Annotated in this window: 53 protein-coding genes (1 of these 53 only partly in view); 25 read left to right on the forward strand and 28 right to left on the reverse strand. The window is 70.2% G+C overall.

Features of this window, described 5'->3' with window-relative positions:
- Window positions 1-422: ATP-binding protein (locus AXK60_RS00005; RefSeq protein WP_175399899.1), on the forward strand; the 422-nt coding region annotated here is incomplete at its 5' end.
- On the opposite strand, the gene AXK60_RS26065 is transcribed toward AXK60_RS00005, so the two are convergent.
- The 3 genes from AXK60_RS26065 to uvrA all read right to left on the reverse strand — a co-directional run bounded on the left by AXK60_RS26065 (window position 417) and on the right by uvrA (window position 5,205).
- Window positions 417-1,406: a hypothetical protein gene (locus AXK60_RS26065; RefSeq protein ID WP_139057670.1), complete on the reverse strand. Its 990-nt coding sequence runs from the start codon at window positions 1,404-1,406 to the stop codon at window positions 417-419. The two genes, AXK60_RS00005 and AXK60_RS26065, sit on opposite strands and share 6 nt — an antisense overlap.
- 287 nt (window positions 1,407-1,693) lie before the next feature.
- Entirely contained in the window at window positions 1,694-1,948 is a 255-nt protein-coding gene (gene nrdH, locus AXK60_RS25510; protein WP_082777704.1) for a glutaredoxin-like protein NrdH, read from the reverse strand.
- Between the two features lie 395 nt (window positions 1,949-2,343).
- On the reverse strand, window positions 2,344-5,205 hold the full coding sequence (uvrA, locus tag AXK60_RS00010; protein WP_068568962.1) for an excinuclease ABC subunit UvrA: 2,862 nt from the start codon (window positions 5,203-5,205) through the stop codon (window positions 2,344-2,346).
- A 137-nt stretch (window positions 5,206-5,342) separates the two neighbouring features.
- Between uvrA and AXK60_RS00015 the strand changes: the two genes are divergently transcribed.
- Entirely contained in the window at window positions 5,343-5,912 is a 570-nt protein-coding gene (locus AXK60_RS00015) for an MBL fold metallo-hydrolase (protein WP_068569853.1), read from the forward strand.
- 4 nt (window positions 5,913-5,916) lie between these two features.
- On the opposite strand, the gene AXK60_RS00020 is transcribed toward AXK60_RS00015, so the two are convergent.
- Window positions 5,917-6,960 (reverse strand): DNA polymerase IV, encoded by a 1,044-nt coding sequence (locus tag AXK60_RS00020; RefSeq protein WP_068568963.1) that lies wholly within the window; start codon window positions 6,958-6,960, stop codon window positions 5,917-5,919.
- Between the two features lie 76 nt (window positions 6,961-7,036).
- Here AXK60_RS00020 and AXK60_RS00025 point away from each other — a divergent pair, with 76 nt between their 5' ends.
- Both AXK60_RS00025 and AXK60_RS00030 read left to right on the forward strand, forming a co-directional pair.
- The gene (locus AXK60_RS00025) at window positions 7,037-8,218 is read left to right on the forward strand and encodes an FAD-dependent monooxygenase (RefSeq protein ID WP_068568964.1); all 1,182 of its coding nucleotides are present in this window, start codon (window positions 7,037-7,039) and stop codon (window positions 8,216-8,218) included.
- A complete protein-coding gene (locus AXK60_RS00030; RefSeq protein ID WP_068568965.1) occupies window positions 8,218-8,475 on the forward strand; it encodes a hypothetical protein in 258 nt (85 codons plus the stop codon). The genes AXK60_RS00025 and AXK60_RS00030 overlap by 1 nt, the downstream gene beginning before the upstream one ends.
- 26 nt (window positions 8,476-8,501) lie before the next feature.
- Here AXK60_RS00030 and AXK60_RS26720 read toward each other — a convergent pair whose 3' ends face one another.
- Window positions 8,502-8,678 (reverse strand): hypothetical protein, encoded by a 177-nt coding sequence (locus tag AXK60_RS26720; RefSeq protein ID WP_175399900.1) that lies wholly within the window; start codon window positions 8,676-8,678, stop codon window positions 8,502-8,504.
- Window positions 8,679-8,726: 48 nt separating this feature from the next.
- Between AXK60_RS26720 and AXK60_RS00040 the strand changes: the two genes are divergently transcribed.
- Both AXK60_RS00040 and AXK60_RS00045 read left to right on the forward strand, forming a co-directional pair.
- On the forward strand, window positions 8,727-9,221 hold the full coding sequence (locus tag AXK60_RS00040; RefSeq protein ID WP_068568967.1) for a MarR family winged helix-turn-helix transcriptional regulator: 495 nt from the start codon (window positions 8,727-8,729) through the stop codon (window positions 9,219-9,221).
- 155 nt (window positions 9,222-9,376) lie between these two features.
- Window positions 9,377-11,629 (forward strand): HelD family protein, encoded by a 2,253-nt coding sequence (locus AXK60_RS00045; protein WP_425315207.1) that lies wholly within the window; start codon window positions 9,377-9,379, stop codon window positions 11,627-11,629.
- 25 nt (window positions 11,630-11,654) lie between these two features.
- On the opposite strand, the gene AXK60_RS00050 is transcribed toward AXK60_RS00045, so the two are convergent.
- The 3 genes from AXK60_RS00050 to AXK60_RS00060 form a co-directional block, all read right to left on the reverse strand.
- Window positions 11,655-12,098, reverse strand: coding sequence for a universal stress protein (locus AXK60_RS00050; RefSeq protein WP_068568969.1), 444 nt, complete (start codon window positions 12,096-12,098; stop codon window positions 11,655-11,657).
- A 154-nt stretch (window positions 12,099-12,252) separates the two neighbouring features.
- Window positions 12,253-14,415 carry an excinuclease ABC subunit UvrB gene (gene uvrB, locus AXK60_RS00055; RefSeq protein ID WP_068568970.1) on the reverse strand — a complete coding sequence of 721 codons (2,163 nt, stop codon included), beginning with the start codon at window positions 14,413-14,415 and terminating at the stop codon, window positions 12,253-12,255.
- Between the two features lie 66 nt (window positions 14,416-14,481).
- Window positions 14,482-15,513, reverse strand: coding sequence for a TRM11 family SAM-dependent methyltransferase (locus tag AXK60_RS00060; RefSeq protein ID WP_139057671.1), 1,032 nt, complete (start codon window positions 15,511-15,513; stop codon window positions 14,482-14,484).
- 374 nt (window positions 15,514-15,887) lie between these two features.
- On the opposite strand from AXK60_RS00060, the gene AXK60_RS26075 reads away from it, so the two are divergent.
- On the forward strand, window positions 15,888-16,346 hold the full coding sequence (locus AXK60_RS26075) for a ribonuclease FAU-1 family protein (RefSeq protein ID WP_139057735.1): 459 nt from the start codon (window positions 15,888-15,890) through the stop codon (window positions 16,344-16,346).
- A 3-nt stretch (window positions 16,347-16,349) separates the two neighbouring features.
- Here the strand turns inward: AXK60_RS26075 and AXK60_RS00070 are convergent, their stop codons facing one another.
- Window positions 16,350-17,108 carry a TetR/AcrR family transcriptional regulator gene (locus AXK60_RS00070; protein ID WP_068568972.1) on the reverse strand — a complete coding sequence of 253 codons (759 nt, stop codon included), beginning with the start codon at window positions 17,106-17,108 and terminating at the stop codon, window positions 16,350-16,352.
- 58 nt (window positions 17,109-17,166) lie between these two features.
- Here AXK60_RS00070 and AXK60_RS00075 point away from each other — a divergent pair, with 58 nt between their 5' ends.
- Entirely contained in the window at window positions 17,167-18,891 is a 1,725-nt protein-coding gene (locus tag AXK60_RS00075; RefSeq protein WP_244880987.1) for a DEAD/DEAH box helicase, read from the forward strand.
- 1 nt (window position 18,892) lies between these two features.
- A complete protein-coding gene (locus AXK60_RS00080; RefSeq protein WP_068568973.1) occupies window positions 18,893-19,450 on the forward strand; it encodes a hypothetical protein in 558 nt (185 codons plus the stop codon).
- An 18-nt stretch (window positions 19,451-19,468) separates the two neighbouring features.
- Here the strand turns inward: AXK60_RS00080 and AXK60_RS00085 are convergent, their stop codons facing one another.
- From AXK60_RS00085 to AXK60_RS00095, 3 genes are all read right to left on the reverse strand, one after another.
- Complete coding sequence (locus AXK60_RS00085; protein ID WP_244880988.1) at window positions 19,469-21,163, reverse strand: amino acid permease; 1,695 nt, start codon at window positions 21,161-21,163, stop codon at window positions 19,469-19,471.
- A 170-nt stretch (window positions 21,164-21,333) separates the two neighbouring features.
- Window positions 21,334-22,203, reverse strand: coding sequence for a dephospho-CoA kinase (gene coaE, locus AXK60_RS00090; protein ID WP_068568974.1), 870 nt, complete (start codon window positions 22,201-22,203; stop codon window positions 21,334-21,336).
- A 10-nt stretch (window positions 22,204-22,213) separates the two neighbouring features.
- A complete protein-coding gene (locus AXK60_RS00095; protein ID WP_068568975.1) occupies window positions 22,214-23,476 on the reverse strand; it encodes a hypothetical protein in 1,263 nt (420 codons plus the stop codon).
- Between the two features lie 93 nt (window positions 23,477-23,569).
- Here AXK60_RS00095 and AXK60_RS00100 point away from each other — a divergent pair, with 93 nt between their 5' ends.
- The gene (locus tag AXK60_RS00100; protein WP_068569856.1) at window positions 23,570-24,985 is read left to right on the forward strand and encodes a xylulokinase; all 1,416 of its coding nucleotides are present in this window, start codon (window positions 23,570-23,572) and stop codon (window positions 24,983-24,985) included.
- Between the two features lies 1 nt (window position 24,986).
- Here the strand turns inward: AXK60_RS00100 and AXK60_RS00105 are convergent, their stop codons facing one another.
- Both AXK60_RS00105 and AXK60_RS00110 read right to left on the reverse strand, forming a co-directional pair.
- Complete coding sequence (locus AXK60_RS00105) at window positions 24,987-26,471, reverse strand: mannitol dehydrogenase family protein (RefSeq protein WP_068568976.1); 1,485 nt, start codon at window positions 26,469-26,471, stop codon at window positions 24,987-24,989.
- Window positions 26,468-27,505 (reverse strand): NAD(P)-dependent alcohol dehydrogenase, encoded by a 1,038-nt coding sequence (locus tag AXK60_RS00110; RefSeq protein ID WP_068568977.1) that lies wholly within the window; start codon window positions 27,503-27,505, stop codon window positions 26,468-26,470. Before AXK60_RS00110 ends, AXK60_RS00105 begins: the two co-directional genes overlap by 4 nt.
- A gap of 99 nt (window positions 27,506-27,604) precedes the next feature.
- Between AXK60_RS00110 and AXK60_RS00115 the strand changes: the two genes are divergently transcribed.
- The 5 genes from AXK60_RS00115 to AXK60_RS00135 are packed head-to-tail and all read left to right on the forward strand — an operon-like array spanning window position 27,605 to window position 32,889.
- Complete coding sequence (locus tag AXK60_RS00115) at window positions 27,605-28,588, forward strand: sugar-binding transcriptional regulator (RefSeq protein ID WP_082777706.1); 984 nt, start codon at window positions 27,605-27,607, stop codon at window positions 28,586-28,588.
- A gap of 5 nt (window positions 28,589-28,593) precedes the next feature.
- On the forward strand, window positions 28,594-29,970 hold the full coding sequence (locus AXK60_RS00120; protein WP_425315208.1) for an ABC transporter substrate-binding protein: 1,377 nt from the start codon (window positions 28,594-28,596) through the stop codon (window positions 29,968-29,970).
- A complete protein-coding gene (locus AXK60_RS00125; protein ID WP_068568979.1) occupies window positions 29,967-30,908 on the forward strand; it encodes a carbohydrate ABC transporter permease in 942 nt (313 codons plus the stop codon). Before AXK60_RS00120 ends, AXK60_RS00125 begins: the two co-directional genes overlap by 4 nt.
- Window positions 30,908-31,747 (forward strand): carbohydrate ABC transporter permease, encoded by an 840-nt coding sequence (locus tag AXK60_RS00130; RefSeq protein ID WP_068568980.1) that lies wholly within the window; start codon window positions 30,908-30,910, stop codon window positions 31,745-31,747. The genes AXK60_RS00125 and AXK60_RS00130 overlap by 1 nt, the downstream gene beginning before the upstream one ends.
- A 35-nt stretch (window positions 31,748-31,782) precedes the next feature.
- Window positions 31,783-32,889, forward strand: a complete 1,107-nt coding sequence (locus AXK60_RS00135) for an ABC transporter ATP-binding protein (RefSeq protein ID WP_068568981.1) — start codon at window positions 31,783-31,785, stop codon at window positions 32,887-32,889.
- A gap of 301 nt (window positions 32,890-33,190) precedes the next feature.
- Here the strand turns inward: AXK60_RS00135 and rpsA are convergent, their stop codons facing one another.
- Window positions 33,191-34,675, reverse strand: coding sequence for a 30S ribosomal protein S1 (rpsA, locus tag AXK60_RS00140; RefSeq protein ID WP_068568982.1), 1,485 nt, complete (start codon window positions 34,673-34,675; stop codon window positions 33,191-33,193).
- A gap of 174 nt (window positions 34,676-34,849) precedes the next feature.
- Between rpsA and AXK60_RS00145 the strand changes: the two genes are divergently transcribed.
- The 4 genes from AXK60_RS00145 (at window position 34,850) to AXK60_RS00160 (ending at window position 37,118) form a co-directional block, all read left to right on the forward strand.
- Window positions 34,850-35,635: a class I SAM-dependent methyltransferase gene (locus AXK60_RS00145; RefSeq protein ID WP_068568983.1), complete on the forward strand. Its 786-nt coding sequence runs from the start codon at window positions 34,850-34,852 to the stop codon at window positions 35,633-35,635.
- A gap of 135 nt (window positions 35,636-35,770) precedes the next feature.
- Window positions 35,771-36,220, forward strand: a complete 450-nt coding sequence (locus tag AXK60_RS00150; RefSeq protein WP_068568984.1) for a hypothetical protein — start codon at window positions 35,771-35,773, stop codon at window positions 36,218-36,220.
- A 117-nt stretch (window positions 36,221-36,337) separates the two neighbouring features.
- Window positions 36,338-36,691, forward strand: a complete 354-nt coding sequence (locus AXK60_RS00155; RefSeq protein ID WP_068568985.1) for a hemophore-related protein — start codon at window positions 36,338-36,340, stop codon at window positions 36,689-36,691.
- A gap of 31 nt (window positions 36,692-36,722) precedes the next feature.
- On the forward strand, window positions 36,723-37,118 hold the full coding sequence (locus AXK60_RS00160) for a hemophore-related protein (RefSeq protein ID WP_068568986.1): 396 nt from the start codon (window positions 36,723-36,725) through the stop codon (window positions 37,116-37,118).
- Between the two features lie 84 nt (window positions 37,119-37,202).
- Here AXK60_RS00160 and AXK60_RS00165 read toward each other — a convergent pair whose 3' ends face one another.
- From AXK60_RS00165 to AXK60_RS00185, 5 genes are all read right to left on the reverse strand, one after another.
- On the reverse strand, window positions 37,203-37,550 hold the full coding sequence (locus AXK60_RS00165) for a helix-turn-helix domain-containing protein (RefSeq protein ID WP_068568987.1): 348 nt from the start codon (window positions 37,548-37,550) through the stop codon (window positions 37,203-37,205).
- Between the two features lie 79 nt (window positions 37,551-37,629).
- On the reverse strand, window positions 37,630-38,241 hold the full coding sequence (locus AXK60_RS26725) for an HAD family hydrolase (protein WP_175399901.1): 612 nt from the start codon (window positions 38,239-38,241) through the stop codon (window positions 37,630-37,632).
- A gap of 11 nt (window positions 38,242-38,252) precedes the next feature.
- The gene (locus AXK60_RS26730) at window positions 38,253-38,594 is read right to left on the reverse strand and encodes a hypothetical protein (protein WP_175399902.1); all 342 of its coding nucleotides are present in this window, start codon (window positions 38,592-38,594) and stop codon (window positions 38,253-38,255) included.
- Between the two features lie 105 nt (window positions 38,595-38,699).
- Complete coding sequence (locus AXK60_RS00180) at window positions 38,700-39,977, reverse strand: reverse transcriptase family protein (RefSeq protein WP_068568990.1); 1,278 nt, start codon at window positions 39,975-39,977, stop codon at window positions 38,700-38,702.
- A gap of 227 nt (window positions 39,978-40,204) precedes the next feature.
- A complete protein-coding gene (locus tag AXK60_RS00185; protein ID WP_068568991.1) occupies window positions 40,205-41,149 on the reverse strand; it encodes a GlxA family transcriptional regulator in 945 nt (314 codons plus the stop codon).
- A gap of 136 nt (window positions 41,150-41,285) precedes the next feature.
- Between AXK60_RS00185 and AXK60_RS00190 the strand changes: the two genes are divergently transcribed.
- A complete protein-coding gene (locus AXK60_RS00190) occupies window positions 41,286-41,921 on the forward strand; it encodes an isochorismatase family protein (RefSeq protein WP_068568992.1) in 636 nt (211 codons plus the stop codon).
- 49 nt (window positions 41,922-41,970) lie between these two features.
- On the opposite strand, the gene polA is transcribed toward AXK60_RS00190, so the two are convergent.
- The 5 genes from polA to AXK60_RS00215 are packed head-to-tail and all read right to left on the reverse strand — an operon-like array spanning window position 41,971 to window position 49,617.
- On the reverse strand, window positions 41,971-44,745 hold the full coding sequence (gene polA / locus AXK60_RS00195) for a DNA polymerase I (RefSeq protein WP_197466867.1): 2,775 nt from the start codon (window positions 44,743-44,745) through the stop codon (window positions 41,971-41,973).
- 9 nt (window positions 44,746-44,754) lie between these two features.
- Window positions 44,755-46,737 carry an ArnT family glycosyltransferase gene (locus AXK60_RS00200; protein WP_068746659.1) on the reverse strand — a complete coding sequence of 661 codons (1,983 nt, stop codon included), beginning with the start codon at window positions 46,735-46,737 and terminating at the stop codon, window positions 44,755-44,757.
- 40 nt (window positions 46,738-46,777) lie between these two features.
- Window positions 46,778-47,206, reverse strand: coding sequence for a hypothetical protein (locus AXK60_RS00205; protein WP_068568994.1), 429 nt, complete (start codon window positions 47,204-47,206; stop codon window positions 46,778-46,780).
- A gap of 27 nt (window positions 47,207-47,233) precedes the next feature.
- Window positions 47,234-48,460: a TFIIB-type zinc ribbon-containing protein gene (locus AXK60_RS00210; protein ID WP_068568995.1), complete on the reverse strand. Its 1,227-nt coding sequence runs from the start codon at window positions 48,458-48,460 to the stop codon at window positions 47,234-47,236.
- A 2-nt stretch (window positions 48,461-48,462) separates the two neighbouring features.
- Window positions 48,463-49,617, reverse strand: a complete 1,155-nt coding sequence (locus tag AXK60_RS00215) for an SPFH domain-containing protein (protein ID WP_068568996.1) — start codon at window positions 49,615-49,617, stop codon at window positions 48,463-48,465.
- A 207-nt stretch (window positions 49,618-49,824) separates the two neighbouring features.
- Here AXK60_RS00215 and AXK60_RS00220 point away from each other — a divergent pair, with 207 nt between their 5' ends.
- The 3 genes from AXK60_RS00220 to AXK60_RS00230 all read left to right on the forward strand — a co-directional run bounded on the left by AXK60_RS00220 (window position 49,825) and on the right by AXK60_RS00230 (window position 51,780).
- Window positions 49,825-50,010: a YegP family protein gene (locus tag AXK60_RS00220; protein WP_068568997.1), complete on the forward strand. Its 186-nt coding sequence runs from the start codon at window positions 49,825-49,827 to the stop codon at window positions 50,008-50,010.
- Between the two features lie 115 nt (window positions 50,011-50,125).
- The gene (locus AXK60_RS00225) at window positions 50,126-50,758 is read left to right on the forward strand and encodes a HEAT repeat domain-containing protein (protein WP_068568998.1); all 633 of its coding nucleotides are present in this window, start codon (window positions 50,126-50,128) and stop codon (window positions 50,756-50,758) included.
- Between the two features lie 20 nt (window positions 50,759-50,778).
- Window positions 50,779-51,780 (forward strand): HEAT repeat domain-containing protein, encoded by a 1,002-nt coding sequence (locus AXK60_RS00230; RefSeq protein WP_068568999.1) that lies wholly within the window; start codon window positions 50,779-50,781, stop codon window positions 51,778-51,780.
- On the opposite strand, the gene AXK60_RS00235 is transcribed toward AXK60_RS00230, so the two are convergent.
- A complete protein-coding gene (locus tag AXK60_RS00235; RefSeq protein ID WP_231855599.1) occupies window positions 51,740-53,545 on the reverse strand; it encodes a phosphocholine-specific phospholipase C in 1,806 nt (601 codons plus the stop codon). The two genes, AXK60_RS00230 and AXK60_RS00235, sit on opposite strands and share 41 nt — an antisense overlap.
- Window positions 53,546-53,635: 90 nt before the next feature.
- Window positions 53,636-54,298, reverse strand: coding sequence for a TetR/AcrR family transcriptional regulator (locus AXK60_RS00240; RefSeq protein WP_068569860.1), 663 nt, complete (start codon window positions 54,296-54,298; stop codon window positions 53,636-53,638).
- 104 nt (window positions 54,299-54,402) lie between these two features.
- On the opposite strand from AXK60_RS00240, the gene AXK60_RS00245 reads away from it, so the two are divergent.
- Entirely contained in the window at window positions 54,403-55,881 is a 1,479-nt protein-coding gene (locus AXK60_RS00245) for an MFS transporter (RefSeq protein ID WP_068569000.1), read from the forward strand.
- 21 nt (window positions 55,882-55,902) lie between these two features.
- Here the strand turns inward: AXK60_RS00245 and AXK60_RS00250 are convergent, their stop codons facing one another.
- Window positions 55,903-56,325 carry a nitroreductase/quinone reductase family protein gene (locus AXK60_RS00250; RefSeq protein WP_068569861.1) on the reverse strand — a complete coding sequence of 141 codons (423 nt, stop codon included), beginning with the start codon at window positions 56,323-56,325 and terminating at the stop codon, window positions 55,903-55,905.
- Between the two features lie 97 nt (window positions 56,326-56,422).
- Between AXK60_RS00250 and AXK60_RS00255 the strand changes: the two genes are divergently transcribed.
- Window positions 56,423-56,772, forward strand: partial view of an aminoglycoside phosphotransferase family protein gene (locus AXK60_RS00255; protein ID WP_082777708.1) — the 5' end (the start) only. It continues 475 nt past the right edge of the window; 350 of the gene's 825 nt are visible here — the first part of the coding sequence; it begins with the start codon at window positions 56,423-56,425; its stop codon lies beyond the right edge, outside the window.

The raw sequence follows: 56,772 nt of genomic DNA on the forward strand, positions 1-56,772 counted from the left end.
ATGCCGCAGTGCACGCCGGATACCGCACCTACGTCACCACCGCCGCCGACCTGGCCGCCCGCTGCCACAAAGCGGCGATCGAAGGCCGCTGGTCGACGACCATGCGGTTCTTCGCTGGCCCGACGCTGCTCGTCATCGACGAACTCGGCTACCTCCCCTTGCCCGCCGAAGCCGCATCAGCGTTGTTTCAGGTTGTCGCGCAACGGTATCTGAAAACATCGATCGTCATCACCACCAACCGATCGGTCTCCGAATGGGGCGAAGTCCTCGGCGACACCACCGTCGCCGCGGCCATGCTCGACAGGCTCCTACACCGCTCCGTCGTCCTCAAACTCGACGGCGACAGCTACCGACTACGAGACCACCACGCCCGCAACGAAACCCACCGCACAGCAATCGCACCCAGCCGCCGACCGCTATAATCCGACCGCACCCAGGTGAGGAATTTCAATGAGCATCACTGGGGACTTTCGATGAGCCTGATCATCATCGACCGCGTCAGGAGTTTGCTTTGCCCCGAGCGCGGCCATCAGGGAATCACGCGCCCGTAACGCCCTCGACAGGCGCCCGATGATCGCGTGACATTCGGACAGGAACGATGCGGAATCAGGGTGCGATCGAGCTGTGATCTCGCATTTCCCCAGCCAATGCCACAAGCCTGGACTGCACGCGTAGACCGTTTCGATGTAGAAGCCCTGTCGATTCATGGTCAACCGCCTGGTCGGCGAGACCGGGTGCATGGGATACACCTGCTGACACCGAAGGTAGTGCGCAACTATCGGGATCGCTTGAGCGCGTGAGACAACGTTCGCCCGTGTCGCGATGGCCAGCTCTCCGCCACATTCCTCCGCCTCAGACACAATGAGGTCGTAGTCGATCGCACGGCCGGTCTCGGCCAGAAGGACCGCACGATCAACACGCGGCTTGAGCTCGTCGGGCGCGGCATGTCGGCAACGCGCCGCCGCGAGCTGGTACGTCTCGTTGAGTTGAGGCATCGGGCTCACCCAACCGTGCGCCGAAGTAGTCACAGATCGATCGAAATGCGGACGGTCGCCAGTGACCTCCCAAAGGTATCTAGGCCCCGGGAGGGAAAATGGGCCGTTGTGTGCAGTTACGTCAGTCAAAACGACTGTTCCGTCCTGAGGCCCCGGGTCGACGTCGGAGGCGCCTTCCTTGTCGCTCGTGCGGACTTTCGACATCTCGATCACGAGAGTTTCGACGTTGTCGTAGCCGCACAGCCCCTGAAGTAGGCGGTCAGCTTCGGCGTCGGGGCGATCGATCACCGACTCGAGGTCGATGAGCAAGCGGATCTTGCGTGGGCTCGGCCGCATGGAATACAGATCACCTGCATCCTTGGTCGCACTCGGGTCGTCGCTCCTCGAGACCAATTCTCGGAACATTCGCATGGGGCTAGCTTGAACCCTGGCGAGCAAACCTTCGGCCCAACCACCAAATCCAGGTGCGCTCCTGGAACGAGAAGCGGACCGGTTGCGCTCCCACTTGACTCCAACCAGCGGTGACCCTAGGCACACGAGTACTGGGCGCCCGGTCGCACACAGGGGCACCTACGCACACACCCGAGCACTCGTCGATTCAGTGAACCAACCCCGAGGCCGGAGTCCCCATGCTCTATGGGCGCCGGTTCTCTCCGCGATTGCGCGACAATCCATCCCCGCGCGCCAAAGCGAGTCTCTCAGGCCCCCTGACCGGCAGCTCGTGCCCCACCGAGCGCTCGAAGCCGGTCCGGCCGGAAACCACTCCAGTGCTCACCCCGATCAGTCACCACCACGGGCGCCTGCAAGTATCCGAGAGCGAGAACGTAATCCCGCGCATCGTCGTCAGCCGCAAGATCGACGACTCGATGGTCAACATTCGCCCGCTCAAGCGAGCGAATCGTAGCGGTGCACTGAACACACGCCGGCTTGCTGTAAACGACAACCTCAGACATAGCCTTCTCCTACTCCGTATCCGGACGAGCCAGCAGCGGCACCTGGTTCACGCCACAAAACAGTTCAACCCCGGCCCACCCGCTCAGCGGGTGGGCCGAACCGAACAGAACAAACAGCGTCCGTACAGGCGATCCCAGACACAACATCTCCTAACCACTGCGCCTTACACAACGATCAGACTCAGAACGACCTGATTACCAGGTCGAGCGCGCGGTAGGTCGCCGTGCACTGCACGCACGCGGGCTTGGTGTAGACGATCACGTTGCTCATGCCATCAACACTACATCTAGTGTCACACGCGTGCAATTTACACAAGATGCTGTGGATCGCGCTCCACAGGCATCCCCAACTCCTCCACCGCGCGTCCACAACCCCATCCCCAGGGCGACACGCCCTACGACGTGGCCAGCACCTCCGCGAGGAACTTCCCTGTGTACGAATCGGGCGCGGCCGCCACGTCCTCGGGCGTCCCCTGCGCGACGACGGTGCCGCCTCCACTGCCGCCTTCCGGCCCCATGTCGATGATCCAATCGGCGGTCTTGATGACGTCCAGGTTGTGCTCGATGACGATGATCGAGTTCCCCTTGTCGACCAGCCCGTCGATCACCTGCAGCAGCTTCGCGATGTCCTCGAAGTGCAGACCCGTCGTGGGCTCGTCGAGGATGTAGACGGTGCGGCCGTTGGACCGCTTCTGCAGCTCCGCGGCCAGCTTGACGCGCTGCGCCTCGCCGCCGGACAGCGTGGTGGCGGGCTGCCCCAGCCGGACGTAGCCGAGGCCGACCTCGACCAGCGTCTTGAGGTAGCGGTGGATCGAGGTGACCGCCTCGAAGAACTCGGCGGCCTCCTCGATCGGCATGTCCAGCACCTCGGCGATGCTCTTGCCCTTGTAGTGCACCTCGAGCGTCTCGCGGTTGTACCGCGCGCCGTGGCACACCTCGCACGGCACGTACACGTCCGGCAGGAAGTTCATCTCGATCTTGATGGTGCCGTCGCCCGAACACGACTCGCACCGGCCGCCCTTGACGTTGAACGAGAAGCGACCGGGCTGGTAGCCGCGGACCTTCGCCTCGGTGGTGGCCGCGAACAGCGTGCGGATCTTGTCGAAGACGCCCGTGTAGGTGGCCGGGTTGGACCGCGGAGTGCGGCCGATCGGCGACTGGTCGACCTGCACCAGCTTGTCGAGATCGTCGAGCCCCGTGACGCGGCTGTGCCGCCCCGGAACCTGCCGTGCCCCGTTGAGCTTGTTGGCCAGCACCGTCGAGAGGATGTCGTTGACCAGCGTGGACTTTCCGGACCCGGACACGCCCGTGACCGCCGTGAGCACGCCCAGCGGGAACGACACGTCGATGTTCTGCAGGTTGTGCTCGCGTGCGCCGACGACCTTGAGCTGGCGCTTCTTGTCGATCGGGCGCCGGACCGCGGGCACGGGCAAGGCGCGCCGCCCGGACAGGTAGGCGCCGGTCAGCGACTCCTTGTTCTTGAGCAGCGCCTTGTAGGTGCCGCTGTGCACCACGTTGCCGCCGTGCTCACCCGCGTACGGGCCGATGTCGACCACCCAGTCCGCCATGCGGATCGTGTCCTCGTCGTGCTCGACGACGATGAGCGTGTTGCCCAGGTCCCGCAGGCGCACGAGCGTGTCGATGAGCCGGCGGTTGTCGCGCTGGTGCAGGCCGATGGACGGCTCGTCGAGCACGTAGAGCACGCCCGCCAGGCCGGAGCCGATCTGCGTGGCCAGGCGGATGCGCTGCGCCTCACCGCCGGACAGCGAGCCGGCCGCACGGGAGAGCGAGAGATACTCCAGGCCCACGTCCAGCAGGAACGCGATGCGCGCCTGCACCTCCTTGAGCACGCGGCCGGCGATCGCGGCTTCGCGCGCGCCGAGCTTGAGGTCGGACAGGTAGTCCGAGCACTCCCCCACGGACATCGCGGAGACGTCGGCGATCGACTTCTCCCCGAACCGCGGGTGATCGAGCGTGACCGCGAGGATCTCGGGCCGTAGCCGCGCGCCGGAGCAGGCCGGACACGGCACGTCGCGCATGTAGCCCTCGTACCGCTCCTTCATCTGCTCCGACTCCGTGGACTCGAGCCGGCGGTGCAGGAAGGGCATGACGCCCTCGAACTCGGCGTAGTACGAGCGGGTGCGGCCGTACCGGTTGCGGTACTTCACGTGGACCTGGTGCTCGGAGCCCTCGATGACGGCCTTGCGCGCCTTCGCCGGCAGGTCCTTCCACGGGGTGTCCAGGTCGAAGCCCATCGCGTCGGCCAGGCCGGAGAGCAGACGCAGGAAGTACTCGGCGCTCTGCCCCGACGACCAGGGCGCGATGGCACCGTCGGCCAGCGACAACAACGGGTCGGGGACGACGAGCTCCGGGTCGACCTCCTTGCGGACGCCGAGGCCGTCGCACTCCGGGCACGCGCCGTACGGCGAGTTGAACGAGAACGAGCGGGGCTCGAGATCGTCGACGGCGATCGGGTGGCCGTTGGGGCAGGCCATCTTCTCGGAGAAGCGCCGCTCCCGCTCGGGATCGTTCTCCTCGCGGTCCACGAAATCGAGGACGACGATGCCGTCGGCCAGCCGCAGGGCCGTCTCGATCGAGTCGGTGAGGCGCTGCTTCGCGGTGTTCTTCACCGCGAGCCGATCCACCACGACCTCGATGTCGTGCTTCTCCTGCTTCTTCAACTTGGGCGGCTCGGCGAGCTGGTACACCACTCCGTCGATCCGGGCGCGCGAGTAGCCCTGCGTCTGCAGCTGGTTGAACAGGTCCACGAACTCGCCCTTGCGGGTGCGCACGACCGGGGCCAGCACCTGGAACCGGGTGCCCTGTTCCATCTCCAGCACCTGGTCGACGATCTGCTGCGGCGTCTGCCGCGCGATGACCGAGCCGCACTCCGGGCAGTGGGGTGTTCCCGCCCGCGCGTAGAGCAGGCGCAGGTAGTCGTACACCTCGGTGATGGTGCCGACGGTGGACCGCGGGTTGCGGTTCGTCGACTTCTGGTCGATCGACACCGCGGGCGAGAGCCCCTCGATGAAGTCGACATCGGGCTTGTCCATCTGGCCGAGGAACTGCCGCGCATACGCCGACAGCGACTCCACGTAGCGGCGCTGCCCCTCGGCGAAGATCGTGTCGAACGCGAGGCTGGACTTGCCTGAGCCGGACAGCCCGGTGAACACGATCAGGCTGTCGCGCGGGAGGTCCACATCGACACCCCGCAGGTTGTGTTCGCGCGCTCCGCGCACGATCAGGCGATCAGCCACCGTTTTCCTTCCGTCCGAGCTTGCAGGCCCACAGACGGGACCCGGATCAATGCTAGAGAAGCCCACCGACAAGTTTTCCGCCGCGCGGTACCGTGAGGCCCGTGACCACCACGATCAATCAGATCTCCGTCGGCGGTATGGACAACAACGTGTACCTGGTGAGTGATTCCGCCGGCCGCACGCTGCTCATCGACGCGGCCAACGACGCAGAGCGGATCCTCGAGTTCGCGCGGGCGACGGGCGGCGTCGAGCTCATCGTCACCACGCACCGTCACCTCGACCACTGGTACGCGCTCAAGGAGGTCCGGGAGGGTCTCGGCGTGCCGGCCGCCGCCGGCGTCAACGACGCGGAGGGCATCGACGCCCCCACCGACCGCACCCTCTCCGACGGCGAGGTGCTCGCGATCGGCGACCTCGTCTTCGACGTCATCGAGCTGGTCGGGCACACGCCCGGGTCGATCGCGCTCGCCCTGCGCCCCGAGGTCGACGGTGCCCCCGTCCACCTGTTCACCGGCGACTGCCTGTTCCCGGGTGGCGTGGGCAAGACCTGGCAGCCCGGTGACTTCGACCGCCTCTACGCCGACGTGACCACCAAGCTCTTCGACCGGTTCGACGACCACACCGTCGTCCACCCCGGCCACGGCAAAGGCACCACCCTCGGCGCCGAGCGCCCGCACCTCGCGGAGTGGCGCGAGCGAGGGTGGTAGTCGATCAGGGGTAGCCGCCCTCCGGCGGCACCATCTCGCCGCGCACGCCCAGCAGCCGTACGGGGCGTTCGTCGTCGAGGGCTCGGTACAGGGCCTCGGCGGTGTCGGCGATGCTCGCCGGGTCGAAGGTCGGCTCGGGCAGCTTGCGTACGCGGTTGACGGTGAAGAAGGGCGCGAACCTCACCTTCAGGTGCACCCGCATGCATGGGCGGGCCTCCGCCCGTAGGTCCGCCGCGACTGCGCCCGCCAGCTCGTCCAACGCGGCACGGATCTGCTCAGGCGTCGCGAGATCCTCCTGGAAAGTCCGCTCGTGCCCGTGGGCGCGAGCGACCCACGGCGTCTCGTCCACCCGATCGGGCCCCGCGCCGCGCCCCAACCCCAGCAGGTACGGGCCGGTGCGCGGCCCGAACTCCGCGGCCAGGGAGGTCGCGTCGGCGGCGGCCAGGTCTGCGACCGTGCTGACGCCGAGGCCCGCCAGCCGCTGGGACAACCGCGATCCGATCCCCCACAGGTCCCGCGTCGGCCGCTCGCCCATCACCGCGAGCCAGTTTCCACTGGTGAGCTGGAAGACGCCGCGCGGCTTGCCGAGGTCCGTGGCGTTCTTCGCGCGCACGGTGGTGTCACCGATCCCGATCGAGCAATGCAGACCGGTCGCGTCGACCACCGCCCGTTGAATGGCGGCGGCCGCCGCGGCCGGGTCCTCGGTGTCCAGCCCGACGAAGGCCTCGTCCCAGCCCAGCACCTGCACGGCCGCGTCCGGAAGGGCGCGTAGGGCGCACATCACGTTGGCGGACACCTGTTCGTAGACAGGGAAGTCCACGGGGAGGAAGACGGCGTCGGGACATCGCTTGGCCGCGGTGCGCAGCGGCATGCCGGACCGGATGCCGAACGCACGGGCCTCGTACGACGCCGTCGACACCACGGCCCGTTCGGCCGGGTCGCCGCGTCCGCCGACGACCACGGGGAGCCCCACCAACTCCGGGCGACGCTGCATCTCGATCGCGGCCAGGAACTGGTCCATGTCGACGTGCAGCACCCACCGTGTCATGCGTCCAGTGTGACGCTCCGCTGATCCTGCGCCACAATGATCGGGACCGTTATTCCCGCGAACGATCGAGGAGACCATGACCGGTCCGAGGATCCTGATCGCCGGCGCGAGCATCGCCGGGCCCGCCCTCGCCCACTGGCTCGCGCGCTACGGCGCCACCGTCACCGTCGTGGAACGCGCTCCTGGCCTCCGCCCCGGCGGCCAGGCCGTCGACGCGCGCGGGGTGGCCCGCGAGGTGATCCGCCGAATGGGGCTCGACGAGGCCGTCCGCGCGGCGCGCACGGAGACCGCGGGCGCGCGCATCGTGGACGAGGACGGCACCGTCGTCCAGTCCTTCAGCGCCGAGGACGACGGTGGTGACGGCTTCATCGCCGACATCGAGATCCTCCGCGGCGACCTGAGCCAGGTCCTCTACGACGCCACCCACGCCCGGGTCGAATACCTCTTCGGCGACCGGATCACCACCTTCACCCAGGATGCCGACGGCGTCGACGTCACCTTCGAGCACCGGGCCGCCGATCGGTTCGACCTGGTGATCGGCGCGGACGGCCTGCACTCGTCCCTCCGCGCGCTGGCCTTCGGGCCGCACGAGGACCACATCCGTCACCTCGGGCACACCATGGCCTTCTACACCGTGCCCAACGAATTCGGCCTCGACAGCTGGCTCATCGACTGCATCACGCCCGGCCGGACCGCGGGTCTGCGCCCGATCCGCGACGCGACTCTCGGCATGGCACTGTTCTCCTTCGCCTCACCCGAGTCCGAGCCCGACGCGGACCGCCGCGACGTCACCGCACAGAAGCTCCTGCTCCGCGCGCGGATGCAGGGCATGGGCTGGCTCACGCCTCGCATCCTTGAGCACCTCGACGCCGCCGAGGACTTCTACCTCGACGAGGTCGCGCAGGTCGTGATGGACCGCTGGTCGACGGGGCGCGTGGCGCTGCTCGGCGACGCCGCGTTCTGCTCGTCGCCGATGTCGGGGCAGGGCACCAGCCTCGCGCTGGTCGGCGCGTACGTCCTGGCCGGCGAACTCGCCGCCGCGGACTGGCGACCGGAGTCCGCGTTCGCCGCCTACGAACGACTCCTCCAGCCGATGGTCGACGCGAACCAGCAGGTCGCTCGGTGGAACGCCGACAGCCGCATCATCCCCGCAACCGGCGAGGAACCCGCGACCTCTCCGGCGGACTGGGACACGGCCGTCATCGAGCGCGCGATCAACGGCATCGACCTGCCCGACTACCCGAAGGGGAGCGTCTGATGGATGACGACCCCGTACCTGAGGTCAGTGCCCGCGAGCGCCTCCGGAGTGGCCACGCCGAGACTCCCCCACCGGACAACCGCCGAACCCGGCGTGCGGCGACGATGATGTTCATCCCACTCTTCGTCGGGGTGCCCCTGCTCGGCTACCTCCTGATCGACGGTGACAGCACGACCGCCCGGATCGTGGGCGTCCTACTGATCGTCTACCTCGCAGTCATGGGCTACCTGATGGTGAAGTCGATCGTCCGTCGCTGACGGCAGGCACACGATCCGGCCGGTGACTACCGGACCCGCTTGTCCTTCTTTCCGCCCTTGCCCGTGACCCAGGACAACAACTCTCCGACGGCACCGTCGAGCGGAGAGGTGCCGCGCTTCGTCGAATCCTTGCCGCTGATCCACGCGACGAGTCCGCCGAGTGCGGTGTTCGTCGCCGAGGGGCGTTCGTCGCGTTCGGTCATGATCATCCTCCTGTTGAGTGTTTGATAATCAAACACTACGCTGGAGCCATGCCTCCTGTCGAGAACAACCGCGCGGACCGCGAACGATCGATCGGGCGCACGATGGCGGACCTGCAGGCGTCGATCGACGCCGACGACCAGGCCCTCGCCGATCACCTGGGCATCGGCCGCACGGACCTGCGCTGCCTCGACATCGTCTTCCGGCACGGCCCCCAGCCGGTGCGACAGCTCGCGCGGGCGATGAACCTGACACCCGGATCCGTGACGACGATGACGGACCGCCTCGTCGCGGCCGGCTACGTGCACCGCGTGCCGGACCCCACCCACGGCCGGCGGGTCCTGGTCACGCCGACGCCGCAGTGCGTCGAGATCGTCACCGAGCTCTTCGGCGATCGCGTGACCGAGGCGCACGCCGCCCTCGCCCGGTTCGACGACGCGCAACTCGCGGCGATCGCGGAGTTCCTGGGCCTGAGCGTCGCCCGGCACACGGCGTCCGCCGCGCACCTGCAGGCCCTGGGCAGGCGGCCCCGACCCGGTCGGTGAGGGCGCTCACCCCACGACGGCCGCGGATCGTGGACAATGGACGGTCTGATTCATCGCAGCCGCCCACGAGGAGTGCCGTGACCACCGACGCCGTCGACCCCCTGCTCACCGAGGAGCAGGACCACCTCGATCGCGTGTACGCCCGAATCGACGCCATGCGGGACACCGCGAACCGTCGGCGGACCGACAATCTGCAGGAGGTGGGCGAGAACCCGCAGGAGATCTCCGAGCGGGACTCGTACCACCAGCTCTACACCGACGACATCGCCAAGTACGACGCCGCCGAGCAGAACCTGTACTTCGGCCGCCTCGACATGGCCGACCAGGACGGATCCGCGGACGCCGTCCGACGCATCGGGCGCATCGGCGTCCTCGACGACGACGAGGACCTGAGCACCCTCCTCCTCGACTGGCGTGCGCCGCTCGCCCGCCCGTTCTACCTCGCGACCCCCGCGCAGCCCGAGGGCGTCGCCGTCCGCAGGCACGTGCGCACCCGGGGCCGGGACCTCACGGGCGTGGTCGCGGAGCGGCTCACCCTCACCGGCGAGCCTCTCGACATCGGGCCCGACGGTGCCGAGAACGGCCTGGGCTCGAACGTCGCCGGCGAGTCCGCGCTCGTCGAGGCACTGAACCGGGCCCGCACGGGACACATGGCCGACATCGTCGAGACCATCCAGCGTGAACAGGACGCGATCATCCGCTCCGAGCACCGCGGCGTCCTCGTCGTCCAGGGCGGGCCGGGCACCGGCAAGACGGCGGTCGCGCTGCACCGCGCCGCCTACCTGCTGTACACCTACCGCCAGAACCTCTCGCGCACCGGCGTTCTCATCGTCGGCCCCAACGAGACCTTCCTCACCTACATCAGCCAGGTGCTGCCGAGCCTGGGCGAGACGGGCGTGCTGCTCAGCACCGTCGGAGATCTGTACCCGGGCGTGATCGCCGTCCTGGACGACACCGCGGCCGCGGCCCGACTCAAGGGTTCGACGGGCATGGTCGAGGTCTGCAAGCAGGCCGTGCGGGGCTGGCAGACGGTGCCCGACGAGCCGATCGTCCTGAAGTTCGACGGCTACCCGCTCACGCTCGACAAGAAGCTCGCGACCCGGGCCCGCGGCCGGGCACGCAGCTCCCGGCGCCCGCACAACACCGCCCGCGCGATCTTCCGGCAGTCCGCGCTCGACGCGCTGGCCGCCCAGCATGCGGCAACCATCGGCTCGTCGGTCGTGGACAACACGATGCTGCTCTCCCGCACCGACATCAGCGACATCCGCGACGAGTTGGCGCAGGACCGCGAGGTGCTGGGCGCGCTCGATCAGCTGTGGCCGGCGCTGACGCCGCAGCGCGTGCTGACGGAGCTCCTCCGCGATGAGGACCGCCTGGCCGAGGCCGCGCCGGACCTGACGGACGCCGAGCGCGCCGAGCTCCGTCGGGACCTGACGACGGGGCCCGACGGCAAGCCCGCGTTCTCGCCCGGCGATGCGCCGCTGCTCGACGAGATCGCCGAGTTCCTCGGCGACGACGACGCCGACGCGGACGAGGCCGAGCGGCAGTGGAGGCAGCGCCTCGAGGAGGCGCAGGAGGCGCTCGACATCCTCACCGGCTCCGCGCCGCAGGACCTCGACGACGAGTTCGACGCCGAGATCCTCATGGCCTACGACCTCATCGACGCCGAGCAGCTCGCACAGCGACAAACGGTGCGCGAGTTCAACACCACCGCCGATCGGGCGCGCGATGACCGCACGTGGACCTTCGGGCACATCATCGTCGATGAGGCGCAGGAACTCTCGGCGATGGCCTGGCGAATGCTGATGCGGCGCAGCCCGAACCGGTGGATGACGCTCGTGGGCGACACCGCGCAGACCGGCGACGCCGCCGGAACGACCAGCTGGAATCAGGCGCTGGACCCGTACGTTCCCGGCCGGTTCAAGGTCGCCGAGCTCACGGTGAACTACCGGACGCCGAAGGAGATCATGGATCTCGCTGCGGACGTGCTGACCGAGATCGACCCGACGCTCGCCCCGCCGACCTCCGTGCGGTCCGGCGCGCAGCCGCCGCGGCTCGTCCACGTCGACGGTGCCGCCGGCCGTCAGGCGCTCGTCGAGGCCGTTCGGACGGAACTGCCGGACGATCCCGACCGGCTGACGGCGGTCCTGGCACCGTCGAACCTGGTAGCGCCGCTGCGCCGTCTGACGGGACCGAACGTCCGCGTGATGGGCGTCCGAGACGCGAAGGGCCTCGAATTCGACCACGTGATCGTGGTGGAGCCGGGCCTGATCGTGGGCGAGCCCGCCGATGTCGAATTCGACCGCGGGCTGCGGGATCTGTACGTGGCACTGACGCGAGCGACCCAGACGCTGACCGTGGTCGCGTCCGGGTCGCTGCCGCGCGCGCTGCGCGCTCTGGAGGCCTGAGCCCCCGGCTGTTAGATGGTGCTGCCTACGTGGTGTGGACGATCAGGATGTCCACGGAGGTCTTGCGGGCGGCGTCGGACGGCACCGAGCCCAGCAGACGACCGGTGAGGGAGTTCATGCCCTTGTTGCCCACGACCAGCAGGGCCGGCTCGGGCAGCGACTTCACCAGGTCCAGCAGAGCGTCGACCGGCTGGCCCTTGATGGCCCGCTTCTCGACGTTCTGCGCGCCGGCCTTGAGCGCGCGCCCCTCGGCGGTACGCAGCATGTCGTTGACGGGGTTCGCTCCCTGCAGCTGGTACGCGTCCGCGCCCAGGACGTCGGCGGCGGCCGGATCGGCCCCCTCGCTGGGCAGGAATGCGCAGGCGATCACCAGCTGCGCGCCGGCGGACAGCGCAGCGGCGCGCTCCACTGCGCGCAGCGACGACTCCGAACCATCGGTGCCGACGACGATCGTGCTGTAGCCACTCATCGAGTCTCCTCTTTCTCTAGATTGCTCTAGCGGACGTCCACCAGGTTGGAATGCCCTGGCATACTTCTCCGACACAATAGCCCCATCCGGCCCGGGAACAGGCAGTTTGCGGCGCGGAACACACCGAAACGGCCGATGTAACCGGATTCGCAGGTCATTGCAAACCTGCCGCGTCCATTCCGCGCAGTTCCTTCTTCAGATCCGCGATCTCGTCCCGAATGCGTCCCGCCAGCTCGAATTGCAGTTCCCGCGCGGCATTCATCATCTGATCGGTGAGTTCGGAGATCAGATCGGCGAGCTCGGCGCGCGGCATGGACTTCACGTCCTCGCCCTCGTACATCCCGGCGCTCACTGCCGACACCGACCGCAGCTCACCCTGGGCGCGCCGCCCGCGGGTTGCGTTGCGGCCGGACCCGCCGATGGCCTGCTCGGTGTCCTCCGCCTCGGTGTACACCTGGTCGAGGATGTCGGCGATCTTCTTCCGCAGCGGCTTCGGATCGACGCCCATCTTCGTGTTGTACGCGATCTGCTTCTCGCGGCGGCGATCCGTCTCCTCGATCGCCACCCGCATCGAGTCGGTCACCTTGTCGGCGTACATGTGCACCTCGCCCGACACGTTGCGGGCCGCGCGACCGATCGTCTGGATCAGCGACGTGGTGGAGCGCAGGAAGCCCTCCTTGTCGGCATCGAGAATCGCCACCAGCGACACCTCGGGCAGATCGAGGCCCTCGCGGAGCAGGTTGATGCCCACGAGTACGTCGTACTCGCCGAGCCGCAGCTGCCGCAGCAGCTCCACGCGCCGTAGCGTATCGATATCGCTGTGCAGGTAGCGCACCCGGATGCCCGCGTCCAGCAGGTAATCGGTGAGGTCCTCGGCCATCTTCTTGGTCAGCGTGGTCACCAGGACCCGCTCGTCCTTCTCGGTGCGCTCGCGGATCTCGTGGATGAGATCGTCGATCTGACCCTTGGTCGGCTTGATCACGACCTCCGGATCGACCAGCCCGGTGGGGCGGATCACCTGCTCGACGAACTCTCCGCCCGTCTGCCCGAGCTCGTACTGGCCCGGCGTGGCCGAGAGGTAGACCGTCTGCCCGATGCGACCCTCGAACTCGTCCCAGGTGAGCGGACGGTTGTCGACGGCGGACGGCAACCGGAAGCCGAAGTCCACGAGATTGCGCTTGCGCGAGGCGTCGCCCTCGAACATCGCGCCGATCTGCGGGACCGTGACATGCGATTCGTCGATCACCAGGAGGAAGTCCTCCGGGAAGTAATCGATCAACGTGGCCGGCGCCGAGCCGGCCTCGCGCCCGTCGATGTGGCGGCTGTAGTTCTCGATCCCGGAGCAGAACCCGACCTGCCGCATCATCTCCACGTCGTACTGGGTGCGCATGCGCAGCCGCTGCGCCTCGAGCAGCTTGCCCTGCCGCTCGAACTCCGCGAGCCGCTCCTCGAGCTCGGCCTCGATGCCGTCGATCGCGCGGGCCATCCGCTCGGGGCCCGCGACGTAGTGCGTCGCGGGGAAGATCCGCAGGTTCTCCACCTCGCGCACGATGTCGCCCGTGAGGGGGTGCAGGTAGTAGAGCGCCTCGATCTCGTCCCCGAAGAACTCGATCCGGATCGCGAGCTCCTCGTACGAGGGGATGATCTCGACGGTGTCGCCCCGGACGCGGAACGACCCGCGGGTGAACGCCGTGTCGTTGCGGCTGTACTGCACGTCCACCAGCAGCCGCAGCAGCGCGTCCCGATCCACCTCCATGCCGACCTCGAGCTGCACCGAGCGATCCAGGTAGCTCTGCGGGGTGCCGAGGCCGTAGATGCACGAGACGGACGCGACCACCACCACGTCGCGCCGGGACAGCAGTGAGGACGTCGCCGAGTGCCGCAGCCGCTCCACGTCGTCGTTGATCGACGAGTCCTTCTCGATGTAGGTATCGGACTGCGCGATGTACGCCTCGGGTTGGTAGTAGTCGTAGTACGAGACGAAGTACTCGACCGCGTTGTTCGGCAGCATCGCCCGCAGCTCGTTCGCGAGCTGCGCGGCCAGGGTCTTGTTCGGCGCCATGATCAGCGTGGGCCGCTGCACCTTCTCGATCAGCCACGCGGTGGTGGCCGACTTGCCGGTGCCCGTGGCGCCCAGCAGCACCACGTCCCGCTCCCCCGCGTTCAGCCGCCGTTCGAGGTCCGCGATGGCCGCGGGCTGATCCCCCGCCGGCTCGTACTCGCTGACCACCGTGAACTCCGCCGACGCCCGCTCGATCTCCCCGATCGGCCGATGCTCGGAGTGCGCCACCACCGGTTGTTCCGCCGCGAATGCCATGAGTCCAGCGTAGGCCGAGCCACCGACAAGTTTTCCGCGAGCGGCCCGGCCGTCCGTCGTGGCAGCTCAGTCGCGCCGGGCGACGATCACGTCCCTGGTGATCACCCGGTCCACCCGGTGCCGCAGGTCGTCGTACCCGGGCCCGTCCAGCACCGTCAGGCCCGCGGACTCCAGCAGCTCGCCCACCCGATCCCGCGGCGCGACCCGGGTGTTCCAGGCCAGCCCCATCGCGCCACCCGCCCGCAGCCGGGTCGCCCACCCGGGCAGCGCGGCGTCCAGCAGCTCGAGCGGGTTGCGCACGAGACCACGCGGCCCGCGACTGCCGTGCTGCACGCCGTAGGGCAGGTCGCCGATCACCACGTCGACGGTGCCCGGCTTCACCAGCTGGGAGGTCAGGAGCGTATCGGCGGCGTAGAAGGTCAGGTGCTGCTTCTGCCCCGCCACGTAGTCGGCCTTGTCGGCCGCGAAGTCCACCTCGTACTTCTTGGCGATCACCGACTTCTCGCGGCGCACCGGGGTGGTCGAGGCGGCGTGCTTGAACCGGTGGTCCTTGAGCCAGGTGGTGAAGAACGAGCTGTAGAGCTCGAAGTCCTTGGTGTCGATGTCCACGCCGGTCACCGGCAGCCCGTACATCACGGCCTGGCTCAGGGTGGTGCCTCGGCCGCATACGGGGTCGAGGACGTGCAGCGACCCGTCGAGCACGCCCTCGGGCCGGGCAGTCGACGCCGCGGTCACGTTGAGCACGAGTCGCGTGAACTGCTCGTTCGTCTTGCCCTGGTACTTGAGGATGGTCAGCAGGTCCGACGGGTACCGGTCGGGCGAGGGCACGGCGACGGGCCGCAGCCGGTCACCGTCGACCTCGAACAGGGCGTAGAACGCCGAGGTCAGCCCGAGGAAGCCGAGGTCCTGATCGGTCAGCTCGTCCGCCTCGAAGGCGAGGTACTCGACGCCCGCCAAGGTCTCGGTCTCGACGGTGCCGATCCGCCCGGCGAGCGCGGCGCGGCTGAGCACGGTCAGCTCGGCGCGCACCATGGCGGCTGCCGCCTCGGCGTAGACGCGGTTGGCGGCGGGGGCGGGGAGAAGGGCGTAGCGAGGCACGGCGGGCATCGTATCGTGGGGACATGCAGGCGGAAGAAACGTTCGAGATCAGCGTCGACGGTGCCGCCGCGATCGGCGCCGTCGGGTGCGGTTGGCTGGATCTGACGGTGCTCGACGCGGCGGAGGACGCGATCCCGGCGCTGCTCGTCGCCGCGCGGGAGCGCGCGACAGGACAGGACGGGATCCTGGTCCGCACGCACGACGACGCGTTGTCGGCGCTGCTGCGGCGCCACGGCTTCCGTCCCTCCGGCGCCGTGGTCGGCCGGCCGCGGGGCGGGACCGAGGTCACCCTGGTGCTCCGACTCACCGCCGACCCCGCGGTGGACGACGGCGCGATCCATCCGCCCAAGCGGGAGGTGCTCGACCCGCCGGCGATGACGAACACCGACCCGAAGGGGTTCGTGCGCGAGGTCGAGGAGTTCCGGGAGACGAGCTACGGCCTGTACATGTACCGCCGGTCGGACCACCCGAAGTTCGACGCGCTGGAGTCCTGGCTGCTCCCGGCGTTCGACCTGCGCGCCAACATCTTCCACTTCACCCCCGGCAACGAGCGGGACCAGCGGGTCTACCTCGACGTCGCGCGGGTGCACCGCGAGGGGAACCTGTGGCACACCGAGGACTGGTACCTCGACCTCGTCGAGCACCCGGGCCGCCCGATCGAGCTGATCGACGTCGACGAGCTGGTGGCCGCGACCTCCGCCGATCTGCTGAGCGCCGAGGATGCCGAACGCGCGATCCTCGCCGCGACCCGCGCCGTCGCCGGGGTGACCGCGCACGGGCACGACGTGGATGCGTGGCTCGCCGCGGAGGGCGCGCCGATCACCTGGCGCTGAGCGCTAGTCGTCCCGCAGGCCGGGGATCGTCGATTCCAGACCGTCGAGCAGGACCTGCAGGCCCCGTTCGAAGCCGGCGTCGGGATCGCCGGGCGCGCTGTAGTACTCGCCCACGGCGGTGCCCACGCGCCCCGCGAGGGGGTACCTACCGGCGGGCATGACGGTCGCCAGCTCCGGCCCGACGACCTCCCACCACTGCGCGTCGGTCAGGGGCCGCGCGGCCGCGCCGCGCGCCCCGGAGCTCCGCGCCGCACCGGCGGCGAAGCTCTCCAGCAGCACGAGCAGCCAGTCGCGCTCGATGTCGTCGATCGGCAGGTCGTCGAGGAGCGCGAGTTGCGCCTCGTACTGCGCGATCCGCCCCGGCCCGAGCACGTCGCGCCACGACGGGGCGTCGAGCAGCCAGACGTGCGCGAGGTACTCGTCGCGGCGCGCGCGGACGACGGCCACGAGCGACTCGCGCAGCGTTACCAGGCGCTCGACCGGCGGCTGCGCAGCCGCGACCATATCGACCATGAGCGCCACCAGCACGTCCCGGGTCGGGACGTAGGTGTACACGCTCATCGGTCCGACGCCGAGCCGCGCGGCGAGGGCGCGCATGGTGACGGCGGCCAGCCCCTCCGCGTCGGCGAGCCCGATCGCCGAGGCCACCACCTCGTCGACGGTGAGCCGCTGTTTGGGCCCCTTGCGGGCCCGAGCCGGCTCGCCGGTCTCCGACCGCCACAGCAGCCGGACCAGCGCCCGGCCCTCGTCCTCGGGATTCATTGACACCTTTTCTCCGTACGATGTACACTGTTTCGCGTACTCCGTACAACGTATCCTATTGGACTCCCGCGAAGGACGCACCCTGAGCCTCGAAGTCACCTACCTCCCCGACCTGCACCAGTTCGCCCTCTGGTCCTCCCACGACCTCGACGATGCCGCGCGCGCGACGCCCCTCCCCCTCGTCGTCCCCGTCGACGGTGCCCTCGCCGTCCGGGACGTCCGCTGCGACCTCGTGGACGTGACGGCCCTGCCGGGCGGAGCACGGCCGTCGGCCTCGCAGGCCGCCTGGGCCGCGCGGTGCCGGGGCGAGGAGGTACCGCTGCCGATCGCGGCCCACGCTGAGCCGGATCCGACGGGCACGGCCGTCACGTCCGCGACCTACGCGACGGCCGCCTTCGCGGACACCGTCGCGACGGCGGAGGCGCTCAACGGCGTCCTCGACGCGAAACCGCGCCCCTACCAGGCCGCGGGCGTGGCCTGGCTGCTGCGCACCCTGCACGATCAGGGCGGCGCGCTGCTGGCCGACGAGATGGGCCTCGGCAAGACGCTGCAGGCGATCGCCGCACTCACCCGCCTGGGACCGGGCCCGCACCTCGTCGTCTGCCCCACGAGCCTGGCCACCAACTGGCGACGCGAGATCGCGCGGTTCGCACCCGGACTGCTGGACGAGGTCACGATCGTCTCCTACGCCCGGCTCCGTCTGTCGGCGACCGACCTCGCGGCGACGCGGTGGACGACGGTCGTGTTCGACGAGGCCCACACCCTGAAGAATCCGCGGACGCAGGTCTCCCGCGCGGCCCGCGAGCTGACCGCCGAGTTCCGGATCGCGCTGACCGGCACCCCGATCGAGAACTCCCTCGACGATCTCTGGGCGATCCTGCGCGTGGTCGCGCCGCGGATGTTCCCGGTGAAGGCGGTGTTCCGGCGCCGGTTCACGCGCGCCGTCGAGTCCGGGGACGACGGTGCCCTGCGCCGCCTCCGCGCAGCCGTCGCGCCGGTGATGTTGGCCCGCACCAAGGATCGGGCCGCCGGGGCGCTCCCGCCGAAGATCGACAACCCGATCCTCTGCGACCTCAGCGACGAACAGGCCCGCCGCTACGACGCGTGTCTCGCCCGCGCCGCGGACGACGGTTTCGGCAGCGGGCTCGAGCGGCACGGACGCCTGCTCGCGGTGCTGACCGTGCTCAAGCAGATCTGCAACCACCCCGACCTGGTCGACGGTGCCGCACGGTCCCTCGAGTCCGGCCGCTCCGGCAAACTCGATGTCGCGATGGACCTCCTCGAGGCGAACGTCGCCGCGCACCGTCCGACCCTGGTGTTCACGCAGTACCGCGAGACGGGCGACCTGCTGGCCCGGGCCGCGTCGTCGCTGCTCGGCGAGCCCGTGCCGTTCTTCCACGGCGGCCTCTCCCTCGCCGAGCGCACCGCGGTCGCCGACGGCTTCCAGTCCGGAACGGGCCCGGCGATCCTCGTCATGAGCCTCAAGGCGGGCGGGACCGGCCTGACCCTCACCCGCGCCAGTGAGGTGCTCCACTACGACCGGTGGTGGAACCCCGCCGTCGAGGCGCAGGCGACGGACCGCGCGCACCGCATCGGCCAGGACCGCCCCGTCACGGTCACCACGCTGACCACCGCCACCACGCTCGAGGAGCACATCGACGAGATGCACCGCCGCAAGGCGCTGCTCGGCGTGCACGCCGACGACGGCTCGATCGTCTCCGAACTCGCCGCGCTCGACGACGAGCGCCTACTGGACGTCCTGCGTCGGAACCGGGAGAACTGACATGGCCGTGAACCCGTTCGGATTCACCACCTGGGGTGCGGATCTCATACGCATCGCTGAACCGATCTCGGCGCGGACCCCCAATACGCACGCGCCGCGGGCCCGGACGATCGCCCGCAACGGCGGCGTGACGCTCGAGCTCGACGGTGGCCGCGTCACCGCGCTCGTGCACAGCGGCGCGAGCGCGTCGGTCGCCCACCTCGAGTTCGCGCCGATGGCGCCCGCCGCCGCCCAGGTCCTGCGCGAGGAGCTCGGCTCCCGCTCGGAGCCCGACGATGCCGCCCACGCCGCCCTGGTGGCGCAGGGCCACCGTCCGGCCCCCGTCCTCGACGCCGCCGACTGCTCGTGCACGGCCCGGTCGACGATGTGCCTGCACGTCCTCGCGGCGGTGTACGCCCTCGCGACACTCGTCGATCACGAGCCCGTGGCCGCGCTGACGCTCCAGAGCTCCGGTGCCGCCGCACCCGCGGAGGAATCCACCGACGACCGGCCCGTTCCGCGCTGGACGCCGTTGACCGCCTTGCACGTCCGGGACTACTACGCGGTGGCCGCACGGTAGCCGGCGCGGGTTTCCGGACTAGGAGAGGTCGCGGAAGGCCAGAGCGAATCCGACGATCGCCATCACGGCGGCCACGGCGTAGCCGATGATCGACCACCATCCGAGGTGGTAGTACGCGGTGACCGCGACCACGGCCATGCCGGCGAAGACGAGCACCATGCCGTACAGCGGCGGTCGGGAGGCGTCGCGGTACCGGTCGTAGAAGCGCCGCAGCCACGAGGGCTTCCCGCTGCCCGCATCGAGCGGCACGTTGGCGACGACCGGGAACTCACCGGTGTAGCCCTCACGGGCGCGAGCCTCCTCGTTCACCCTGCCCCGAACGAGGTACCAGCCGCCGATGAGCATCGGGACGATGACGACCAGGCTGGCGACCGTCCACGTGCCGATCGGCCGGTCGAAGCCCATGAGTACGAGGACCGCGAACAGGAAGGCGAGCGTGATGTACGCCGACCACGGCGCCAGGGGCATCCGGAACGCCGGCCTGGTCATCCGCCCGGCATCGGCCTCGCTCTTGAGCTTCATCTGGCAGAGCACGATGGTCGCCCAGGAGGAGAGGATGCCCAGTGCCGAGACGTTGAGGACGATCTCGAAGGCCTGTCCGGGGTTGAAGGCGTTGAGCACCACACCGAACAGGCAGATCACCGCGGTCAGCAGGATGCCACCGTAGGGCACGCCGTGCTTGGACATCACGCCCGTGAACTTCGGTCCGCTGCCGTTCATCGCCATCGACCGCAGGATCCGGCCGGTCGAGTACAGGCCCGCGTTGAGGCTCGAGAAGGCCGCCGTCAGGACCACGACGTTCATGAGGTCGCCCGCCCCGTCGAAACCGAGCTTCGAGAAGAACGTGACGAACGGGCTCTCCTTGCTGGAGTACTCCGTGTAGGGCAGCAACAGCGCCAGGAGCACGATCGACCCGACGTAGAAGATCGCGATGCGGGCGATCACCGAGTTGATCGCGCGCGGCATGACCTTCTCGGGGTTCTCGGTCTCCCCCGCCGCGGTACCCACGAGTTCCACTGCGGCGTAGGCGAAGACCACGCCCGAGGTCACGACCACCAGGGGCAGCACGCCGGTCGGGAACCAGCCGCCGTGATGCGAGACCATGCCGAGTCCGGTGCTCGCGCCCTGGATCTCGTAGCGGCCGGCGAGGAAGACGGTGCCCACCACGAGGAAGGCGACCAGCGCGACGACTTTGATCAGCGCCGCCCAGAACTCCATCTCGCCGAACAGCTTGACGGACACCAGGTTCACCGACAGGACGATGACCAGAGCGATCAGCGCCAGCAGCCACTGCGGGATCGGGTCGAAGGCCTTCCAGAAGTGGAAGTAGGTGGCGATCGCGGTCGTGTCGACGATCGCGGTCATGGCCCAGTTCAGGAAGTACATCCATCCGGCGACGAATGCCGCCTTCTCCCCGTAGAACTCGCGGGCGTAGGAGACGAAGGAGCCCGACGAGGGGCGGTGCAACACCAGCTCCCCCATGGCGCGGAGGATGAGGAAGACGAAGACGCCGCACACCGCGTACACGAGGAACAGGCCGGGCCCGGCGTCGTGCAGGCGGCCGCCGGCGCCGAGGAACAGGCCGGTGCCGATGGCGCCACCGATCGCGATCATCTGCAGCTGGCGGGGTTTGATGCCCTTGTTGTAGCCCTCGTCCTCGCGGGCGAGCCCCGCCTGCGGCGGAGGTACCGCATCGGATCGCGTCTCGGACATGCCCACCTCGTCTCGTCGGAAAACGTGCGCTCCGCACGGAAATGCGAAGCATTCCTCAGTGTGTACCCGATCGAGGGAAGCCGCGCGGCGTTCGCACAGGACACGCGGAGACAGGATCCGAAGACCCGGCGGAGTCGGACATTTCGCGCGTCGTGGCCGCGCTCGACGACCTACGCCCCGACGCGCACCGTCACCGCGCGGCCCGGGTCCGAGCCACGGAACAGCCCCTCCCCGACGGGGGCGAACCCCGCGTCCGCGAGACGCTCGGTGACCGCCTCCACCCCGACCACGTCGGAGAGCTCCACCGTGGCGGCGGCACCGTCGGCGGTGACGGAGGCCGCGTCCGCGCCGAGGGTGACCCACAGCCGCCCGACGAGCCGCTCGTCGTAGGCCGGGTCGTCGAGCCGGGGGGCTCCGTCGGCCGGACGGTGCGCGGCGACGTTCTCGGCGAAGGGCGCGATCCGATCCCTCCAGAGGGTGCGGACCGCCTCACGGGTCGCGTCCTCGGTGCCGGTGTTCTCGAGCCAGACGTCGGCGACGGCGCGGCGCTGCTCGTCGGTGGCCTGCGCGGCGATGCGGGCGCGGGCGTCCTCCTCGGCCATGCCGCGGGACCCGACGAGCCGGCGCACGCGCTCCTCCTCGTCGACCCACACGATGATCACGAGGTGGAACATCGGCGCCACCTTGTTCTCCACGAGGAGCGGAATGTCCTGCACGATCACGGCGTCCGGGCCGGCGGCCTCGATCAACTCCACGGACCGCGCGCCCACGAGCGGGTGCGTGATCGCGTTGAGCTTCGCGCGGGACTCGTCGTCGGAGAAGGCGATCGCCGCGAGGGCCGGACGGTTGAGGCTGCCGTCCGCCGCGAGGATCCCGTCCCCGAACGCCTCCGCCAGCGCAGCGAGCCCCGGCGTGCCCGGCTCGACGATCTCGCGGGCGATCTTGTCGCCGTCCACGATCACGGCGCCGAGGGCGGCGAGTTCCTTCGCCACCGTCGACTTGCCCGCGCCGATGCCACCCGTGAGTCCGATCCGCAACATGCCTCTTAGACTAGTGAGTGGTGCCGACCCCGGTGACTCCCGACACCTCGTCGGGGGTGTGCTCGAGCGTGCCGCGCCGCAGCTCCTTGCCCGAGGGGATGTCGATCGCGACGATCGCCTTGGTGGTGGGTTCCGTGACGAACGCGGTGGACCCCAGCGTGAACACGGCGGGCCGCGGCTCCTGCCAGTTCGCGTCCTCGGTCCACGGCGCGGTGGTCTTCACCTCCCGCACGACCGCCCCGGTCTCCGGGTCGAGGATGCGGAGCACCCCGTCGGTGCCGAGCACGAGCGCCTCACCGAACTGGCCGCGGGCGAGCGAGCGGAAGCTGTAGGAGGCCGGCAGGTCGACGAGCTTCACCGCGCCGGTCCGGGTGTCGATCAGACTGACCCGCGTCGGACGCTCCGGCTTGGCTGCCTTGTCCACCTTGTAGTCGCCCAGGACCACGGCGTGCGCCTCGGTGGCGGCGACGTTCCCCGTCCGCGCGTAGCCCGGGGTCGGCGCCGCAGTCTTGATGATCTCGTTGCCGCGCACGACGAGTACGCCGTCCTCGCAGCCGAAGATCACGGCGCCGCCCTCGGCCGCGCCCTCACCGTGCACGCCCGCGCACTGCTCGTTGCGCGCGATCTCCTTGCGGCCGGCGTCCAGGATCGCGACGCCGGTGCGGGCCTTCTCGTCGCCCAAGGTGATGAGCATCGAGCCGTCGGCGCGTTCGACCGCGACGCCGTGGTGCGGGGTCGGGGCGGTGTAGGTCGCGCGGGGTGCGTTCGGGTCGCCGACCCTGTCCGACGGAATCGAGGTGACGGTGCCGGTCCCGTCGGAGAAGAGCACGGTCCGGCCGTCGTGCCGGACCACGTGGCCCGGCTCGGGAGCCTCGATCCGGATGTCCGTCCGACGGGGCGCGGCGGTGTAGAAGTGCTGATGGTCGCCGTGCGGGACGGACCATGCACCGAGGTCGAGGAGCCGGAATCCCGTGCCCTCGGAGAGGAACGCGTGCCGGCCGTCGCCGGCGGGGTTGACCCGCAGGTAGCCCTCGCCGGGGATGTCGGCGACCTTCTGCAACGTCGTGGCGTCGACGATCTGGACGCCGCCCTCGTAGGTGATCGCGAGCCGCGGGGCGGCTCGGCGTTGTTCGGTCGCGCCGCCGGGCGCGTCGGCGTCCGGTCCTGCGGCGGTGCTGGAAGACGGTGCCGGATCCGACTGGGAGGAAACACATCCGGCGGCCAGCAGCGCGGCGGTGAGGAGCGGAACGGCGAGCTTCAGATGCTTGGACATGACGACATGTGTAACGGGTACTGAAAATCATTGTCAAAGATCGTCATGGCGATACGTGCATGCACCGCGGGCCCGTCTGCGATGATCGCGACCATGTCGCTCGTCGCCGGTATCGATTCGTCCACCCAGTCCTGCAAGGTCGTGGTGTGCGACGCGGACTCGGGTGAGGTCGTGCGGTCCGGCTCCGCCCCGCACCCGCCGGGCACCGAGGTCGCGCCCGCGGCGTGGTCGGATGCACTGGCGGCAGCGACGTTGGCGGCGGGCGGCCTGGCGGACGTGGCGGCGGCCTCCGTCGGCGCGCAACAGCACGGCATGGTCTGCCTCGACCGCAGCGGTGCCGTCGTACGGGACGCCCTACTGTGGAACGACACCCGGTCCGCGGCGGCCGCCGATCAGCTGGTCGCCGAGTTCGGCGGCCCGCAGCAGTGGGCGAACGCCGTGGGAGTGGTCCCGGTGGCGGCGTTCACGGCCGCGAAGTTGCGCTGGCTGGCCGACGCCGAGCCCGCGCACGCGGATGCGACCGCGGCGGTCTGCCTGCCCCACGACTGGCTCACCCTGCAGCTGACCGGCGGCGGTCCCGACACCCTCGTCACCGATCGCTCCGACGCGTCCGGCACCGGCTACTTCAGCGCCGCCACCGGCGAGTACCGCACGGACATCCTCGAACTCGCGTTGCGCGGGCGTCGCCCCGCTCTCCCCCGCGTCCTCGGACCGGCGGAGTCGGTGCCGGTCACCACCGTCGAAGGTCCGCTGCGCCCCGGGACGGTCCTCGGCGCGGGCGCGGGCGACAACGCCGGCGCCGCACTGGGTCTCGACGCACAGCCCGGCGACTGCATCGTCTCGCTGGGAACGTCGGGCGTGGTGAGCGCCGTGACCGCCACGGCGCCCCGCGACCCGTCGGGCGTCGTCGCCGGATTCGCCGACGCCACAGGACATCAGCTGCCGCTGGTCTGCACCCTCAACGGCGCGCCGGTGCTCGCGGCGACGGCTCGCATGCTGGGCTCCGACCTCGACGAATTCGCGCGGCTCGCGCTCGCCGCGCCGCCGGGCGCCGAGGGACTGGTCCTCGTGCCCTTCTTCGCCGGCGAGCGCTCACCGAACCTGCCGAACGCCACGGGATCCCTGCAGGGCGTCACCGGGTCGAATCTCACCCGGGAGAACATCGCCCGCGCCGCGGTCGAGGGCCTGCTGTGCTCGCTGCGGTTCTGCCTGGATGCGATCACCGATCAGGGCACCGCCGTCGAGCGGATCCTCGTCGTCGGCGGCGGCGGGCGCTCCGCCGCGGTCCGCGAGATCGCGCCGGCCGTGTTCGGGCGCACCGTCGACTTCCCCGCGGACGGTGAGTACGTGGCCCGGGGCGCCGCGCGGCAGGCGGCGTGGGCGCTGCGACCCGACGGTGCCGCCCCCGCCTGGCCGCATCCGACCGCCGAGACCTTCACGGCCACGGCGACACCCGAGGTGTACGCCCGGTACCGCGAGGCCGCCGGCCTGGTCCTCGACCGGCCCTGAGCTACTGGGCCAGCAGCTCCCGCAGCGTCGCACGCGCCCCACTCTCCCGCAACGAGGACAGCGCGGCGAGATAGGGCTCGGTGAACCCCGACCGGTCGGCGAGATCACCGAACAGGTCCGGCTCCGCTACGAACGCGAGCGGCTCGGTCCGCGAGAGCGCGGCGCGCTCGGCGAGGGCGTCCGCGTCCCGGTCGGCCGGCACGATCGGGGCGCCGGCGTCGTCGACTCCCTCGCACCCACGGGTCCAAGCGGCGACGACCGCTGCCGCCAGCGGCGCGACTGCCCCGTCGTTCAGACGCGACACGATCACGGGCACCAGCCATTTCGGGATGCGGTCCGAGGCGTCCTGGCACAGCCGCGCGACGGTGTCGGCGATCGCGGGATTGGAGAACCTGTCCAGCAGGGTCTCGATGTAGTCGTCGAGGTCGATGCCGGGGACGGGTTGCAGTGTGGGCCTACCCTCGTCCTGCATGTACCGGCGCAGCAGGTCGCGGATGTCGGGGTCGGCGGCCGCGTCGTGGACGTACTCGTAGCCCAGCAGCCGCGCGAAGTGGCCCAGCGCCTGGTGGCCCGCATTGAGCAGGCGCAGCTTCATCAGCTCGTACGGCGCGACATCGTCGACCACTTGGACGCCGGCGTCCTCGAAGCGCGGGCGGCCATGACCGAAGGCGTCTTCGAGAACCCACTGCGTGTAGGGCTCAGCGACGACCGGCCACCGGTCGTCGACGCCCGCCCGGGCGGCGACCTCGCCGCGCAGCGATACCGGGGTGGCCGGGGTGATCCTGTCCACCATCGAGTTCGGGAACCGGACGTGCGCCTCGATCCAGTCCGCGAGCGCGGTGTCGGCGAGCCGCGCGAACGCGCCGAACGTGCGGTGCGCGACATGACCGTTGCCCTCGATGTTGTCGCAGGACATGACCGTGAACGCGGGGACGCCCCGGTCCTGGCGACGGCGCAGGGCCTCGGTCACGTAGCCGAAGACGGTGCGCGGTACCGCACCCGGCTCGAGATCGTGCATCACGTCGGGGTTCTCGGCGTCGAAATCCCCGGTGGTGGCAGAGAAGTTGTAACCGCCCTCGGTGATGGTGAGCGATACGATGCGCGTCTCGGGCGAGGCCAGGCGTTCGATCACCGCCTCGGGATCGTCGGGGGCGTAGAGGTAGTCGACGATCGACCCGACGACGGAGGTCTCCACGGCACCGTCGGGATGCTTGAGGGTGAGCGTGTAGAGCCCGCCCTGGGGGACGAGGGCATCGCGCATCGCGGCGTCTGCGGGCCGGAGGCCTACGCCGCAGATGCCCCATCCCGCCGCACCGGCGCCGATCCCGAGGATCCGGTCCATGTAGACGGCCTGATGAGCCCGATGGAAGCCGCCGACGCCGAAGTGGACGATCCCGCTGCGCACGGCCGACCGGTCGTAGGCGGGTACGGCGGCGCCGGTGATCGACGGCAGCGCTTCCGGGTTCAGCTCGATCGGTGCGGTCATGCCTGCTCCTCGGTGGTTTCGATGTCGGTACAGCCCGGGTACACGACGGCCTTGATGCCGCCCGGATCGCGGTCGGCGTTCAACGCCGCCTCCGCCTGCTCGAGCGGGAACCGGCCGGTGACCATCCCGTCGAGGTCGACGCGGTCCTCGGCGGCGAGCGCGATGGCCGTGGGCCAGGTGTTGGCGTACCGGAAGACGCCGGTGAGCACCAGCTCGCGGGCCTGGATCAGCGAGACGGGTAGTTCCAGGTCGTCGGCGCCCATCCCCACGAGCACGACCCGTCCGCCGGGCCGGACGGCGCGGATGCCCGACCTGATCGCGGGCGGGGCGCCCGACGCGTCGACGAAAGCGTCGAAGCCTTCCCCGACGGCTTCGACGTCGAGGCCGGGATCGACGGCACGGGTGGCACCGAAGCGCTCCGCGGCGCGGCGGCGCGTGGGATCGGGGTCGGTCACGACGATCCCGGTGACCCCGGAAGCCCGCGCGACCTGCGCGCACAGTAGGCCGATCGGCCCTGCGCCGGCGATGAGGACACTGCCGCCGAGGCCGACCGCCGCCTTGCGCAGCGCGGCGATCCCCACGGACAACGGCTCGAACAGGACCGCCGCCTCGTCGGACACCGCATCCGGAATCGCATGCGCGAAGGCGGATCCGATGGTCACGTACTCGGCCAGGGCACCGTCGACCGGCGGCGTGGCGTAGAACCGCATGGCCGGGCAGAGGTTGTACTCGCCGCGGAGGGTCTCCGGGCTGTACGGATCCGGCCGCTGTGGCTCGATGGACACCCGCTCGCCGATCCGCTCCACGGGAACGCCGTCACCCACCGCCACGATCCGGCCCGACGCCTCGTGCCCGAGGACGAGCGGAGCGGTCACCTCGAACGCGCCGATCCGGCCGTGGCGCAGGTAGTGGGTGTCGGAGCCGCAGACGCCGACCGCCGCCACCTCGATCAGCACGTCGCCGGGATCGGGTTCGGGAACGGTCCTGGTCTCGAGGGCCATCCGGCCCCCGGGGTGCAGCACGCTCACCCGCATTTCACTCGAAACTGTTGCCTGGGTCACACCGCCGATGTTAACGTAGTGAGCAAGATCACCGCTAGTGAGCATTTGCTCACCACATCGACGGAGCATCGCGTGACATCACCGCAGCGCACCCCCGGGGAGTCCGGCCACGACCCGCGCCTCTTGGTCCGAGCGGCCACCATGTACCACCTCGAGGGCCTCACCCAGGCGCAGATCGCCGAACGCCTCGGGGTCTCCCGCCCGACCGCCGGGCGTCTCGTGGCCCGGGCTCGCGCGCAGGGGCTCGTCACCGTCACCGTCGCCGCGCCCCCGCACCTGGCCGGCTCGATCCATCCGGACCTCGAGCGCGATCTGGAGGCCGCGTTCCGCCTCTCCGAGGCGCTCGTCATCGCCGAGGACGCCGACGGAACCCCTTCGGGTGATGCCGCTCTCGGGCGGGCGGGCGCTTCCGTCCTCGCTCGGCGGCTCCAGGCCGGCGACACCTTCGGCTTCACCTGGGGCCCGGAGCAGGTGGCGGTGGCCGACGCGCTGGGCGGCGGGGCGGCGTGCGCCCGCGTCGTGCAGATGGACGGGTCGATGACCTCCGTCGAGTATCACACCGGCGTCGATCACGCGCTGGCCCGCTTCTCGGAACGGCTGGGCGCGCGTCCCGTCCGGCTGGTGGCGCCGCTGTTCGCGGACCCCGCCACCGTGCGGGCCCTGGAACGCGATTCGATCGTCTCCCAGGCCCTGGCGGCCGCGCGCACCGCCGAGGTGATGCTCTTCGGCGTCGGCTCCGTCTCCACCTCGACCACGCTCTTCGAGGGCGCCTACATCGACACCGAGGTGCTGGGCGAGCTCCGCGACCTCGGTGCCGTCGGCGAGATCGGTGGCCGGTTCTACGGGATCGACGGTGCCCCCGTCCGCTCCACCCTCGTCGACCGCACCGTCTCCGTCCCCCTGGAGGACATCCGGCGGTGCCCCACGGGGATTCTCACCTCCGGCGGTCAGCACCGCCGGGAATCGATCCTGGGCGCCCTGCGCGGCGGTTTCGCGACCTCCCTGGTCACGGACCGACCGACCGCGCAGTGGCTACTCACCGAACAGAAGGGATGACCGTGATCAGCAGATCCGTACGGCGCCGCGCCGCGGCCGCTGGCGGTCTCGCCGCCGTGACGGCGCTCCTCGCCGGCTGCTCCGGCGCGGGGGTGTTCACCGACGGCGGCTCCTCCGCAGTGACCGTCGCCATGGTGTCGAACTCGCAGATGACGGACGCGGTGGGCCTGGCCCCCGAGTTCGAGAAGGCGAACCCGGGGGTGCGTCTCAAGTTCGTCACGCTCTCGGAGAACGAGGCGCGGGCCAAGATCACCGCATCGGTCTCCACGGGCGGCGGCGAGTTCGACGTGGTGATGATCAGCAACTACGAGACCCGAATGTGGGCCCAGAACGGATGGCTCACCGACCTGTCCGCGTTCATGGACCGCGATCCGTCGTACGACCCCGGTGACTTCATCCCCACTCTGCGCGAGGCCCTTTCGTACCAGGGCCGGATGTACTCCGTCCCGTTCTACGGCGAGTCCTCGTTCCTCATGTACAACAAGCAGATGTTCGCCAGCGCGGGCATCACGCTGCCCGCGGAGCCCACCTGGCCCGAGGTCGCGGACGCGGCGCGCAAGCTGCACTCGCGCGACGTGGCGGGGATCTGCCTGCGCGGCAAGCCCGGCTGGGGCGAAGTGCTCGCACCCCTGAACACGGTGATCAACGCGTTCGGCGGCCGCTGGTTCGACGAGCAGTGGAACCCGCAGTTCAACACGCCCGAGGTGCGCGACGCCGTGAAGTTCTACGTCGATACGGTGCGCGACTACGGTGAGGCCGGCGCGGCGTCCACGGGCTTCCAGGAGTGCGGAAACCTGTTGGCGCAGGGCCAGGCCGCGATGTGGTACGACTCCACCGCCGCCGTCTCCTCGCTCGAGAGCCCCGACACCTCGAAGATCGCGGGCCAGGTCGGCTACCTCCCCGCGCCGAAGATGGCGAAGTCCGGCAACGGGTGGCTCTACACCTGGTCGCTCGGCATCCCCGCCAAGAGCAAGCGCGCCTCGGACGCCTGGAAGTTCGTGTCCTGGATGACGAGCAAACAGTACATCTCCGGCGTCGCCGACAAGCTGGGGCCGAGTCGGGTTCCGCCCGGCAGCCGGCTCTCGTCCTACGAGTTGCCCGCCTACAAGGAACTGTCCGCGACCTTCGCGAAGCAGACGCTCGACTCGATGCTCGCGGCGGACCAGTCGCGGCCCACCCTGAAGCCGGTGCCCTACACCGGCATCCAGTTCCTGGCGATCCCCGAATTCCAGGACCTCGGCACCCGGGTCAGCCAGCAGATCAGCGCCGCGATCGCGGGGCAGATCTCCGTCGACGACGCGCTGGCCCAGTCCCAGAAGTACGCCGAGGTGGTCGGGAAGAGCTACCGCGACGGCAAGGACACGACGGGAGAGGCGCGATGACCACGACCACCGCTCCGACGAAGGCGCCGCCCACGCTCAGCTCCAAGCGCGACCGGATCAGCCGCGCCGAGGCGTGGCGCCGCCGCGGGCCGCTGCTGCCCGCGCTGATCTTCATGGTGATCGTCACCCAGATCCCGTTCCTGGTGACGCTCTACTACTCGACCCAGTCCTGGAACCTCGTTCGACCAGGCTCCCGGAAGTTCAATTGGCTGGGCAACTACGTCGAGGTCTTCCGCGACACCCAGTTCTGGACCGTCACCCTCAACACGGTGCTGCTCATCGTGGGCACCGTCGTGCTCTCGGTGATCCTCGGCCTCGTCCTGGCCCTGCTGCTGGACCGGAAGTTCCTGGGACGCGGCGTGGTCCGCACGCTTCTCATCACGCCCTTCCTGGTGACCCCGGTCGCTGCGGCGTTGCTCTGGAAGACGAGCCTGCTCTCCCCCACCAACGGCCTGCTCGCCTGGGCGCTCGGTCCGCTCGGCATCCACGTCGACTTCCTGTCCGAGTACCCGCTCGCGTCGGTCGTCGCCGAACTCGTCTGGCAGTGGACGCCGTTCATGATGTTGCTGATCCTCGCGGGCCTGCAGTCCATGCCGCGCGACGTGCAGGAGGCCGCCCGCGTCGACGGGGCCACCAGCTTCCGACTGTTCCGCGAGCTGACCCTGCCGCACCTGCGGCGGTTCATCGAACTCGGCGCTGTGCTCGGCGCGATCTACCTGGTCAACACCTTCGACGCGGTGTACATGATGACCTCGGGCGGACCGGGCGTCGCCAGCTCCAACCTGCCCTTCTACATCTACCAGCGAGCGTTCCTCGGCTTCGACATCGGTCAGGCCGCGGCCATGGGCGTCGTCACCGTGGTCGGCACGATCGTCGTCTCGACCCTCGCGATCCGCCTGATCTTCAAGAGCTTCGGCGCCGGAGAGGAAGCAGCCTGATGTCCACCACCATCGTTACCCGCAAGCGGCGGGACCCCAAGGGCGGTGCCCTGACAGCGCTCACCTGGATCATCGCCATCGGCTTCTTCTTCCCCGTGCTGTGGATGGTGCTGACGGCGTTCAAGCAGGAGGGCGACGCCGCCACTCGCCCGCCGACCGTGTTCTTCGTACCGACCCTGGACCAGTTCAAGGCGGTGTTCGACTCGGGTATCGGTGTCCCGCTGTTGAACTCGGTGTTCGCGACGGTGATCTCGACCACGTTGGTCCTGGTCCTCGGCGTGCCTGCGGCGTTCGCCCTGTCGCTGCGACCGGTCCGCAAGACGCAGGACGCGCTGTTCTTCTTCATTAGCACCAAGATGCTGCCCATCGTCGCCGCGATCATCCCGCTGTACGTCATCGTCGGGCGGATCGGGATGCTCGACAACATCTGGACGCTGGTGATCCTCTACACCGCGATGAACCTGCCGATCGCCGTGTGGATGATGCGCTCCTTCTTCCTCGAGGTGCCGACCGAGCTGCTCGAGGCCGCGGGCATGGACGGCGCCGGACTGTGGACCTCCGTCCGCGAGGTGATTCTCCCGATCATCTCTCCGGGCATCGCGGCCACCGCGCTGATCTGTGTGATCTTCTCGTGGAACGAATTCTTCTTCGCGGTGAACCTCACCGCGGTCAACGCCCAGACCATGCCGGTGGCGCTCACCGGCTTCATGTCCGGCCAGGGCCTGTTCTGGGCCAAGCTCTCCGCCGCGTCCGTGCTCGCCGCCCTCCCCGTGGTGATCTGCGGCTGGATCGCGCAGAACAAGCTCGTCCGCGGTCTGTCCTTCGGCGCCATCAAGTAGCGCCCCACGCCCTCGTCATCCCCAGGAGGAACACCATGGCTTCCATCACCTACGACCAGGCCTGCTGCGTCTACCCCGGCGCCGACAGCCTCGCCGTCGACTCCCTCGACCTCGACATCGCGGACGGCGAGTTCGTGGTCCTCGTCGGGCCGTCCGGCTCCGGCAAGTCCACCGCGCTGCGAATGCTGGCCGGCCTCGAGGAGATCGACTCCGGCGCGATCTCCATCGGCGGCCGCAGCATGGTGGGCGTGGCCCCCAAGGACCGCGACATCGCGATGGTCTTCCAGAACTACGCTCTCTACCCGAACAAGACCGTCGGCGAGAACATGGGCTTCGCGCTGAAGATGCGCGGCGTGCCGCTCGACGAGCGCAAGCGCAAGGTCGCGGACGCGGCGAAGCTGCTCGACCTCACGGACTACCTCGACCGCAAGCCGGCCCGCCTCTCCGGCGGCCAGCGACAGCGCGTCGCCATGGGTCGCGCCATCGTGCGCGAGCCGCAGGTGTTCTGCATGGACGAGCCGCTGTCGAACCTCGACGCCAAGCTCCGCGTCCAGACCCGCACCCAGATCGCCGCCTTGCAACGCCGGCTGGGCACCACCACGGTGTACGTCACGCACGACCAGGTCGAGGCCATGACGATGGGCGACCGGGTCGCGGTGCTCAAGTTCGGTGTGCTGCAGCAGTTCGCAACACCCGCCGAGCTCTACGACCGACCCAAGAACGCCTTCGTGGCGGGTTTCATCGGGTCCCCGGCGATGAACCTGTTCGTCGCGCCGGTGCGCGACGGTGCGGTCTCCGTCGCGGGCGGCACCGTCGACCTCGACGCCGAGGCGCGGGCCGCACTCCGCGCCTCCGGGCTGGACCGCGTCACCGTCGGGATCCGTCCCGAGAGCCTGGGTCTCGCCGGCGCGGACGGGGGCGTGGCGGGTTCCGTCGCGATCCTCGAGGACCTCGGCAGCGACACCTTCGTCTACGCGCGTGTGGAGGACCCCGACGTCACCGGCGTCGACGGTGCCCCCGTCACCCTGGTGGCCCGGTGCCCGCGCCGGACGGCCGCCCGCATCGGCGACGGTGTGCGACTGGCTCAAGTCGAATCGGCCGTGCACCTGTTCCACCCGGAGACCGGCGTGCGCCTCAACTGAACACGAGTTCTCAGGCACGCAGCTGTACGGCGCTGGGAAGAACGGGCTCGAGAGGGCGTCCGCACTCCGAATACATCGCGGTGCCGGGCATTTCGGGTGCGGGAACCCATCCGCACCCGAAGTGCGCCTGCGCACCCGGCATGCCGGGTGCGACCGCGCGAAACGGGTGCGGGAGGGCATCCGCACCCGTTTTGCCCGCTGATACACCCAGCCGCCCCACTGCTCCCGTCACCCCGAAAACGGGGAACGCCCCACATCCTGTGAAGGATGCGGGGCGTTCCCATCGTTGCGGTGAAGCGGATCAGGCGTTGCCCGACAGCTTCTCGCGGAGAGCAGCGAGCTGCGCATCGCTGGCCAGCGAACCGCCGGTGCTCTGCGGGGCCTCGTTGCCACCACGGTCGTTCGAGGACGACTCGCTCGAGTAGTTCGCGCCACCCGCGGCCGGACCACCGGCAGCGGCCTCGGCGGCCTCGTCGGCCGCGAACTTCTCCATCTGCGCGGTGTGCATCTTGTGGCGACGCTCCGCCTCGGCGTAGCGACCCTCCCACTCCTCGCGCTGCTTCTCGAAGCCCTCGAGCCACTCGTTGGTCTCGGGATCGAAGCCCTCGGGGAAGATGTACTCGCCGTTCTCGTCGTAGCTGTCGGCCATGCCGTACTTCGACGGGTCGAACTCCTCGGTGTAGTCCTCGTTGGCCTGCTTGAGGCTCAGCGAGATACGACGACGCTCGAGGTCGATGTCGATGACGCGCACCATGGCGTCGTCGCCGACCGAGACGACCTGGTCCGGGACCTCGACGTGGCGCTCGGCCAGCTCCGAGATGTGGACGAGGCCCTCGATGCCCTCCTCGACGCGGACGAACGCGCCGAACGGGACGAGCTTGGTGACCTTGCCGGGCACGATCTGGCCGATGGCGTGGGTCCGGGCGAACTGACGCCACGGATCCTCCTGGGTCGCCTTGAGCGACAGCGAGACGCGCTCGCGGTCCAGGTCGACGTCGAGGACCTCGACGGTGACCTCGTCGCCCACGGTGACCACCTCGGACGGGTGATCGATGTGCTTCCAGGACAGCTCCGAGACGTGCACGAGGCCGTCGACGCCGCCCAGGTCCACGAAGGCACCGAAGTTGACGATCGAGGACACGACGCCCTTGCGGACCTGGCCCTTCTGCAGCTGGTGCAGGAACTCGCTGCGGACCTCGGACTGGGTCTGCTCGAGCCACGCACGGCGCGACAGGACCACGTTGTTGCGGTTCTTGTCGAGCTCGATGATCTTCGCCTCGATCTCCTTGCCGATGTACGGCTGGAGGTCGCGCACACGACGCATCTCGACCAGCGAGGCCGGGAGGAAGCCGCGGAGGCCGATGTCCAGGATGAGACCACCCTTGACCACCTCGATGACGGTGCCCTTGACGGCCTCGTCCTTCTCCTTGAGCTCCTCGATCGTGCCCCAGGCGCGCTCGTACTGCGCACGCTTCTTGGACAGGATCAGGCGGCCCTCCTTGTCCTCCTTGGTGAGGACGAGAGCCTCGACGGCATCGCCGACGTTGACGACCTCGGACGGGTCGACGTCGTGCTTGATGCTCAGCTCGCGGGAGGGGATGACACCCTCGGTCTTGTAACCGATGTCGAGCAGGACCTCGTCACGGTCGACCTTGACGATGGTGCCCTCGACGATGTCGCCATCGTTGAAGTACTTGATCGTGGCGTCGATCGCTGCGAGGAAATCCTCCGCGGTGCCGATGTCGTTGACGGCGACCTGCGGGGACGTAACGGTGGTGGTGGGCATTGGGTAAGTTGCTCCGGACAGGGTGCTAGTAGTGTGGTCGAGATCGCGCACGCATGGGCACACGCGAGGTCAAGGCTACTCCACCGCGTGCAACCTGGGCAAACCGCCCTCCCCGCGCCCTCTCACCGCCCGCCATCGAGAGGCTTCCCCGTGACCCACCGCCCCAAACCCGACATGCGTCGGGACAGCGCCGGCTCGGAGGCCGCCAACCGGTCCTGGTGGGACGCCGACGCGGATGCCTATCACGCCGAGCACGCCGCCTTCCTGGGCGTCGACAGCGCCGACGGCGACTTCGTCTGGTGCCCCGAGGGGCTGCGCGAGGCCGAGGCCGGGCTGCTCGGCACCGTCGGACCCGGGACCGTGGCGGTGGAGATCGGCTGCGGCAGCGCCCCCTGCTCCCGGTGGCTCGCCGCGCAGGGCGCCGCGGTGGTAGGCATCGACATCTCGGCCGGCATGCTGCGCCGCGGACTCCCCCACGTGCGGGGCGGCAATCCGCTCCTGGTCCAGGCCGGAGCCGAGAGGCTGCCCGTCGCCGACGGTGCCGCCGACGTCGTCTGCTCGGCCTTCGGCGGCATCCCCTTCGTCGCCGACTCGGCGCAGGTCATGGCCGAGGCCTACCGCGTGCTGCGCCCGGGCGGGCGCTTCGTGTTCTCCGTGAACCACCCGATGCGCTGGACGTTCCTCGACGATCCCGGCCCCGAGGGCCTCGTCGCGACCCTGTCCTACTTCGATCGGTCCCCGTACGTCGAGACGGACGACGACGGGGCCCCCACGTACGTCGAGCACCACCGGACCATGGGCGACCGTATCCGCGAGATCGTGGGCGCGGGCCTGCGCGTGGTCGACGTCCTCGAGCCCGAGTGGCCCGAGGGATTCACCCAGGAGTGGGGCCAGTGGAGTCCGTTGCGCGGCGCGATCTTCCCCGGCACGGCGATCTTCTGCTGCGAAAAGCCCGGATAGCCGGGTCCCTGTCGCGATGTCCGGTCTCCAGCTGATTCACAGCTGATCGTGGCCCCGCGTTCATGGAAATCGGGTCCACTCGGGTGCGGGCGGTCCGAATCGCGATCGCACAGCTGCACGAGGAGAACCATTTCTATGAACCGATTCACCCGCACCCGGCTGGCGGCCGCGACCGCGGCCGTCGCTGCCCTGTCCGGCGCGGCGCTGCTCGCCCCCGCCGCCGCGAACGCCGCGCCCGTCTCCCCGACGGCGCCCGTTCCCGGCACCCAGTGCAACGTCGGCCAGGTCGAGCGCGCCACCGCGAAGGTGGCGCCGGAGTTCTGGCAGCACATCAGCACCAACGCGAAGGCGAAGGACCGGTTCGAGCAGATGCTCGTCAAGACCCAGGCGCAACGCACGGCGGATCGCGCAGCCGCCAAGAAGGCCCGCGAGGCGCGCAAGGCCGAATGGCAGAAGGCACATCCCGGACAGACCCCGCCCGCGCACCCGCACGGCAAGGACCACGACAAGGGCAAGCCGAAGCTGACGAAGGCCCAGGTCGAGCAGAAGATCGCGACGATCAAGGCGACCTGCACCACGAGCTAGTACACGGGTATCGATCGGACGGCACCGGGTTGTTCTTGCCCGGCGCCGTCCTTTCGCCGTTCATGCCGAACCGGTAGTCTCGCTGAGCAGTCGTCACCGCCCCGAACAGGAGAAGTCATGAATCGGATCCGCTTCGCCGCCGCGGTCGCCGCCCTCGCGGGCGCTCTCGCCCTCGTCCCCGCCGTCGCCTCGGCCGCGCCGAACGACAAGGTCCCCGGCACCAAGTGCACCGTCGCGCAGGTCGAGCGCGCGACCCAGGTGATCGCGCCCGAGGCCATCGCCGTCATGGACGCCACGCCCGGCGGCCGCGACCAGGCCACGGAGCTGCTCACCGCCAAGCCCGAGGACCGTCAGGCGATCATCGACCGACTGACGAAGAACAACCCGGCGGCCGCTTCGTACTACAAGGCGAACCGCGCCGACATCGACGCGAAGATCGCCAAGGTCATCGCCACCTGCGATCAGTACTGACCCACACACCATTCGCCACGAAAGGCCCTGCATGACCTACCGTCGTACCGCTGCCACCGCCGCCCTTCTCGGCGCGATCGCCCTGGCCGGCGCACCTCTCGCGACCGCCGCGCCCACCCCGGCGCCGAAGCCCGGAGACCCGAACCTGTCGCGCTCCATCCCGGGCACCTCGTGCACCGTCGGACAGCTGAAGGTGGCCCTCGACAAGCAGTCGCCCGGCCTCAGCGCGAAGCTCGAGCAGGCGGCCGGTGGCCCGAAGCAGTTCGCCGACATCGCCACGTCCGACCCGGCGACCCGCCAGTTCAAGCTGGCCAGCGCCGCATTCGTCGGTTCGGCGGCCGGTTTCGGCATCTTCTCGGAGCAGCAGAACATCCAGAACGCGCTCTCGAGCGCCTACAAGTCCTGCTCGGCTCCGGCCAAGAAGTAGCGACGAACGCAGACGGCGCCGGTCCCCGAGGGGAACGGCGCCGTCTGCGTGTTCATCGGCCCCCGGCCACGTGAAGGATGGGGTTCAGGAGGCGTTCTCGATCGCCGCGAGCAGCGCAGTCTCGACCGCTGACACCGCGTCGGCGTTCGCCTGCTCCGCGGAACGGGGCAGCACGCGGACGCCGAGGTCGGGCAGCAGCCAGCCCGGCGGCACGTCCAGGGCCGCCGCGAGCCGGTAGACAGTGGACATGTGCGGATCCGAGAACCGCTCGTTGGAGCTGACGTTCCGCTCGATGTTGGAGATCTGGTTGCGATGCAGCCCCGCGAGCTCTCCGAGCTTCTCCTGAGACAGTCCGCGCGCCCTGCGAAGCGTGCTCAGCCGACGGCCGAGCGAGTCACCATAGGTGTCCCACTCGATGTCCGGCCCGCTCACCCGATCCACCGTGGTGGACGCACAAGGCGTTGTCTGCCCTACCTGTTGTGCATCAGGTCAGTTCGTGCATACACGCAGGTCAAGAGGCGCCACGAAGTTCGGGCAGCAGCGCGATCACCTCACCCAGGTGCTCGACGGTGCGCCACGCTCCCGCTTGGGTGAGGGCTGCACCGTCGAACTCCCCGGTGGTGACGCCGATGAACACGCACCCCGCGCCGCGGGCCGCCGCGGCGTCCTCGACGTGATCGCCGAGGTACCCGCGGACATTCGGGTACCGGCGCAGCGCGTCGCCTTTGGCTGCACCGAAGTGCCCGCCCACCACCTCGTCGACCTCCAGCCCGGAGTCGGCGACGGCGCGCTCGGCGGCGGCGTGCTGCTTGGCGGACACCACGATCGAGCGCCCGTCGGCTGCCCGGATCGCGGCCAGCAGCTCGCGCGCACCGGACAGGACCGGCACCGGCGTCGTGGCGTCGGTGTCGTAGTGGTGCCGGTAGCGACGCAGGAACAACTCCGCGTCGACCCCGGGGACCACCTCGCGCGCGACGTCGTCGATCGGCACGCCCATGTGGGGCAGCAGCGCTGCGTCATCCACGGTGTGCCCGAGATCCGTGAACGCGCGCTGCGCGGCCGTCAGAATCCGCTGCCGGGAGTCGATCAGCGTGAGGTCCAGGTCGAAACCGATGGTGAACACGCCCTCTGACGCTACCTGCGCCACGTGTTCAGGGTGACGGCGCTGTTGATCACCAGCATCACGCCCAACACACCCCACAGGATCCGGGTATCCAGTGAGGGACCACCGTCGCGCAAGGCCATCGAACTGAGCACCCAACCGTTCAGCACCGCCTGAACGAACGTACCGACAGCAGCGCGCACAGCGAATCCGGAGATCTGCCTGAGGCGCCACGCGACGATCACGGCGCCCGCCCCCAGAACGCAGGCGGCCACACCGACGCCGAGAACAAGCGACGGCAAGCGCATCGGCGAGAGCGCTCCCGCCAGCAGCACCGCGGCCACCGGAACCTGCGCGTACCAGGCGACGCGCATCGGGTCCGGCCTCGGGAGCCGCGGTACCCGTACGCCGAGGAAGGTGATCGCTCCGCTGTTCATGTCGGACAATCTCGCACAGGGCACTGACGATTTCCGCGCCGCTCACCACCGCACGGCCGCAGCCATGGCGAGAAGACGTTCGCGGCGCCGCTCGCTCCCCTGCCCGACCCACGCGATGCGGCCGTACACGTAGGCCCGGAAGTCCGCGCGCCCCTCACGATTCTGACTCTCGGCGCCGAACCGCGCGGCATTGTGCAGTAGTGCGCGAAGGTCGTCGTACTCGTCGCGCGACACCTGCGCGCGGGTGTTGACCACCACCCCCGCGAGCTCCTGCCGCGTCCCGGCCCGCATCACCCGCGTCTTCGCCGGATTCACCGAGAACCCCTCGGCCACCACGATCTTCGGCACGATCCCGGCGATCAGCATCGGATCCGGGGCGCCCGAGAAGGCGAGATCGTCGCCGTACCGCGTGTACATGGCGCCGTGCGCGCGGGCCAGTCCGGTCAGGCGCGCGTCCAACCGATGCAGAACCAGATTCATCAATGCGGGCGAGGTCGGTGCCCCCTGCGGCAGGTGCCGCGCACGCAGGACCGCCGCCTGCCACGGGTCCAGATCACGGAGCTCGTCCCCCGGTGTCGCCGTCGTACAGACGTCAGCGAGTACGCGAGCGACCGGGGCCGGGTACCCGAGCCGGCGGAAGACGGCCCGTACGCGGGGCGCCGTCACCGTAGAGAAGCAGTCCCGCAGGTCCAGGCGGACCACCGACCGAGCGCCGACGTGCGGCGTCGCGTACGCCAGGACGGACCCGCCGGGCCGGAAGCCCCGCGCCGCCGGATGCGCGCCCGCCGGGTCCAGGACGTGGCGCAGGATCCGGCGCTGCGCCTCGGCCAGCCGGGGCTTCGGCGCCTCGATCACGCGGACTCCCCCGGCGGGCTTGTCCATCCGACGGACTCGGTAGTGACGCAACGGCGCGGCCGAGTGGCGCAGCCACTGTCCGTGGTCGGCGAACCATTCCAGTTCCGGCGCAGTGAGATCCAGCATCCTGGCGACGGCGGCGGAATCGGGCAGGGCGCGCCCGGGAACGTCCAGCACGCCCGGCGCGTCGAGCAGGTCGACGGTGCGGAAGCCGTCGAGCGCTGCGCGGAGCGCGCCCAGGTCCGCACGGACGGGACGGTCGTCGACGATCCGGAGCGGGGCGTCGGGGTGTGCGGCGATCAGGAACCGAGCGACGGGGCCGGCGAGATCGGTGGACACGAGGTCGCCGATCGCAGCGGCGACGAACTCCCCGGTCCACTGCGACGCCGTGAACCACTCCAGACGCGCCGCGATCGCGTACAGCGTTCCGCGCGGCAGGCGCCGGGAGACCTCGACGGCCGTCATGACGGGGATGCGAACGCCGCTCGGGTGACCTGAAACACTCGCCCGGAGCGCCGCCCGGTGCGCGGAGCGCACGGACCGGCGTGGGACGCGGGGTGTAACTGTGCAGAGCCCCCAGCGGTTGCCGCTGGGACGGATCGCAAGGATCCCACCTCACCCGAGCGACGTCGCATGAATCCAGACTGCCACATCCGGTCGTCGCGATGCGTAGCTCCGGACGTTCGTAGGCTTCAGGTCGCCTCGGTGAACCGGTGACGGTAGGACGTCGGCGTGGTCGAGTAGCGCCGAACGAAGTTCTGCCGAAAGGTCACCGTGCTGGCGAAGCCGCTGGACCGGGCGATCCGGTCGATACTCCAGGCAGTGTTCTCGAGCAGGCGCCGGGACTCGTCCAGGCGGCGGCTGAGGACCCACTTGGCGGGGCTCACGCCCACGGTCTCCTGGAACCTGCGCGCGAAGTTCCGCGGGCTCATGTTCACCCGCGCCGCGAGGTCGTCGACCGTGAGCTGGGCATCGAGGTTCGCCAGCGCCCAGGTCGTCGCGATCCCGATGGGCCCCTCGCCCGTAGCGGGTACCGGGCGGTCGATGTACTGCGCCTGGTCGCCGTCGCGGTGAGGCGCGATCACCAGATATCGGGCCAGTGCAGTCGCCGCCGTCGATCCGAGCCTCGTCCGCACCACGTGCAGGCAGGCGTCCAGCGCCGAGGCGGTGCCGGCCGAGGTGAGGACGTCGCCGTGATCCACGTAGAGGCCCTCTGCCCGCACGGTGACCGCCGGGTACCGCTGCGCGAGCTGGGTCTCCGAGGCCCAGTGGGTGGTCGCGGTGCGGCCGTCGAGGACGCCCGAGGCGACGACCGGGAATGCGCCGAGGCAGAGTCCTGCGATCATCGCTCCGCGGGCGTGCGCGGCGCGGATCTCCTCGACGAGGTCCGCGCCGGGCTCGGGGAGATCGTTTGGCCAGGAGGGGAAGACGAGGAGGTCGGCTGCGCGTGCCGCCGCCCGGTCCGCGGTGGCGATGGTGACGCCGTCGAGCCCGCGGACGGGGCCTCCTCCGGTGCTCCAGATGCCGGTGTTCCAATCGGAGGCGAGCCCGAGGCGGCCGACTTCTCCGAAGGAGATCAAGGGCGTGGAGAGGTGGAACATCGAAATGCCGTCGAAGGCGTGAATTGCGATCTGCACAGCGGTTGTCCTGAATCCATCGAAGATGAGTAATTCTGCCACTCACGCTACCCCGAGGCGCGGCGCGAATATGAATCTCGAGCAGAGCAGCACCACCCGCTCACGCATCCGATCCCTATGCACAGGAGCAGATCCCATGACCACACCCCGCCGCGCCCTCATCGTCGTCGACGTCCAGAACGAGTACTTCGACGCGGACCGCCCGCTGGCCGTGGCCTACCCACCCCGCGACGAATCGCTCAAGCGGGTCCTCGCCGCGATGGACGCCGCGCAGGAGTCCGGTGTTCCGATCGTGACCGTCGCGCACGTCTGGCCCGAGGAAGCGCCCGTTTTCGCCGAGGGCTCCGAGGGTGCACGCCTGCACCCGGACGTCGCCGCGCGCAGCGAGGCGGTCGCGACGCACGTCGTGAAGCAGCGCTCGAGTGTGCTCACCTCGGAGGGCCTGCCTGAGTGGCTGCGCGAGAACGCCATCGACACGCTGACACTCGTCGGCTACATGACCAACAACTGCGTGCTCGCCAGCGCGGCCGCGGCCGAACCCGAGGGCCTCGCCGTCGAGGTGCTTTCGGACGCCACCGGTGCGATCCACCTGTCGAACGCCGCCGGCAGCGTCTCCGCACAGCAGGTCCACGAGACCCTCATGGTGCTGCTCCACTCGAACTGGGCGGCGGTCGCGGGCACCGACACGTGGATCGACGCTGTCGCCGACGGTCGTCCGCTGGAGAAGAGCGACCTCGGTTCCTCCGCCGTACAGGGCCGCGCGGAGCACTGATCGCCGGGCGCCGTCACGGGCGGCGCCGGCCTCCCGCGAGGCGCCGCGCCTAGTGCGCCGCCTCGTCCCAGGTACGGCCGTAGCCCACGGACACCTCCAGCGGCACGGACATCTCCGCGGCGCTGCCCATCGTGTCGCGGACCAGCGCCTCGAGCTGCTCACTCTCGCCCGCAGCCACTTCGAGCACGAGCTCGTCGTGGACCTGCAGCAGCATCCTGGACTTGAGGCCCGCATCGGCGATCGAGGCCTGCAGCCGGATCATGGCGACCTTGATGATGTCGGCAGCGCTGCCCTGGATCGGCGCGTTGAGCGCCATCCGCTCGGCCGCCTCGCGCCGCATGCGGTTGGTCGAGGTCAGGTCCGGCAGATACCGGCGACGGCCGTAGATGGTCTCGGTGAACTCGTTGCGCCCCGCCTCGACGACCACGTCCTGCAGGTAGTCGCGCACGCCCCCGAAGCGGGAGAAGTACGCCTCCATCTGATCCTTGGCCTCGTCGCGCGAGATCTTCAGCTGCGCGGCGAGCCCGAACGCGGAGAGACCGTAGGCGAGACCGTAGGACATCGCCTTGACCCGGCGCCGCATATCGGGCGTGACCTCGTCGATCGGGACGCCGAACGCCCGCGAACCGACGAAGTTGTGCAGGTCCTCACCGGTGTTGAACGCCTCGATGAGCCCCTCGTCGCGCGAGAGGTGCGCCATGATGCGCATCTCGATCTGGCTGTAGTCGGCCGTCATGAGGCGCTCGTAGCCCTCGCCGGCGACGAAGGCGTGCCGGATCTGCCGGCCCGCCTCGGTACGCACGGGGATGTTCTGCAGGTTCGGGTCCGTCGACGACAGCCGGCCGGTGGCCGCCACCGTCTGGTTGAACGTGGAGTGGATCCGTCCGTCGGAGGCGACCGTCTTGAGCAACCCCTCGACGGTGACCTTGAGCCGGGTGGCGTCGCGGTGCTCGAGCAGGTACTGCAGGAACGGGTGCGGCTCCTTCTCGTACAGCGCCTCGAGCGCCGCCGCGTCGGTGGTGTACCCGGTCTTCGTCTTCTTCGTCTTCGGCAGGCCCAGCTTCTCGAACAGGATCACCTGCAGCTGCTTCGGGGAGCCGAGGTTGATCTGCTCCCCGATCTCCTCGAACGCAGCCGCCTCGGCGGCGCGGATCCGCTCGCTGAACTCGCCGTGCAGCGATTCGAGGTGGTCGGTGTCGACCGCGATGCCCGTGGACTCCATGACGTCGAGCACCCGGAGCAGCGGCAGCTCCATCTCCGCGAGCAGCGGCCGCGACTCGATATTCTCGAGCTCGGCGTCCAACGCCTCCGCGAGGTCCACGACGGCACGGGCCCGCAGGATCGCCTGCTGCGCCTTCTCCCCCGCGGAATCGTCGGGATCGTCCAGCAGGGACAGCTGCGCATCGTCGCCGGCGGCCTCGACCCGCAGCTCCCGGTGCAGGTAGCGCACTGAGAGGTCGTCGAGGTTGAAGCTGCGCTGACCGGGCCGGACCAGGTACGCGGCGATCGCGGTGTCCGAGGTGAGGCCGCCCAGCGACCACCCGCGGCTGGAGAGCGCATGCATCGCCCACTTCGCCTCGTGCACGGCCTTGGGCTGCCCGTCGTCGGCGAGCCACGCCCCGAGCGCGGCCTCGTCGTGCGGGGTCAGCGAGGCGAGCTCGATGTACCCGCCCTCGTCGTCGGGAGCCGCGATCACGACGGCCTCCGCGTCACCGTCGACCACGACCTCCGGGCCGATCACGCCGAGGCCGGACCGCGCGCCCGAGGCGCCGTGCTCGGCCAGCCACTCGGCGACGGTGCCGGGCGCGACGATGCCGCCCGAGATCTCGAAGCCCTCCTCCGCCTCGGGTTCCGACGACGACAACTCGGTGAAGATCCGTTCACGCAGCACCCGGAACTCGAGATCGTCGAACAGCTGGTGGATCGCCTCGCGGTTCCACGGCTGCAGCGCCAGGTCCTGCGGCTCGTAGGGCAGCGTCATGTCTCGGACCATCTCGGTGATCTGTCTATTGAGCTGCACGGTCGCGAGGTTCTCGCGCAGCGAGTCGCCCACCTTGCCCTTGACCTTGTCGACGTTGGTGACCAGGCCCTCGAGACTCTCGTACTCGCGGATCCACTTGGCGGCCGTCTTCTCGCCGACGCCGGGGATGCCGGGCAGGTTGTCCGACGGGTCGCCGCGCAGGGCCGCGTAGTCCGGGTACTGCGCCGGTGTCAGGCCGTACTTGGCCTCCACCTCCTCCGGCGTGAAGCGGGTGAGGTCGGAGACGCCCTTACGCGGGTAGAGCACCGTCACGTCGTCGTTGACCAACTGCAGCGCGTCCCGGTCACCCGTGACGATGAGCACCTTGAAGCCCTGTTCCTGGGCCCGGGTGGTCATCGTGGCGATGATGTCGTCCGCCTCGTACCCCTCCTGCGCCATGGTGGGGATGCCCATCGCGGCGAGCACGTCCTTGACCACGTCGACCTGGCCGCGGAAATCGTCCGGCGCGGAGCTGCGCTGCGCCTTGTACTCGGGATACATCTCCGCGCGGAAGGTCTGCCGCGAGACGTCGAACGCCGTGGCCACGTACCCCGGCGCCTCCTCCTTGAGCAGCTTGATCAGCATGGAGGTGAAGCCGTACACCGCGTTGGTGGGCTGGCCGGACTTGGTGCGGAAGCGGCCACCGTCGAGCGGGAGCGCGAAGAAGGCGCGGAAGGCCATCGAATGCCCGTCGATCAACAGCATCGTGGGCTTCTCGCCGCCCCCGCCCGCACCACCTCCCGACGAGCCGTCGGCCGATCCGGAGGTGGGCGCGACGGTGGTCGAGGAGTTCGCAGAAGTCACACCGGCAGTCTAGTGATGCGTGCTGACAGGTTTCGTCAGGTCGTACACCGTCGCGCTCCCGACCTTCTTCGCCGCGTAGTTCTGCTGCACCCACGACGCGATGCTCCCGGTCGTCCCGCCCTTGCCGCCGAGATCCAGGTCGCGGCACTGCTCCGGCAGGTCCGCGAGGATCGCGCCCGGCCCGCCGCGCCCCTGCGACGAGGCGATGTAGTAGCGGATCCGGCCCTGCTGCACGTCCGACTGGAACTGGGCGAGCGTCGGCGACGGATCGGAGCCGGTGAAGCCGCCGACGGCCATGACCGGCCGGCGCGATGCCAGCTCCATCGACGCCGCCGACGAGGACCCGTTGGTCGCGGCCGCCCAGGTCGTGTCGGTGTCCCGCAGCAGGGTCGTGAGCTGCGACGACGACCCGCCGCCACGACCCCCGCCCCAGCGCTCACCCGAGGTCGAGACCATCGGGCTACCGCCGGTCTGCGGGTGCGCGATGCCGGACCACACGTAAACGGACGGGCCGAGCAGCATCGACACCGCGATCAGGCACCAGGTGATCACCTCTCGCCACCGCGGCCCGTCGGCCCGCCCGTCAGCCCGTCCGTCAGCCCGTCCGTCAGCTCGCCCGTGGGCCCGTCGCGTGGCGAGAACCGCACCGAGCGCCGGCACCGTCGCGCCGAGCACGACCCACCGGGCCCAGAGCGCGGCACCGTCGTTCTGACACAGCAAGGCGAAGGCCCACCCGCCCCCGGCGATGATCTGCAGCAGGAGCGCGACCAGTCCGGACCGGTCGCCGCGGCGCCGCCAGGCCGTCCACAGCCCGATCCCGACGAGGCCGGCGATGCCGGGAGCGACGGACAGGCTGTAGTAGGGGTGCGTGGCCTGCTTCATCTCGGCCAGCAGGAGCCCGTCGACCACGGTCCACGCACCGAACAGGATCGCGCCGGCCCGGACCAGGTCGGTGCGGGGCTCACGCCGGCGCAACCACAGGACCGCGACCAGCGCGACGAGGGCCGCGGGCAGGAGGAAGCTGATCTCCAGGCCCCATTCGCCGCTGAACAGCCGCGTCAGGCCCGGCTGCTGCCCGAACGCGCCATGCCCGCCGCCGTGACCACCCGGGCCGCCGTGCGCACCACCGAAACGATCCTGCAGCGCGGTGAGGCAGTCCTGCGGGATTCCCGCGAAACCGCCTCCGCCGCCGCCCTTGTGGTTCTGGCCCAGCACGCGACCGAAGCCGTTGTAGCCGAGTACGAGGTCCATGAACGAGTTGTCGGTCGAGCCCGCGAGGTAGGGCCGCGCGTCCGCCGGCCACAGGATCGTCAGGACCACGAACCACCCGGCGCTCACCACGAGCGCGGCCGCGGCGCCGAGCAGGTGCAGCGCGCGCTTGCGCCAGTCCACCGGCGCGGCGATCAGGTACACCAACCCGAGCGCGGGCAGCACCAACAGCCCCTCGAGCATCTTCGCGAGGAAGGCGAACCCCAGTGCGACGCCGGCGAGCGCCAGCCAGCGCCCGCCCCTCCCCTGCAGCGCCCGCACCGTGCAGTAGGCACCGGCGACCATGAGCAGGACCATCGCCGCGTCGGGGTTGTTGAAGCGGAACATCAGCGCGGCCGCCGGGGTCAGGGCGAGGACGGTGCCCGCGATGAGCCCGGCGGGTTCGCCGGCGAGTCGCCGGACCGCGCCGTACAGCAGGCCGACGGAAGCGACGGCCATGAGCGCCTGCGGGATCAGCATCGACGCGCTCGAGAACCCGAAGACGCGGGCCGAGAGCCCCATCACCCAGATCGACAGCGGCGGCTTGTCCACCGTGATCGAGTTCGACGGGTCGAGCGACCCGAACAGGAGCGCCTTCCAGTCCTCACTTCCGGCCCACACGGACGCGGCGTAGAAGTCGTTGGCCATCCCGTTGCGGGTGATCCCGACCAGGTAGATCACGGCGGTGGCCAGCAGCAGGACGAGCAGGGGCAGGCGACGGCGCAGGGCCGCGTTCACAGTCACCCGCTCAGCGTGGGGCGCCGGTCTGGGCGATCGCTGCGTCCTACCCGGGAGGTAGCTGTGGGCGCACGACGACGGTGTCCGCTATGCGTCGTTCCAGGTCGGAGACGTCCGCAGTGACCGTTTCCAGCGCCGAGGCCTTCTCCGCCTCGGGCAGCGCCGCGATCGTCACGAGCCGGTCGTCGATCTCCTGCGCGCTGACGGTCAGCGTCACCTGCGCGTCCAGCTGCGCCGCCGACAGCACACCCGCCGGCTGTTCGAAGGCGCGCAGCGCCCTGCGGATGCGCCGGTGCAGCCGCGCCTCGGGCACGTGGGAACCGGACCAGGACAGCGGGGCACGCGACGGGAAGGGCATCGCCGCCTCCGCCTGCTGCTGATGCCGACTGTTGCGGACCAGCGCGATCGCGAATCCGGTCGCCACGAGCACGGCCAGCACGACGAGCGCCAGCAGCACAACGATGATCCACGACATGTGAGTTCCTCCTCGCCGCCGCGGCGGCTACCCGCCGCGGACCTGCATGTACAGGTACACCGCGATCCCGATCAACAGCAAGCCCGCGATGATCGCGGAGGCGATCTTGATCGCGCTCCACGGGCGCTGACCTTGCACTTCGCCGGTGACACCGTTGACGAACACCTGGAAGGGCTTTCCGGCGAAGGTGACGGTCAGCAGCCACACCGGCATCAGCAGGTAGAGGAAGTCGATCGACTGGTACACCGGGTTCATCCGACTGACCCGCTGCTCGTCGCCGCCGATGTCGCGGCGCACGGTGTTCTCGATGATGCCCTCGATCCGGGGCCGCGCCTGGGCCTCGAAGACCTGGGCCGCGTCACCGTCGTAGGTCCGGGCGAGGTGCCCGGCGACGAACTCGGGGGTGTACGTCACGGCCTGCTCGGCGGGCCAGGGCTCGAGCTCGCGGACCCGCTCGGAGTCGAGTCCCGTGTTGGCTGACTCGGCGAGTTGGCGGATGCTGTCGTGCACCCGGCCGCTGACGGGCCACCAGTCGGTGTAGGTCTCGATGTTGCCGTCGCTGTCACGCCGCGTGCGGTGCGTGCCGCGCGCGCCGGAATAGTCGGTGGTGACCTCGGCGTCGTAGCTGTAGTACGAGAGGTAGACGCTGCTGAACGACCCGAGGACGCGGTACTTCTTGAACTCGCGCGGCGCGAACCAGCGGCTGTTCACCCACGCCTCGATGTTGTGCCGCGCCTGCTCGTCGCCGACGCGGAGCGGCAGGATGCCGTCGATCGGCAGCCGGGCGGGCGCGACCTGCACGTCCGTCCGCTGGATCGGGGTGTTGCAGTACGGGCACCGGGTGGCCGTGAGGGTGCCGCTGAACAGCGTGTGACCGCCGCAGTTCTGGCACACCACCTCATGGTCGACAACCTGCACCTGCGCCGCGGACCGGGCCTGTGCGTACAGGGCGTTCATCGTCGGACCCAGCGGGTGCAGCTGCAGCGCCTTGCTGGTGTCGAGCAGCACGGGGTAGGTGCTGCCGCAGCTGGGCGAGCGCAGCTTGCCGATCGCCGGGTCGTAGACCAGGGCGTCGCCGCAGTTCGCGCACGGGTAGGTGCGGGTCTGCTCGGTGACCTGCAGCATCTCCCGGTCGTTGGCCGACGGCACGCCTGGCACCAGTTGCCGGGGTCGCGCCTGATCCGGCCCGACGGTGCGCGGCGGCTCGGGCGGGCGCGGGGGCTGCCGGCCGGGCAGCGGGGGCGGCACCGTCATCGCTACGCCCGGGGAGGCAGCGGCGGCGGGGTCTGCCCGAACAGCGACGCGAGCGCCGGGACCTGTCCCGCCGGCGTCCACTCGGACAGCGACGGCGCCCAGACGAGCGTGTCCGGCGTGAGATTCATCCCACGGAGCTGCTCCACCCGGAACGGACCGGCGGACTGGCCGTCCTTCTCGATGTGGAACGCCGGCACGTTCGGCAGCGGCGGCGGGCCGGGCTGCCCCGCACCCTGCTGTCCGGCACCCTGCTGCTGGGCGCCCTGCCCCTGCTGGTTCTGGAAGTTCTGCGCGAACTGCTGGCCCATCGCCATGCCCATGCCAGCGCCCATGAACTGGCCGGCTCCCCCGCCGCCCTCGTTGGTGGCGGCGCCGAGCATCGAGTCCGCGGCCCTGCCCTGTTGGAATCGGTTCATGTCGCCGACGTTGCCGTAGTAGCCCTTCTCCTCGACGCCGCGCGCGACGCCGCGGGTCATGGCCTGGGTGATCTCGTCCGGCAGCGAGATGTTCATCTCGATCGCCTCGCAGGCGAGGCCGTACTGCTGGGCGATCTTCGACTGCACGTACTCCTGCAGCTTCGCGGCGAGCTCGCGCTGGCGGGCCTGCAGGTCGATCGCGCCGACGCCGGTCTCGATGAGCATCTCCGAGAAGGCGGTGGAGATGGTGCGGCGCAGTAGCTCGGCGATCTCGTCGGAGTCGACGTTGGAGTCGGTGCCGATCACTTGGCGCAGGAAGGTGGGCGCGTCGACGACGCGCACCACGCACAGCCCGTTCGCCCGCACCTGGACCATGCCGAAGTCGTTGTCCCGGATCGTGATCGGATTGGGCGTTCCCCACCGCAGGTCGGTGATGGGGCGGCTGTTGATGAAGTAGACCTCGCTGCGGAACGGGCTCTTGAAGCCGTGCGGCCAGCCCTGCAGCGTGGACATGATCGGCATGTTCTCGGAGACCAGCTGGTAGTTGCCGGGTCCGTACCGGTCGGCGAGCTGACCGCGGTAGACGAACAGCGCCTCCTGGCCCTCGCGCACGATGAGCTGCGCGCCGTTCTTGATCTCGTTGTTGTAGCGCGGGAAGCGCCACGCCATCGTCGACCTGCTGTCGTCGAGCCATTCGATGATGTCGACGAGCTCGCCGCGGACCCTGTCCATGATCCCCATGTGCGCTTCTCACCCTCCGTCGCGGTTGTCGGAATCCACGATAGCCATGCGCCTTGGCGGCGGCTGGGCGCTCACTGATCCCGGGCGTTGCGATCTCGCAGATTGGTGGTTCGGCGTGTCGAACATTTCACCGCGCACGGACGTCGCTCGCGTCTTAGGCTGCATCCGGCCCCACCACGGGGATCTCCGCAGAGAAAGGTGCATTCCATGGCAGGCAAGTTCGAGGTGTACGAGGACAACGCGGGCAAGTTCCGGTTCCGGCTCAAGGCCGGCAACGGCGAGGTCGTGGCGTCGGGCCAGGCCTACGCCTCGCGCAAGGGCGCCCACGACGGTGCCGCCGCCGTGCAGCGCGCCGCCGAGGGCGCGAAGGTGGTCGACGCCGACAAGGAGTGATCGCGTCGGGGAGGGCGTCGGCGCCCTCCCCGCCCCGTCTGACCTGCAGGGCTTGACCTTGACACTGTGACAAGGTCTGCAATCGAGCCACCGACGCACGAAGGAGGTGGCCCCGATGGCCCAGAACCTGCTCGACCACACGAACCCCTCGATCCGCCTGCGCGCGGCGCTCGACGCGGGCTCGGCTGCGGATCCCGCGATCGCCCCGGCGCTGGTGGCGCGGTGCGCCGTCGAGCCGGACTTCTTCGTCCGCGACATGCTCACCTGGGCGCTGACCCGGATGCCCGCCGCGACGACCGCACCGCTGCTCCGCGCGGAGCTGACCTCGCCGATCGCGCAGGCCCGCAGCCAGGCCCTGCACTCGCTGTCGAAGATCGGCGGCGCCGAGGCCGCGACCGCACGGCCCGCGGTGCTCGGGCTGATCGCCGACGCCGACGACGAGGTCGCGAGGGCCGCGTGGCGCACCGTCGTCGCCCTGGCCGGCGGGACGGAGGACCGACGGTCCGCCGCTCTCGCCCTGGCCCGGCAGCTCGGGCGCGGCGACGCGGAGACCCGGCGCAGCCTGAGCCGCGCGATCCTCGGGCTCGGCGACGAGGGCGTGGCGGCGCTGGAGTCCCCGCCCGCGGCGACGGACGCCGTCCGCGAGCACATCGCGGATACGATCCGATTGCTCGAGGACCCGGACTCCGGGTTCGCGGGATCGGTGCACGAGGCGCAGCGCGTGGCGGCGCTCGGCCGGACGGAGTGAGCGGCGGGCGGAGGCGGGCGATGCAGATCGGCGACGTGGCACGACGATCCGGCGTGAGCGCACGGATGCTGCGGCACTACGACGCGTTGGGCCTGGTCCGCCCGTCTGCGCGGTCCTCCTCGGGGTACCGGATGTACGCCGAGGAGGACATCCGCCGGATCTTCCACGTGGAGAGCCTGCGCTCGCTGGGCCTCTCGCTCGCGGAGATCGGCCGGGCCCTGGACGATCCGTCGTTCGCGCCGGACCGCCTCGTCGCCGACATGATCGCCCGGAGCCGGGAGCGGATCCGGCTCGAGACGGAGTTGCTGGAGCGGCTGCAGCACGTCGCGGCGGCGGGCGCGGCCGACTGGGACCGGGTCCTGTCCGTCGTCGCCCTGCTCACCGAGCTCGACACCGGTTCCCCCGGCGCGCGACAGCGCGCGGCGCTCACGGCCGACGGTCGGGCCCCCGTCGACGCGCTCGCCGAGGCCCTGCTGCGGGAGGAGAGCACGAATGTGGCGGGTGCCCTGCGCTGGGCCCTCGCGCAGGCGGACGATCCCGACGCGGCACCGCTGGTCGACGCCCTCGCCTCCCCTGATCCGACGGTGCGCCGCCGCGCCGCCGAGGCCCTGGCCGAGGTGCCCGGCCAGGAGGACGCCCTCCGCGCGGCGCTCGACCATGAGGACGCCGCGGTCCGGGTGATCGCCGCGGTCGCGCTGGGCACGCGCGGCGATCGCGCGGCGGCGCCCCAGCTGCTGAGCATGGTGCGCGACGGCGAGAAGGACGTCGACGCCGCGGAGGCGCTCGGCGCGATCGCGGCGGCCGGTTCGGACGACGAGCCGATCAGCGCGGAGCTCGCCGCGATCGCCGACGGGACCGAGGACTACGCGGTGCGCCAGCGCGCGGTGCAGGCGCTCGCGGAGATCCCCTCTGCGGGCGCGGAGGCGGCGCTGCGCCGGCTCACGGGCGACGACGATCCGCGGATCGCCGGCACCGCGTCGTTCATCCTGCAGCGGCGTTCGGACCCGCGCCGGCGTCGCTGACGAAGGTCCAGTGCTCCCCCGCCGGACCGAGGACCAGCAGGTCGTAGCGCCCGGCGGGCCCGGGAACGGTCAGCTCGACGGACCCCAGCACATCCGCGTGCAGCGGCTCGGAATCCGGTGCGTGGTAAGGGAACACCGTGAAGTGCGCGCTGCGCGACCCCGTGTTGGTCAGGCGCAGGCGGACACCGTCGGGCCCGGGAACGACGGTGGCCCCGGGGACGTAGGGCACGAGCCGTGCGGGCCGGACCCCGGGCTCCTGCGCGGGCCGGACACCGACGGCGGGTGCGTGCGGCTTCCACCGCGGGGCCGGCGCACGCTGCGGCTGCGGCCGCCCCGCGGCCGGAAGTGGTTGTGGGGCACGGAAGTCGAAAGCGCTGGTGAGGTCACCGCAGACGGTGCGTCGCCACGGCGAGATCGAAGGGACCTCGATGCCCAGCCAGCGTTCCAGGAAGCGCAGCGTGGAGGTGTGGTCGAAGGTCTCCGACGCGACGTACCCGCCGACGGTCCACGGCGAAACCACGGTCATCGGGACCCGGTTCCCGAGTCCGAGCGGCAGGTCGCCGACCCACTCGTCCGCGCTGTCGCGCGGCGGGCGGGGCGGCGGGACGTGGTCGAAGTAGCCGTCGTTCTCGTCGTAGAGCAGGAACAGCGCCGTCTTCCGCCAGGTCTCGGGGTGGCGGCCGAGGGCGTCGAGGATGCGGTGGACGAGGTTCGCGGAGGCGCGCGGCGAGGAGCCGCTGGGGTGCTCCGACTCGCGTTCGGAGGCGACGACGTAGCTGACCGTGGGAAGGGTCCCGGCAGCGATGTCGGCGGCGATCCGGTCGGTGAGGGTGCCTGTGGCGGTGCGGCGCAGCCCGCGGAAGAACAGGTCCCGGTCCGGTTGCGGTAGCGTCCGGGCGCGCGCGTCCACCTCGCCGGAACGACGGTGCGCCTCGTCCGCCGGCAGGCGCCGCAGGCCCTGGTAGAAGTCGTCGATCTCGGTCCCGAAGTCGCGGAACACCTCCTGCGAGACCGTCTTGAAGCGACGGAAGAACTCGATGTTGTTGTCGGTGAAGTTGTCCCACTCCTGGTAGACCTGCCAGTCCACGCCCGCGCGCTGCAGGATCTCGCCGATGCACGGCCAGTCGTAGCCGGGGTGGCCGCGGTCGTAGGCGGTGTTCTCGACGGCGCGCTCACCGGTACGCGGCTCGAATCCGGTGGTGCCGGAGAAGAAGAAGTTCCGGTTCGGCGAGGTCGACGTGGGCGAGCTGCAGTAGTAGTGGTCGCAGATCGTGAACGCATCGGCCAGCGCGTAGTGGAACGGGATGTCCGCGCGGTCGTAGTAGGCCATCGTCGAGTCGGTCTTCGCCGCGATCCAGCCGTCGTGCCAACCGCCGGCGAGCGCGGCCTGGCCGCCCTTCCAGGTGTGGTCCAGGGCGTCGATGTTCTCCGCGTCCATGCCCTGACGGTGCGCCGCGCTGCGGACCGGGAAGGGCGGCACCGTCAGGCCCGAGCGGGTGGGTTGCTCGAAGACGGAGTGGCCCGAGCGCAGGCGGATCGCGGCCGGGTCGCCGAAGCCGCGCACGCCGCTCAGGGTGCCGTAGTAGTGGTCGAACGAGCGGTTCTCCTGCATCAGGAGGATCACGTGCTCGAGCCCGTCGAGGCCGCCGGACGGCGCGGGCCGGGCCAGCGCCTCGGTCAAGGACGACGGGAGCAGGCCCATGCCCGCGACGATACCGCCGGCCCCGGCCCCGCGGAGGAAGGCGCGACGAGTAGCTGTGCTCACGATCCACACGCTCGGCCACCGGGTTGAATCCGCGGTGGCGTCGTCCTGAACGGCGGCAGAAGGTTGGGCGGCAGAGGGTTGCGCGCCGGGTCAGCGGGCGTAGCGAGCGGCGAAGCCCTCGCACAGGGCGTCGATGCCGGAATGCAGCATCGGCATGGCCGCGCACAGCTCAGGCCGATCGGCGGCGACAAGCTCGCGCAGCCGCGGCAGGTCGTCGGCCAGCGGGTTGTCGGCGAGGCCGGCGACGAAACCGCCACCGTCGAGCGAGGATCCGGGCGCGACGAGCACCCGGCCGACGGCACCGAGCCCCGCCCCCTGGACGTGGTTCCAGACGAGCAGCGCGAGGCCCGCCGACTCGTCCACCGCGCCCGCGAGGTGCGTGAAGGCCTCGACCAGCCAGTCGAAGCAGGCCACCGAGGAGCGGGAGAGGGCAGCGCGGGGCACCGCGTGCGCGAGCAGCACCCACGGGTGACGGAGGTAGAGCTGCATGTCCGTCTCCGCGGCTATGTGCACGCGGCGGCGCCAATCCGGGTCACCGAGGAGCTCCTCGGGGTACAGGTACGCGGAACCCACTTCGGCGGCCATCTCCCGGACCAGTGATTCCTTGTCGGGCACGTGGCGGTACAGCGACATCGCGCCCGTGCCGAGGGCGTCGGCGATCCGGCGCATGGAGACCTTCTCGAGGCCGCCCTCGTCCGCGAGGCGGATCGCCTCGGCGACGATGGATTCCCGGGTGAGGGTGGTCTCGGACACGTGCACGCCTTTCTCCGTTGACCGGCCAGGACGGGGATGCGTACAGTGTACCCAGTCATGGTGCGTACACCGTACGCGCTTGCTGCTGCTTCAAGGAGTCACCCGTGTCCACCACCCCGCGCCGCGCCTGGGCCGGCCTCGCCGCCCTCCTCCTGCCGGTGTTCCTGGTGTCGATGGACGCTTCGGTGCTCTATCTGGCGATGCCCCACCTGACATCGGCGTTGCACCCGAGCTCGGAGCAGCAGCTCTGGATCCTCGACATCTACCCGTTCATGCTGGCCGGCCTGCTCATCACCATGGGCAACCTCGGCGACCGTTGGGGGCGGCGGCGCCTGATGACCTGGGGCGCCGGACTGTTCGGCGTCGCCTCGGTCATCGCCGCGTTCGCACCCACGCCCGGCCTGCTCATCGCGGCGCGCGCCCTCATGGGCGTCGGCGGCGCGACGCTGCTGCCCGCCAGTCTGGCGCTCATCGCGAACATCTTCCGCGATCCCAAGGCCCGCGGTATCGCCATCGGCGTCTGGACCGCGGCGTTCTCGTTCGGCATGGCCGTGGGCCCGGTGATCGGCGGGGTTCTGCTGCATCACTTCTGGTGGGGATCGGTGTTCCTCATCAACGCGCCGGTGTTCCTCGCCTTCCTCGTGGCGGGGCCGCTGCTGATCCCCGAATTCCGCAGCGGCACCTCGACGCCCTTCGACCTGGCCGGCGTCGCGCTGTCGATGGCCGCGATCTTCCCGCTGGTGTACGCGGTGAAGGCCGCCGCGGGCCATGGCGTGCACGCCTCCACCCTGGTCGCCGGCGCGGTGGGCGCGGCGATGCTCGTCGCGTTCATCACGCAGCAGCGGCGCACCGCGCACCCGCTCATCCCGTTCGACCTGTTCCGCAACCGGACCTTCGCCATGGCCATCGCCGGCACGATCCTGGCGATGTCCACCCTGGGCTCGATGAGCTACCTCACCGGCATCTACCTGCAGTCCGTCGTCGGGTTCGACGTACTCGCAGCCGCCCTGCTGGGCCTGCCCGCGGCCGCGGTCGTGGCGTACTTCTCGATGCGCGCGCCGTGGATCGAGCAGTACCTGGGCCGCCGCGCCACGTTCGTCGCGTCGCTGCTGTTCGCCGCCGCGGGCCAGCTCCTGCTGGTCGGACTGGGGACGGGCGGACCGTCGTGGCTGTACGTGCTGGGCACCGTCGTGGCGGGAGTGGGCTACGGCACGCTGTTCACGTTCGTCTCGGCCGTGGCGCTCGACGCAGCGCCGCCGGAGCGGGCGGGCCAGGCATCGTCGATGTCCGAGATGAGTTTCGAGCTCGGCACCGCCCTGGGGCTCGCGGTGCTCGGCTCGGTCGCGACGGCCGTGTTCACCCGGCACGACGGGATGTCCCGCACGCTCGGCGACACGCTCGCCCGCGCGGAGACCCTCTCGGTGTCCGACGGTACCGCGCTGGCCGACACCGCGCGGTCCGCTTGGGTCGAGGCGGTCAGCACGACCGTGGGCGTCTCGAGCGTGCTGCTCGTCGCCACCGCTGTCGCGGCGTTCGTCGTGATGCGTGATCGGACGACCGCACCGGAGCCCGTGAGCTGTTGATCGGCGCGGGCGCCCGAAGGGTCAGCGCGGGGTCAGGCGGAACACGGGGATCACGCGGCCCTGCGCGGTCTTCTCGTACTCGGCGAAGCCGCTCGAGCGGGCCTTGAACCGGTCCCACGCCTCGTCGCGCACCGCGCCGGTCAGCTCGTGCGCCGTGACCTTCGCGGTGGAGATGCCACCCTGCTCGTCCGGGTACTCGAGCTCGATCTCCGGGTGCGCCTTGAGGTTGTGGTACCAGGCCGGGTTCTTCGGCGAACCGCCCGCGGAGGCCGGCAGCAGCCATCCCTCGTCGTCCCGGATGGCGGCGAGCGGGTTCACCCGCGGCTCGCCGGATTTGGCGCCGACGCTGTGCACGAGCGCCAGCGCCCGGCCGAAGCCCATGGCGGTCACGGTGCCGTTGTTGGCACGGAATTCGTCGATGATGCCCTGATTGAAGTCGCTCACGGCTTCATCATGCGCCCGTACCCGCGCCATCGCCACCGATGGCCGGTTCCCGTCGTCGCTCATCCCTCCATCGTGCACCCGGATAAGCTCGGATACCGTGGATCCCCTCGATTCCTGGCGTGATGTGGTCGCCCGCTGGGACCTCTCCCCCGACGGTGCGCCCTTCGCCACGCCCGGCAGCGATCTGCTGCCCGTGCGGTGGCGGGGCCGCGCCGCCATGCTCAAGCGCGCGAACACGCCCGAGGAGCGGGCCGGGGCGGCCGTGCTGCGGTGGTGGGGCGGCGACGGTGCCGCGGAGGTCTTCGCACACGACGGCGACGTCCTGCTCATGGAGCGTGCCACCGGTGCGGGCGACCTCATGGCGATGGCGCTCTCCGGACGCGACGACCGGGCCACCCGAATCCTGTGCGGCACCGTCGAACACCTGCACCGGCACCGTCCCGGCTC

This window comes from Tsukamurella pseudospumae (assembly GCF_001575195.1).
Classification (GTDB): Bacteria; Actinomycetota; Actinomycetes; order Mycobacteriales; family Mycobacteriaceae; genus Tsukamurella; species Tsukamurella pseudospumae.

Coding starts and splice junctions, on each gene's coding strand:
- AXK60_RS00220 (WP_068568997.1), top strand. CDS start 49,825: ATGGCAGGCAAGTTCGAGGTGTACGAGGACAACGCGGGCAAGTTCCGG.
- AXK60_RS00125 (WP_068568979.1), top strand. CDS start 29,967: ATGACCACGACCACCGCTCCGACGAAGGCGCCGCCCACGCTCAGCTCC.
- AXK60_RS00145 (WP_068568983.1), top strand. CDS start 34,850: ATGCGTCGGGACAGCGCCGGCTCGGAGGCCGCCAACCGGTCCTGGTGG.
- AXK60_RS00135 (WP_068568981.1), top strand. CDS start 31,783: ATGGCTTCCATCACCTACGACCAGGCCTGCTGCGTCTACCCCGGCGCC.
- rpsA (WP_068568982.1), bottom strand. CDS start 34,675: ATGCCCACCACCACCGTTACGTCCCCGCAGGTCGCCGTCAACGACATC.
- AXK60_RS00050 (WP_068568969.1), bottom strand. CDS start 12,098: ATGAGTGGCTACAGCACGATCGTCGTCGGCACCGATGGTTCGGAGTCG.
- AXK60_RS00045 (WP_425315207.1), top strand. CDS start 9,377: ATGCGGGACACCGCGAACCGTCGGCGGACCGACAATCTGCAGGAGGTG.
- AXK60_RS26720 (WP_175399900.1), bottom strand. CDS start 8,678: ATGACCGAACGCGACGAACGCCCCTCGGCGACGAACACCGCACTCGGC.
- AXK60_RS00095 (WP_068568975.1), bottom strand. CDS start 23,476: ATGTCCAAGCATCTGAAGCTCGCCGTTCCGCTCCTCACCGCCGCGCTG.
- AXK60_RS00180 (WP_068568990.1), bottom strand. CDS start 39,977: ATGACGGCCGTCGAGGTCTCCCGGCGCCTGCCGCGCGGAACGCTGTAC.
- AXK60_RS00210 (WP_068568995.1), bottom strand. CDS start 48,460: ATGACGGTGCCGCCCCCGCTGCCCGGCCGGCAGCCCCCGCGCCCGCCC.
- AXK60_RS00155 (WP_068568985.1), top strand. CDS start 36,338: ATGAATCGGATCCGCTTCGCCGCCGCGGTCGCCGCCCTCGCGGGCGCT.
- AXK60_RS00025 (WP_068568964.1), top strand. CDS start 7,037: ATGACCGGTCCGAGGATCCTGATCGCCGGCGCGAGCATCGCCGGGCCC.
- AXK60_RS00215 (WP_068568996.1), bottom strand. CDS start 49,617: ATGGGGATCATGGACAGGGTCCGCGGCGAGCTCGTCGACATCATCGAA.
- AXK60_RS00225 (WP_068568998.1), top strand. CDS start 50,126: ATGGCCCAGAACCTGCTCGACCACACGAACCCCTCGATCCGCCTGCGC.
- coaE (WP_068568974.1), bottom strand. CDS start 22,203: ATGTTGCGGATCGGACTCACGGGTGGCATCGGCGCGGGCAAGTCGACG.
- AXK60_RS00015 (WP_068569853.1), top strand. CDS start 5,343: ATGGACAACAACGTGTACCTGGTGAGTGATTCCGCCGGCCGCACGCTG.
- AXK60_RS00070 (WP_068568972.1), bottom strand. CDS start 17,108: ATGAATCCCGAGGACGAGGGCCGGGCGCTGGTCCGGCTGCTGTGGCGG.
- AXK60_RS00020 (WP_068568963.1), bottom strand. CDS start 6,960: ATGACACGGTGGGTGCTGCACGTCGACATGGACCAGTTCCTGGCCGCG.
- AXK60_RS26065 (WP_139057670.1), bottom strand. CDS start 1,406: ATGCGAATGTTCCGAGAATTGGTCTCGAGGAGCGACGACCCGAGTGCG.
- AXK60_RS00130 (WP_068568980.1), top strand. CDS start 30,908: ATGTCCACCACCATCGTTACCCGCAAGCGGCGGGACCCCAAGGGCGGT.
- nrdH (WP_082777704.1), bottom strand. CDS start 1,948: ATGTCTGAGGTTGTCGTTTACAGCAAGCCGGCGTGTGTTCAGTGCACC.
- AXK60_RS00150 (WP_068568984.1), top strand. CDS start 35,771: ATGAACCGATTCACCCGCACCCGGCTGGCGGCCGCGACCGCGGCCGTC.
- AXK60_RS00230 (WP_068568999.1), top strand. CDS start 50,779: ATGCAGATCGGCGACGTGGCACGACGATCCGGCGTGAGCGCACGGATG.
- AXK60_RS00110 (WP_068568977.1), bottom strand. CDS start 27,505: ATGCGGGTGAGCGTGCTGCACCCCGGGGGCCGGATGGCCCTCGAGACC.
- AXK60_RS00080 (WP_068568973.1), top strand. CDS start 18,893: ATGGCCGTGAACCCGTTCGGATTCACCACCTGGGGTGCGGATCTCATA.
- AXK60_RS00105 (WP_068568976.1), bottom strand. CDS start 26,471: ATGACCGCACCGATCGAGCTGAACCCGGAAGCGCTGCCGTCGATCACC.
- AXK60_RS00100 (WP_068569856.1), top strand. CDS start 23,570: ATGTCGCTCGTCGCCGGTATCGATTCGTCCACCCAGTCCTGCAAGGTC.
- AXK60_RS00040 (WP_068568967.1), top strand. CDS start 8,727: ATGCCTCCTGTCGAGAACAACCGCGCGGACCGCGAACGATCGATCGGG.
- AXK60_RS00030 (WP_068568965.1), top strand. CDS start 8,218: ATGGATGACGACCCCGTACCTGAGGTCAGTGCCCGCGAGCGCCTCCGG.
- AXK60_RS00085 (WP_244880988.1), bottom strand. CDS start 21,163: ATGTCCGAGACGCGATCCGATGCGGTACCTCCGCCGCAGGCGGGGCTC.
- AXK60_RS00190 (WP_068568992.1), top strand. CDS start 41,286: ATGACCACACCCCGCCGCGCCCTCATCGTCGTCGACGTCCAGAACGAG.
- AXK60_RS00205 (WP_068568994.1), bottom strand. CDS start 47,206: ATGTCGTGGATCATCGTTGTGCTGCTGGCGCTCGTCGTGCTGGCCGTG.
- AXK60_RS26075 (WP_139057735.1), top strand. CDS start 15,888: ATGACGAACACCGACCCGAAGGGGTTCGTGCGCGAGGTCGAGGAGTTC.
- AXK60_RS00160 (WP_068568986.1), top strand. CDS start 36,723: ATGACCTACCGTCGTACCGCTGCCACCGCCGCCCTTCTCGGCGCGATC.
- uvrB (WP_068568970.1), bottom strand. CDS start 14,415: ATGGCATTCGCGGCGGAACAACCGGTGGTGGCGCACTCCGAGCATCGG.
- AXK60_RS26730 (WP_175399902.1), bottom strand. CDS start 38,594: ATGCGCGTCGCCTGGTACGCGCAGGTTCCGGTGGCCGCGGTGCTGCTG.